This is a genomic window from Mesorhizobium sp. P2_E9, from assembly GCF_056403815.1.
Window position 1 is genome coordinate 1 of sequence record NZ_JBFUET010000012.1, and the last position, 57,367, is coordinate 57,367.

52 protein-coding genes and 2 tRNA genes (1 of these 54 cut by a window edge) are annotated in these 57,367 nt (G+C 60.6%); 20 read left to right on the top strand and 34 right to left on the bottom strand.

Annotated features, from left to right (window positions below; translation table 11 throughout):
• On the bottom strand, positions 1-166 hold a 166-nt coding region (locus AC1D05_RS21570; protein ID WP_477444006.1), incomplete at its 3' end, for a helix-turn-helix domain-containing protein.
• A 244-nt stretch (positions 167-410) separates the two neighbouring features.
• Between AC1D05_RS21570 and AC1D05_RS21575 the strand changes: the two genes are divergently transcribed.
• From AC1D05_RS21575 to AC1D05_RS21585, 3 genes are all read left to right on the top strand, one after another.
• Positions 411-659 carry a hypothetical protein gene (locus AC1D05_RS21575; protein ID WP_477443798.1) on the top strand — a complete coding sequence of 83 codons (249 nt, stop codon included), beginning with the start codon at positions 411-413 and terminating at the stop codon, positions 657-659.
• Positions 660-670: 11 nt separating this feature from the next.
• Positions 671-1,909 carry a tyrosine-type recombinase/integrase gene (locus AC1D05_RS21580; RefSeq protein ID WP_477443799.1) on the top strand — a complete coding sequence of 413 codons (1,239 nt, stop codon included), beginning with the start codon at positions 671-673 and terminating at the stop codon, positions 1,907-1,909.
• Between the two features lie 464 nt (positions 1,910-2,373).
• Entirely contained in the window at positions 2,374-3,519 is a 1,146-nt protein-coding gene (locus AC1D05_RS21585) for a hypothetical protein (RefSeq protein WP_477443800.1), read from the top strand.
• A 51-nt stretch (positions 3,520-3,570) separates the two neighbouring features.
• Here AC1D05_RS21585 and AC1D05_RS21590 read toward each other — a convergent pair.
• From AC1D05_RS21590 to AC1D05_RS21605, 4 genes are all read right to left on the bottom strand, one after another.
• Positions 3,571-3,668 (bottom strand) — tRNA-Arg (locus tag AC1D05_RS21590).
• 303 nt (positions 3,669-3,971) lie between these two features.
• A tRNA-Arg gene (locus AC1D05_RS21595) sits at positions 3,972-4,069 on the bottom strand.
• Positions 4,070-4,103: 34 nt separating this feature from the next.
• Positions 4,104-5,369 carry a hypothetical protein gene (locus tag AC1D05_RS21600; protein ID WP_477443801.1) on the bottom strand — a complete coding sequence of 422 codons (1,266 nt, stop codon included), beginning with the start codon at positions 5,367-5,369 and terminating at the stop codon, positions 4,104-4,106.
• A 472-nt stretch (positions 5,370-5,841) separates the two neighbouring features.
• Positions 5,842-7,218: a recombinase family protein gene (locus AC1D05_RS21605; RefSeq protein ID WP_477443802.1), complete on the bottom strand. Its 1,377-nt coding sequence runs from the start codon at positions 7,216-7,218 to the stop codon at positions 5,842-5,844.
• Positions 7,219-7,590: 372 nt separating this feature from the next.
• On the opposite strand from AC1D05_RS21605, the gene AC1D05_RS21610 reads away from it, so the two are divergent.
• Both AC1D05_RS21610 and AC1D05_RS21615 read left to right on the top strand, forming a co-directional pair.
• The gene (locus AC1D05_RS21610; protein WP_477443803.1) at positions 7,591-7,836 is read left to right on the top strand and encodes a helix-turn-helix domain-containing protein; all 246 of its coding nucleotides are present in this window, start codon (positions 7,591-7,593) and stop codon (positions 7,834-7,836) included.
• Positions 7,837-8,454: 618 nt separating this feature from the next.
• Complete coding sequence (locus tag AC1D05_RS21615) at positions 8,455-9,831, top strand: hypothetical protein (protein ID WP_477443804.1); 1,377 nt, start codon at positions 8,455-8,457, stop codon at positions 9,829-9,831.
• Positions 9,832-9,948: 117 nt separating this feature from the next.
• Here the strand turns inward: AC1D05_RS21615 and AC1D05_RS21620 are convergent, their stop codons facing one another.
• The 4 genes from AC1D05_RS21620 to AC1D05_RS21635 form a co-directional block, all read right to left on the bottom strand.
• A complete protein-coding gene (locus AC1D05_RS21620; protein WP_477443805.1) occupies positions 9,949-11,499 on the bottom strand; it encodes a restriction endonuclease in 1,551 nt (516 codons plus the stop codon).
• A gap of 166 nt (positions 11,500-11,665) precedes the next feature.
• A complete protein-coding gene (locus AC1D05_RS21625) occupies positions 11,666-12,535 on the bottom strand; it encodes a nucleotidyl transferase AbiEii/AbiGii toxin family protein (protein ID WP_477443806.1) in 870 nt (289 codons plus the stop codon).
• On the bottom strand, positions 12,528-13,148 hold the full coding sequence (locus tag AC1D05_RS21630) for a type IV toxin-antitoxin system AbiEi family antitoxin domain-containing protein (RefSeq protein ID WP_023828052.1): 621 nt from the start codon (positions 13,146-13,148) through the stop codon (positions 12,528-12,530). Before AC1D05_RS21630 ends, AC1D05_RS21625 begins: the two co-directional genes overlap by 8 nt.
• 150 nt (positions 13,149-13,298) lie before the next feature.
• On the bottom strand, positions 13,299-13,787 hold the full coding sequence (locus AC1D05_RS21635; RefSeq protein WP_477443807.1) for a very short patch repair endonuclease: 489 nt from the start codon (positions 13,785-13,787) through the stop codon (positions 13,299-13,301).
• A 76-nt stretch (positions 13,788-13,863) separates the two neighbouring features.
• Between AC1D05_RS21635 and AC1D05_RS21640 the strand changes: the two genes are divergently transcribed.
• From AC1D05_RS21640 to AC1D05_RS21665, 6 genes are all read left to right on the top strand, one after another.
• Positions 13,864-15,468, top strand: a complete 1,605-nt coding sequence (locus AC1D05_RS21640) for a DNA cytosine methyltransferase (protein ID WP_477443808.1) — start codon at positions 13,864-13,866, stop codon at positions 15,466-15,468.
• 170 nt (positions 15,469-15,638) lie between these two features.
• Positions 15,639-18,257, top strand: coding sequence for a Z1 domain-containing protein (locus AC1D05_RS21645; RefSeq protein WP_477443809.1), 2,619 nt, complete (start codon positions 15,639-15,641; stop codon positions 18,255-18,257).
• A gap of 22 nt (positions 18,258-18,279) precedes the next feature.
• Complete coding sequence (locus tag AC1D05_RS21650; protein ID WP_477443810.1) at positions 18,280-19,260, top strand: PD-(D/E)XK motif protein; 981 nt, start codon at positions 18,280-18,282, stop codon at positions 19,258-19,260.
• Positions 19,242-21,080 (top strand): hypothetical protein, encoded by a 1,839-nt coding sequence (locus AC1D05_RS21655; RefSeq protein ID WP_477443811.1) that lies wholly within the window; start codon positions 19,242-19,244, stop codon positions 21,078-21,080. The genes AC1D05_RS21650 and AC1D05_RS21655 overlap by 19 nt, the downstream gene beginning before the upstream one ends.
• On the top strand, positions 21,077-21,985 hold the full coding sequence (locus AC1D05_RS21660; RefSeq protein ID WP_477443812.1) for a hypothetical protein: 909 nt from the start codon (positions 21,077-21,079) through the stop codon (positions 21,983-21,985). The genes AC1D05_RS21655 and AC1D05_RS21660 overlap by 4 nt, the downstream gene beginning before the upstream one ends.
• Entirely contained in the window at positions 21,982-22,779 is a 798-nt protein-coding gene (locus AC1D05_RS21665; RefSeq protein ID WP_477443813.1) for a DUF6339 family protein, read from the top strand. The genes AC1D05_RS21660 and AC1D05_RS21665 overlap by 4 nt, the downstream gene beginning before the upstream one ends.
• 99 nt (positions 22,780-22,878) lie before the next feature.
• Here AC1D05_RS21665 and AC1D05_RS21670 read toward each other — a convergent pair whose 3' ends face one another.
• The 6 genes from AC1D05_RS21670 to AC1D05_RS21695 form a co-directional block, all read right to left on the bottom strand.
• The gene (locus AC1D05_RS21670; protein ID WP_477443814.1) at positions 22,879-24,126 is read right to left on the bottom strand and encodes an alanine racemase; all 1,248 of its coding nucleotides are present in this window, start codon (positions 24,124-24,126) and stop codon (positions 22,879-22,881) included.
• 61 nt (positions 24,127-24,187) lie between these two features.
• On the bottom strand, positions 24,188-24,937 hold the full coding sequence (locus tag AC1D05_RS21675) for an ATP-binding cassette domain-containing protein (protein ID WP_477443815.1): 750 nt from the start codon (positions 24,935-24,937) through the stop codon (positions 24,188-24,190).
• 40 nt (positions 24,938-24,977) lie between these two features.
• Complete coding sequence (locus AC1D05_RS21680; protein ID WP_477443816.1) at positions 24,978-25,910, bottom strand: ABC transporter permease; 933 nt, start codon at positions 25,908-25,910, stop codon at positions 24,978-24,980.
• A gap of 45 nt (positions 25,911-25,955) precedes the next feature.
• Complete coding sequence (locus AC1D05_RS21685; protein ID WP_477443817.1) at positions 25,956-27,029, bottom strand: substrate-binding domain-containing protein; 1,074 nt, start codon at positions 27,027-27,029, stop codon at positions 25,956-25,958.
• Positions 27,030-27,233: 204 nt separating this feature from the next.
• The gene (locus tag AC1D05_RS21690) at positions 27,234-28,304 is read right to left on the bottom strand and encodes a substrate-binding domain-containing protein (RefSeq protein ID WP_477443818.1); all 1,071 of its coding nucleotides are present in this window, start codon (positions 28,302-28,304) and stop codon (positions 27,234-27,236) included.
• A 44-nt stretch (positions 28,305-28,348) separates the two neighbouring features.
• On the bottom strand, positions 28,349-29,599 hold the full coding sequence (locus AC1D05_RS21695; RefSeq protein ID WP_477443819.1) for a M20 family metallopeptidase: 1,251 nt from the start codon (positions 29,597-29,599) through the stop codon (positions 28,349-28,351).
• A 266-nt stretch (positions 29,600-29,865) separates the two neighbouring features.
• On the opposite strand from AC1D05_RS21695, the gene AC1D05_RS21700 reads away from it, so the two are divergent.
• From AC1D05_RS21700 to AC1D05_RS21730, 7 genes are all read left to right on the top strand, one after another.
• On the top strand, positions 29,866-30,657 hold the full coding sequence (locus tag AC1D05_RS21700; protein ID WP_477443820.1) for a DeoR/GlpR family DNA-binding transcription regulator: 792 nt from the start codon (positions 29,866-29,868) through the stop codon (positions 30,655-30,657).
• The gene (locus AC1D05_RS21705) at positions 30,657-31,664 is read left to right on the top strand and encodes an N-acetylglucosamine kinase (RefSeq protein WP_477443821.1); all 1,008 of its coding nucleotides are present in this window, start codon (positions 30,657-30,659) and stop codon (positions 31,662-31,664) included. The genes AC1D05_RS21700 and AC1D05_RS21705 overlap by 1 nt, the downstream gene beginning before the upstream one ends.
• An 11-nt stretch (positions 31,665-31,675) precedes the next feature.
• Positions 31,676-32,629 carry an SIS domain-containing protein gene (locus AC1D05_RS21710; protein WP_477443822.1) on the top strand — a complete coding sequence of 318 codons (954 nt, stop codon included), beginning with the start codon at positions 31,676-31,678 and terminating at the stop codon, positions 32,627-32,629.
• A gap of 35 nt (positions 32,630-32,664) precedes the next feature.
• A complete protein-coding gene (locus AC1D05_RS21715) occupies positions 32,665-33,942 on the top strand; it encodes a D-tagatose-bisphosphate aldolase, class II, non-catalytic subunit (RefSeq protein ID WP_477443823.1) in 1,278 nt (425 codons plus the stop codon).
• 124 nt (positions 33,943-34,066) lie between these two features.
• Positions 34,067-34,861 (top strand): helix-turn-helix transcriptional regulator, encoded by a 795-nt coding sequence (locus AC1D05_RS21720; protein WP_477443824.1) that lies wholly within the window; start codon positions 34,067-34,069, stop codon positions 34,859-34,861.
• A 79-nt stretch (positions 34,862-34,940) separates the two neighbouring features.
• Complete coding sequence (locus tag AC1D05_RS21725) at positions 34,941-35,552, top strand: acyl-homoserine-lactone synthase (protein ID WP_477444007.1); 612 nt, start codon at positions 34,941-34,943, stop codon at positions 35,550-35,552.
• Positions 35,553-35,566: 14 nt separating this feature from the next.
• Entirely contained in the window at positions 35,567-36,037 is a 471-nt protein-coding gene (locus AC1D05_RS21730) for a LysR family transcriptional regulator (RefSeq protein ID WP_477443825.1), read from the top strand.
• On the opposite strand, the gene AC1D05_RS21735 is transcribed toward AC1D05_RS21730, so the two are convergent.
• The 13 genes from AC1D05_RS21735 to AC1D05_RS21795 form a co-directional block, all read right to left on the bottom strand.
• Positions 36,029-36,256, bottom strand: coding sequence for a DUF2274 domain-containing protein (locus AC1D05_RS21735; protein ID WP_477443826.1), 228 nt, complete (start codon positions 36,254-36,256; stop codon positions 36,029-36,031). The genes AC1D05_RS21730 and AC1D05_RS21735 overlap by 9 nt on opposite strands.
• Positions 36,253-37,425, bottom strand: a complete 1,173-nt coding sequence (locus AC1D05_RS21740) for a TraB/TrbI/VirB10 family type IV secretion system protein (protein ID WP_477443827.1) — start codon at positions 37,423-37,425, stop codon at positions 36,253-36,255. Before AC1D05_RS21740 ends, AC1D05_RS21735 begins: the two co-directional genes overlap by 4 nt.
• A gap of 8 nt (positions 37,426-37,433) precedes the next feature.
• Entirely contained in the window at positions 37,434-38,498 is a 1,065-nt protein-coding gene (gene trbG, locus AC1D05_RS21745; protein ID WP_477443828.1) for a P-type conjugative transfer protein TrbG, read from the bottom strand.
• Complete coding sequence (trbF, locus tag AC1D05_RS21750) at positions 38,495-39,181, bottom strand: conjugal transfer protein TrbF (RefSeq protein ID WP_477443829.1); 687 nt, start codon at positions 39,179-39,181, stop codon at positions 38,495-38,497. Before trbF ends, trbG begins: the two co-directional genes overlap by 4 nt.
• Entirely contained in the window at positions 39,178-40,548 is a 1,371-nt protein-coding gene (gene trbL / locus AC1D05_RS21755; protein WP_477443830.1) for a P-type conjugative transfer protein TrbL, read from the bottom strand. The genes trbF and trbL overlap by 4 nt, the downstream gene beginning before the upstream one ends.
• Positions 40,545-40,913, bottom strand: a complete 369-nt coding sequence (gene trbK-alt / locus AC1D05_RS21760) for a putative entry exclusion protein TrbK-alt (RefSeq protein ID WP_477443831.1) — start codon at positions 40,911-40,913, stop codon at positions 40,545-40,547. The genes trbL and trbK-alt overlap by 4 nt, the downstream gene beginning before the upstream one ends.
• Positions 40,914-40,921: 8 nt before the next feature.
• Positions 40,922-41,635, bottom strand: coding sequence for a P-type conjugative transfer protein TrbJ (trbJ, locus tag AC1D05_RS21765; protein WP_477444008.1), 714 nt, complete (start codon positions 41,633-41,635; stop codon positions 40,922-40,924).
• 32 nt (positions 41,636-41,667) lie between these two features.
• Positions 41,668-44,220: a conjugal transfer protein TrbE gene (gene trbE / locus AC1D05_RS21770; protein ID WP_477443832.1), complete on the bottom strand. Its 2,553-nt coding sequence runs from the start codon at positions 44,218-44,220 to the stop codon at positions 41,668-41,670.
• 12 nt (positions 44,221-44,232) lie between these two features.
• Complete coding sequence (locus tag AC1D05_RS21775) at positions 44,233-44,514, bottom strand: VirB3 family type IV secretion system protein (RefSeq protein ID WP_477443833.1); 282 nt, start codon at positions 44,512-44,514, stop codon at positions 44,233-44,235.
• Positions 44,514-44,777, bottom strand: coding sequence for a TrbC/VirB2 family type IV secretion system protein (locus AC1D05_RS21780; protein ID WP_477444009.1), 264 nt, complete (start codon positions 44,775-44,777; stop codon positions 44,514-44,516). The genes AC1D05_RS21775 and AC1D05_RS21780 overlap by 1 nt, the downstream gene beginning before the upstream one ends.
• A 49-nt stretch (positions 44,778-44,826) precedes the next feature.
• Entirely contained in the window at positions 44,827-45,825 is a 999-nt protein-coding gene (gene trbB, locus AC1D05_RS21785; RefSeq protein ID WP_477444010.1) for a P-type conjugative transfer ATPase TrbB, read from the bottom strand.
• Positions 45,826-46,026: 201 nt separating this feature from the next.
• Positions 46,027-46,485 (bottom strand): CopG family transcriptional regulator, encoded by a 459-nt coding sequence (locus tag AC1D05_RS21790; RefSeq protein ID WP_477443834.1) that lies wholly within the window; start codon positions 46,483-46,485, stop codon positions 46,027-46,029.
• Between the two features lie 4 nt (positions 46,486-46,489).
• The gene (locus tag AC1D05_RS21795; protein ID WP_477443835.1) at positions 46,490-48,487 is read right to left on the bottom strand and encodes a conjugal transfer protein TraG; all 1,998 of its coding nucleotides are present in this window, start codon (positions 48,485-48,487) and stop codon (positions 46,490-46,492) included.
• Between the two features lie 36 nt (positions 48,488-48,523).
• Here AC1D05_RS21795 and AC1D05_RS21800 point away from each other — a divergent pair, with 36 nt between their 5' ends.
• Together AC1D05_RS21800 and AC1D05_RS21805 are read left to right on the top strand one after the other, a co-directional pair.
• Complete coding sequence (locus AC1D05_RS21800) at positions 48,524-48,733, top strand: hypothetical protein (RefSeq protein WP_477443836.1); 210 nt, start codon at positions 48,524-48,526, stop codon at positions 48,731-48,733.
• Positions 48,734-48,796: 63 nt separating this feature from the next.
• Entirely contained in the window at positions 48,797-52,159 is a 3,363-nt protein-coding gene (locus AC1D05_RS21805; RefSeq protein WP_477443837.1) for a restriction endonuclease, read from the top strand.
• An 86-nt stretch (positions 52,160-52,245) separates the two neighbouring features.
• Here AC1D05_RS21805 and AC1D05_RS21810 read toward each other — a convergent pair whose 3' ends face one another.
• The 6 genes from AC1D05_RS21810 to AC1D05_RS21835 all read right to left on the bottom strand — a co-directional run.
• Positions 52,246-53,985, bottom strand: a complete 1,740-nt coding sequence (locus tag AC1D05_RS21810) for a relaxase/mobilization nuclease domain-containing protein (protein ID WP_477444011.1) — start codon at positions 53,983-53,985, stop codon at positions 52,246-52,248.
• A 246-nt stretch (positions 53,986-54,231) separates the two neighbouring features.
• Positions 54,232-55,278 carry a lytic transglycosylase domain-containing protein gene (locus AC1D05_RS21815; RefSeq protein ID WP_477443838.1) on the bottom strand — a complete coding sequence of 349 codons (1,047 nt, stop codon included), beginning with the start codon at positions 55,276-55,278 and terminating at the stop codon, positions 54,232-54,234.
• Positions 55,279-55,324: 46 nt separating this feature from the next.
• A complete protein-coding gene (locus AC1D05_RS21820) occupies positions 55,325-55,651 on the bottom strand; it encodes a DUF736 domain-containing protein (protein WP_477443839.1) in 327 nt (108 codons plus the stop codon).
• Between the two features lie 46 nt (positions 55,652-55,697).
• Positions 55,698-56,258 carry a S26 family signal peptidase gene (locus AC1D05_RS21825; protein ID WP_477443840.1) on the bottom strand — a complete coding sequence of 187 codons (561 nt, stop codon included), beginning with the start codon at positions 56,256-56,258 and terminating at the stop codon, positions 55,698-55,700.
• A complete protein-coding gene (locus AC1D05_RS21830) occupies positions 56,255-56,719 on the bottom strand; it encodes a DUF2840 domain-containing protein (RefSeq protein WP_477443841.1) in 465 nt (154 codons plus the stop codon). The genes AC1D05_RS21825 and AC1D05_RS21830 overlap by 4 nt, the downstream gene beginning before the upstream one ends.
• A 316-nt stretch (positions 56,720-57,035) precedes the next feature.
• Positions 57,036-57,367, bottom strand: the 3' portion of a protein-coding gene (locus AC1D05_RS21835) for a replication initiator protein A (RefSeq protein ID WP_477443842.1). 544 nt of this gene lie beyond the right edge of the window; the window shows 332 of its 876 coding nt (coding positions 545-876); the start codon falls outside the window, past its right edge — the gene reads right to left on this strand; the stop codon is at positions 57,036-57,038.

Below are 57,367 nucleotides of genomic sequence, written 5' to 3' on the forward strand. Positions count from 1 at the left end.
CTTTGCTGCCTTCGGTCTTGTAGCGCTCGACCCACCGCGCCACGATCTTGGGCGACACGCCATAAATCCGCGCTGCATGGGCTTTGGAAAAGACGCCTTCTATCACCGACAACGCCATCTCCTCTCGACGCAGCGGCGTGAGACGGGCATTCTTGTGGATGTTCATTCGGACCCTCCGGTGAGTGCTGAAGCGTGGTAACTCCAGTCTCCTCGGTTCGGTCCGAATGGACAACCTCCTGAAAGCCCACATCTAGCGCTATCATCATCAACCACACCTATCTGAACAGCCAGTGCATCCTTTCTACAGGCCGCGACCGCCGTTTACCGCACAGCGCATTCACACCTCTTCCCCCCGAAACGATGCCGGTTTACAGAAATTCTGATTTCTCAACCGGGACCGGAGGTGAGCCGTGAGAAGCGACCCGCTCTCTTATCCGCCACGAGGACTGTCACGCGAAGAAGCTGCGAGATACGTCGGCGTCGGGATCACCAAGTTCGACCAGATGGTTGCGGACCGTCGCATGCCGAAGCCAAAGAAGGTGGACGGTCGAGTGATTTGGGATCGTATCAAACTTGAGGCGGCGTTTGCCGACCTGCCTGGCGACGATGAAGAGAATATCGTCGACTTCCTGTTGCAGGGGAATCATAGAAAGGAATAGATTCGGTTGCGATGACGGATAAATATCCTGGCCTCTCCTCCTATACCGATCGCCATGGCAAAGTTCGCTGGCGCTATCGAACGAAGGAGCGCGTGGTCAGTCTGCCTGCACCCAATCAGCCTGGGTTCAAGGAGGCTTATTGCGCTGCCGTCGAAGGCCGAAAAGCCCCTAAGGCACCCGTCGTCAGGATGCCGGGTGCTGCCCTGCCCGGTACGTTCGGCGCGGCCACCCAGAGACTAAAAGTGTCGGTCAAATGGCTGGCTCACGACGAAGCGACAAGGCGAAAGAATACTCGTCTAATCGATGAGTTCCTGCACTTGCGGGTGGTGCCTGACCATCCGCTTACCTGGCGCGACGTGCCGGTCAAGAATCTCAGGCGCACCCACGTCGAAGAACTTCTGGGCCGCTTCATTGCCACGCCTCACAAGGCCAAGCACCTGTTGGTCGCAATTCGCAAACTGGTCTATGTCGGGCTGCGCCAAGATTGGATCGAGACGGACCCTACAGCCTCAGTTGAATGGCGGCCTGCCTATACCGGCTGGAAGGCGTGGCCTCACGAAGCAATGGAACAATTTGAACGGCGCTGGCCGGTCGGCACTTCCGCGCGCACATGCTACGGGCTTGCTCTTTGGCTCGGCAATCGTAGAGGCGATGTCGCAGGCTTGCGGTGGGACCAGCGCGTAACCCACCGCATCCTGATCGACGGTGTCGAGCGCCAATTCGACGGGTTTGACATTGTTCAGTCCAAGAACAAGGGAAGGACCGGTGGAAAGCGGCTTTTCGTTCCAGTAACTCCCATGCTCGCTGAGATCCTCGATGCCGCGGACCGGCGCGGCGAAACCGTTCTAGTCACGGGATATGGCCAGCCCTTCTCGGCGAAATCCCTGACCGGTGCCATGGCACACTGGTGCGCTCTCGCCGGATTGCCGAAGGGTCTTACCCTGCACGGTTTGAGGAAGTCACTGGGGGTCTATCTCGCCGAAGCGGAAGCATCCACCAGGCAGATGATGGAGGTTCTCGGCCACGACGACATCGACCATGCCGAGCTCTATTCCCGGGAAGCGTCGCAGGTGCGTTTGGCCGTGCAGGGCATGGACCGAGTCGTACGGCTGGTAACGCGCAAACCGCTGCTTGGCGAACCTGTTGGCGATCCTCGTGGCGAACCGGTCGATAAACCATTGATAAATAACGATAATGGTGGGCCCGGAGGATGTTTGGAAAAGAAGCTAAATCAAGCAGTTAGGAACTAGTGGGACAGCAAAGCGTTCAAATCTGCTCCAAGGTTTTTCGATGTTCTTGTCCCACCTACAACGCTGCATTTCGCCCGATGAACGCCTCACTCGCCCCATCTCGCGAAGAAGGATCGTGACGGTGTTTCAGTCTCTCATTGGAAAGTCGCGGTAGCACCATTAACGACGTTCTTCGAGGAGCAAGGAGCATCTCGATCGGGGCCGTAAGTTGACCATCCGCTTCGAGCATCGGACTCCGAAAAGCAGGCACTGGAGGGACTTTCGTTCGGAAGCGGCTTCTCGCAGCCGGACGATTGTGCTGCGACAGACATTGAACGTAATCTTACGTTGTCGTTCAATTGGGTCGGTACGAGGAGTCCACACAGCAACAACACAGGTTTTCACGAACTCTAACGAACTTCGCGAAGATGCTATCGAGACTGGCCCCATACATTAACTCTCACCTGCCGATCCCGATCGACTTGATGATCGAGGCTTTCAACACGGCTGGGCTTGCGCGAGACGATTCGGATTATCGTCACGCGGCTGGGGAGATCATGCCCGAAGCAGGCGTCTATCTGCACCCGATGGAACTATCCTGGTTTATCTCTGCCCGGGGAACAGATGATGAAGCGCTAGAGGCAATTCGCCACCGAAAGGCTTACATCACGCGGGCGGCTTCTCTGATTCCCGCTCTCTTGTCCTTTTTTGATGTGAAACACAGCGGAACTCTGGAGTCTGTTCTTCGTCAGATCGATGACTTTTGCAGTGATTTTGCCGCTATCAAGGCGACGCCTCACGAGAAAAGAGTCCGCAAAGAGATCGCCTCCGGCCTTCAGCGCGTTTTACGTGCAGTCACGGACCTTGTCGTGCGGCTCGACGAGTTCGGACACCATATCGACATTGAGTTCAATCATCACAAGACAGCCATTGCTCGGGAGCCCGACGTCGATCGCTTTGGGGACTCGTTTGAGCCATTTCGGGCCGATCTGAAGCGGCTATCTGTGGTCGCAGAGATAGTTCTGTACCGTGAGCGGATCGGGGGCGGTGGTTTCATTGTCACTGACAACAGGCCGAAATTCCGGGCTGTCCAGTGTATCTACCAGATTTCACTTTCGCAGAACGCACCTGCTTTCGTCACCACGCCAGGTTCAGATTTTGCGACAGCATGTAGCCTTCTGTATGAGATCGCCAGTGGTGAATACGACGTCGGACTCGCGGGAGCCATTAACAGGTTTGCGAAGAGCTCGAGCCGGAAAGAGATTTTCGAGGAGGAACAGTCATTCCGGTGGGATAACAGCGATGAAGGAATGCGTGCGTACGAGACGGATAACTTCGCCGCCGTCAAAGAGCGGACCGCAAAGCTCAAGAATGAGTGCACATTTTGGGAGGAGATAGTCGAATCACGCGACTGGGATGTCTTCTCCCGACGCGAACTGCTCGAACGCAGAGCCGATGTCCTGGAAAGGCTACAACGAACGCTTCTTGAAAACGGGCCCAACTTAGTTTGGGGTTCACAGATGATGCGTGCCTATGGCCCCGCTTTCGAGGATCTGGAGGAAATGCACAATCGGCTTGTGAAAGCTGAAATTGCGCTTGGCAGGTCTCGTCGCCTAGGGCGCAACGTTTGATTATTTCGGCGCCGTTCACACTCCGCAGGACCGGTTAATATCCGATATCGTACGCGACGGTAGGACTCGAACCTACAGCCTCACCACCCCCGACTGAGCGCTGCCATTCGAGTAGAAAGCGGAGTGTTCTTCCGTTGAACTACGTCGCGTCACGGTGCTTCCACCGATACGCAGTCAGTACCAGATAGCGTTAGTTCAGTGTTGACGTGAATCGAAAGTGGGTTTTGGATTCATGTCGACTACGGCATAAAGCGGCGCCATTTCCCGGCGGCGAGAGCGGCGACAGCGTCGCAGAATTTCCACACTTCGGGCGGTGTCTGACCTGCAGCCCCATCCTGGGCTAGAGATCGATCCTTTTGGACACTCAAGGAGGCGCATCCAGAACATCTTGGCAAGACATTCAGCAGCAAGCACAGGTAGCCAAACACTTTACGTCTTCCGCGCGGTGATCGACGCAGCGGCAGGAGTTGAACCTGCATCTTCCCGCCCTGTTACCGCGTTTGCGGTGGCAGTAGAAAGCGGGGACTCTATCCCATTGAGCTACGCTGCGTGATGTGCCCGGCGTGCCGAACATGGATAGATTTCTACCGCGGTTTTTCGCCGCCGTGTTGATCCGGTTTTTGCCATTTGGCCAAAATGAGATCAACTGAGCGCTGCTTCCTGCCGGTCTCAATTTCTAATTGGAGCAGCGCTGCGTCCCTTTCACGTTCTTGGAGGACAAAGCGCGCAAGCTCACCTTCGTCGATCGGATCACTCCAGACCCGGTGTGGGCCATGGCGCTGATTGGCGTCCCGGATGTCTTCCAAAACAGCGAGAAGCCTCCGGCTGAGATGATACTTGGCGGTATCATCCCACGCGCGGCTTTCCATCATCGCCTTCCAGAAGCGAGCTTCGCCTGTCAGCTCTTCGATCCTCCTTGTGACGTATAGGAAATTATCTTCCTCATGCGGTTTCAAATAATCGTCGCTGTTTTCCTGCCGCGATTCTTCTGCATCGGAATCGAGTTTTTTGCGAAGAGTGCTTCGGGCAAATTTACTGATGGCGCCGGCTAGGCTGGCGTCTTGCCCGCCGCCTGCAAGCTCAAACAGCAACGCACATAACAACGAAAAATCCGAACCCGGTGTGGTGACGAAGGCTGGCTGCCCATACCAGATCGCCATGTCGTATGCGCATTCAACGATATGGGTCTTGGCTTTGTTGTCGCCGACATAGAATCCATCTTCCCCAACATCATCGCGATAGAGCGCGATGTCGGCAGTCACCCTGAGCCAATCAAGCTGTTGGTTGAACGCCTCGACGCCCGATCTCCAGCTGGGCGCCCACTGTTGCTCGTCCCTCAGGATCGCGACGTGCTGCTCGAGCTCGTGATTAATATGCCTTTCCGCTTTCTCCACGGCTGCCCGCAGTTCTTGCGCCAAATCTCTGATTTGAGCGACATCCGTCCGAATTGCCTTCCTGACTTTTTTCTCGTGGGCTGATTTTGCGACGATCGGAAAGTCATGGCAGCAATCGTTGATGCGCAGCATTATGGAGTTGAGGTTGCGCCCTTCGCGGACACCAAGGATTTTGAGGATGTTTGGCAATAGACACCCCATCCTTTCCAGATATTTCTTCCTGCCGGAGATGATCGCGACCGCTTCTATCTGTGACAGCTTTCCAGAAATGAAGTCGGAGAGATAACCCCGCCCAGGGAGGTAATCGCCCGCCCCGCTTAGGATCTCGTTTGCCGCACGTCGCCGGGGTTCGCCAGCACGGTCCTGTACGCCATTCAACAGCCGCAGCATTACATCCGCGGGGATGGCTTCCCCAGTGTCGATGAACGGCAGAAGCTCGAGAAGCTCTGTGTCCATTACACTAGATCCAGCCTGGTTGAGATGACCTCCATCTTCTCCTACCCAGATTCCAGATTCTACGAAATGCAAATATTAGGTGACTGCTTCTCGGCATCCATGGTAGCCTAGTCTTTTCAGCACCTCCGACCATCTTCGGACAGAAGGCCACTATGGAGGCAGCAAGTTATAGCCGATTTTCTTGGGCGGTCGATCGCGAAGGGCACCTTACTGCCTTCCACCGTCGCCGCCGATGATGACCGCTTTCAGGTTTGGGCGACGCCGATTGCTATGGCCGGGATGCCGCGCAAAGCTGCCGTCCGCCGAAAATGGAGATCTGTGTCCAGTCAAACCCCGTCTATTCGTACGCCGCCGCCGATCACCGCACTCATCCGCCCTGACTGGCTTAAGGTGTGCGTCTGTAAGTTCATCCTGCTGCGCGTCTACAAGTTTTTCATGCGTTGCCCTCGCAGTCCGCCAGGTATGCAATTGGCTAAACTGATCGCTTGAGGAGGGAACGCTGAGCGGCAGTTCGCTGTCGGGCTGCCGAGATAGTCTTGCTCGTTGTCGTAGGGAACCCAGCAAGGCCGTACGCTTTTACAATTGAGCCGAAGCGCTTCTTGAAAATTTTGCACTCCGGAAGTTTGCGGTCGCCGTTGATCAAAGCGGTTGTCACATAGCCGAACTGTGCATGCAGTCGGCGAATGCCATCTAGAAGCTCCTCATCCGAGTAGTATCTACCTCGTTGGCCGCTTGACGGGCACGTGAACCCAACGGTCTTATACGCTGCCAGTAGGCTGCCGAAGTGCGCCCAATATGCGTGAGAGGATGGCGTGTAAGGGCACTTGTTGATCATTGCCTGCGAAAGCCTCTTTTTCTCCCGAAAGAGTCGCTTCAGACTTCTGATCATGTCGGGCTCCCGGAGAGGGTAGACCCGCCTAAGCCTGAATAGCCGCTGCGCTCGTGCAAAAATTTTGGGATCGACAATGGGCTCCATCACCTTGGTTCGCACCCAAAGATCCGGAGGATTCCGACTTACCGGTTTTTTCATTTTGTGGTTGGTCCGATTAAAGACGTAGTATCCGACCATCAACTCGCTGCGGAGGACGCCTTTGACCCGTCCCCAGCTCCACAAAGCGCCATTCGTCGACGGTATCTTTTCGTCGTGCAACATCTTGGCGATGTTCGCAATGCTCCGCTTCTGCACGACGAACATCCGGAAGATTCGCCGTACGATTTTGAGTTCATTCTGAGGGCCGGGCATAAACATTACGCGGTCGGAGTTCAGCCCCTTGCGCTCGCCCGGTCCCAACAAAAATCGCGGCGTTCCATCTTCGCTTACCAGAAACCGCCTTATGCCATACAGCGCGGGGCCGCCCTGCTTGAACCCAAGGCGAGCCTGCTGGATGTGTGCTCTGCAGATTTTGCTGGAAAGTTCACGGCTGTACTCGGCTGCCATTACCCGCTTAAGAGTCTTTACGACGCTGGCAACCATGCTGCCGTCATTCTCGAAGGGTTCCCCACAGTAATGGACATTGACCCCCGCATCGCGGCAGACAAACTCGTAGTGCGCAGCTTGGTCCGTGTCCTGAAATCTTCCCCACCTGCTGACATCCAGTACGAGGATCGCGGAAAAGCCGCCCTGGCCAGTCACCACATCTGCGAGCAGCCGCTGAAGTCCGTCTCGGCCCTTCAGACTTAAGCCGCTTTTGCCTGCGTCGGCATACGTGCGGACGACGGCAAAGCCTCTCATCTCGGCATACTCCGAAATGGCCGCTCTTTGGTTTTCTAGCGAGTAGCGCTGATGTTCGGTTGACATGCGAAGGTATTGCGCTGCTGGGACGCGGAGAGCAGTCGAGAGTTCGGGCATCGCCGGCCCTCCTTAAATACCATCTGACGGTATTCAAGGGAGAGTAACACGGGGCGAATTTGCTGATTAAAGAAAAAGTGCGATATCTATTGTCTCAAATTCATTTAGTGCACTGTAGTGCACACAGGATCAGTTCGACGCAGTGCAGCTTGCCGGCCGGGTGCGTGCGACAGGCAGTTTCAAAGCTGTTCCCCGGAGTTCGACGGCGCTGTCGCTCGAAGTATCCGAAGCCTGGCAACAGTCAGGGACTGGCACCCGCCATCAATGCCGATCCGATCGACACCCTGGACGCCTTTCGTCTAATGTGGCACTTTATACGCGATCGCGCATATCACCATTTTATACGCATTCGCGTATTGTCTAAGGACCATCATGCTTGACGCGATAGCGCGCAATGAAAAGCAGATCGGCGCCATCCTGCGGCCCGCCCGTCGGAAAGCAGGGCTTACGCAAGAGGCGCTTGGAGATCGAGTGCACCTCCGCCAGGGCACAATATCGCACCTTGAGGCCGGTAAGCCTGCAGTGCGGCTGCGGACCTTGATGGCGACGCTTTCTTCCCTCGGTCTGGAAATTGTCGTTCGTCGGCGCAGCCATGCTGACTTCGAGGACCTGTTCTAACGAGAATCTACCGTGCCGACGTTGCCGGCATGGCTACGTGCTATAATATTTAGTGCGGTGTCGATCCCCCGAGCAGAATCGCTCTGTAAGCTACTTGGCGCAAGAGCCTTTGTGCGATCTCACTGCCATTGCGGGTAACGCTCGCTGCGAGTCGAGAACGGTCTCAGCCATGCTGCCGCGGAGATCAGCAGTCCGCGGCATACGTGGGCATCTTCAGGGCCTGCCGAGATCACGATCTTGGTCCATGTCTCGCAAGATGTTCTCATGCGGAGGACGAGAGAAGCCGTCAAATCAGTCGGTCGCAGAAAGGGATAGCAAGGCGTGCTATTCGGAGAGCCGTGAGCCGGATCGGCTGTCGGCAAAAACCGCCAGTCCAAATCACGGTCACGCAACCACCGATAGCGACCTTCACTGGTCGTAGCGATTTAGGCGCGCGTTTCGCCGCCTGCTTCAGTCGATCCGTTTTTTTAAGGCGCCGTTGAGCTTTGCCCATGCCGACGCTTTTTCCCACAGTCGATCGTTGATGATCCAGCGAGAATTTGATGAAGTACCGTCAAAACTGACAGGATCAATACGCCCACCTCCATTTCTGGATCGATTGATCACTGGAGTCGGGCCGTGGACGCGTGGGCGGAAGAAGAGGTCGAGAGGGTGAGGACGGTTTCTCGCGAGATGCTTTATGAGCAGGTCTGGTCCAAGCCGATGACCAAGGTTGCTGCGGATTACGGCGTTACGGGTACGGCATTGAAAAAGACCTGTGATCGCCACCACATTCCAACACCAGAACGCGGATACTGGGCAAAACTGAAATACGGCAAGCGCGTCAACAAGCAAGCGCTGCCTCAATCGGCCGAACCAAACTTGGCGTTGGTGAGGATCGCAGGAAGTTCCGAGCAGCACCTGTCGCCGTCCGTCCGCGAAGCCACAGAAAAAGCCCGAGATAGGCTCAACAAGCACGCTGCGGCTAATCCGATGGTGGCCGCTACGCCGGAGTCTATGCCCAGCTTCGTTGAGCTCCCGTCTCTCGCTGTCACAAGGCGCGCGATCTCAAAAGCGCGTCCGGACGATCAGGGCTTCGCGATCGTTCGGTCCAGGGGCGTTGTCCCTCTCAAAATTGCTGCGGCTTCCATTGAAAGGGGAATTCGCATCCTAAGTCAGTTGTTCGCTCTTGCAGAAACTCAAGGCCATTTGCCCAAGGTAACCGAGAACGGGTTGGTACTCGTTGTCGAGAATGAATCAGTTGCGTTCGGCCTGGAGGAGCAGCCCGAAAAGACCCTGCATCAACCGACGCCGGCAGAATTGAAACGGCGGGATGAAAGAACGCGTTGGGGCAACACCAACGACGCTTGGCCCAGGTACGACCAGTCTCCATCCGGCCGGCTCGCTATCGTCATTCACGCCAACCCGTATTCAGGCCTTCGCCGCATATATTCCGACGGAAAGACGCAAGCCTTGGAAAGCATGCTGCCGGACATATTGGCAGGCTTCGTTGGACACGCGGCGTTCATCAGCGAACGCAGGAGACAAGGCGAGGAACGAGAGCGTCGTCAACGAGACGCCGAAGCCCAGCGGCAACGCGAGGAAGCGTTCAATAGCCGCGAGAAGCGCCGTATGGATTTTGTGGATGCGATCCATGAACAACTGACCCATCGGGACAAGTTGAACGCGGTGCTGGCCCATCTCGAGAATACGACGCCTGAGGATGTCGGCAGAATGAGCGCGATGGCGACTTGGATCCGGCAGCGCCTGAAACAGATCGATGCTCTGGTCAGTCCCCATTTCCTCGATATTTCGGCAAGATCATCGAAGGTCGATTTCGATGAGCCAGACCCTGAAAAAGAGGCCGAGCGCGGCAATGGCTACTTTGGTTATTCGCCTTCCATCAGCCTTCAACTCTGGTCGATTGACAACGAAAAGAAGCTGGCCACCGCGTGCTCACCGCTGGAATGGGCGAGCGCTGCAGGGTCGATGTTCGAGAAAAATCCGGCGGATTAGAGGAGACTATTCCGCATGTGAGATGCGCGATCATCAAGGCCACGCTGAAAAGCTACCGCTTTCTGGTCGTCTATTGCGGCCCGGGTCGTGTCTCCATGTTGGCCGCTGAGGGGTAGATCATGATCCCGGGAAGAATTTCTGCCTGACACGGCGATTGCGCCCTAGCGCCCGTTCGAGCTCCAGAACCGACAGGTGGTATTGGTCGACTCGGCGTTTCGAGCAGATCGCGTCGAGCTTGTCGTAGAGTGTGGCGTCCATTTGAGCTGAGGTGATCACACCGAACCCTTGGGCGCCGTATTGCTCGAGCATGTCGCCGACGTCCGTCAGGCGTGTGGCTCCGAGGGACGAACCGTTGGTGACAAGCTTGCACTGGAAAATCCATTTCTTCGGCTCCACCCAAGGGCCTATTGTTGCCTCATGGATGATGATATCGCGGCCGCCATCCCTCGACCTCGCTTTGCCGAGCTTCCGAATGGTATCGGAATTGAACTTCGGATTGTCGAAGATCAGCTGGTAGCAAAGCTCTTCGAAGGCCTCGTCGTCCAAGTTCGTCCAGTCGCACTGAAAGAACGGCGCGGCGCCGGTCGCGGTGGACAGCTCTTCGGTAATTTGGGCCGAAGCCTCGCGGAGCGCCTTGGCCGTCTGCAGCTGCGCCGGCCGGATGTCGTAGAGGAAGTGGAGGAAGTAGCCATCATTGACGAACGCAAGCGTTCCAGTCTCGTGAAGGTAGCAGCCTTCCGCTAGCGTTGACGTGCCTTCTAGCGCGCCCGAAGTCGAGATGCCTACGGGAGCGGCTTCTTCTGCTATCGGTGAACGGAGCGCGCTGAAAGGGTCTGATGACCAGCGTTCGCCATACTCGTCGTCTTGGGTCACGAGCCCCGCGCAGACTTGGGATTCGAAATACAGACCTGATGGGAAGCGGACCAGGAGACCCTTGTGATGCACGAACGACTCGCCGTTGATGATGACGAAGTCGGCGGGCAGGAAGTCATTCAGACGGTACTTCTGATCCGTTCCCACGAAGAATCGGTCGGGGCCTATCGCCACCGGCACAAGCCACCCGGTCCGCGAAGCATAGCAGCTACCCCCTAGTATGCCGCTGAAGCCGCTGCGATGGAACCCGAGGCGACGCTCTGGGAAGCGCTCCATCTGACTGCTCCATGCCCCCGGAGCTTCGGACCGCAACTCGCTGTTCACTTCGTGAAGGTTGGCGAAATACCAGTCGATAATCTCCGGCGCTCGGGGAACCAGAGTCTCCAGCTTGTCCTCATAGTCATAGACCTGTTCGCGAAGGTTCTGCAGTTCCTCCAGTTCTGCATCCTCTGTGAAATCCTCGAGTTCCCCGAGCAGAAGCGCACAGTCGGCGATGGCACCGAATATTCCCGGCCTTGGTCCAGTAAGGACGGCCCTGATGCAGCGGTAGCCTCCGGGCGGGTTTTCGGTCCTGACACACTTCGCATGTGCAGCCATCCGTTCGATGGCCCACGAAGCGTCAAGAAGATCTCCGCAGATGTCGCGATAGGACTGGGTTGACCCGAATGAAGGGAGCGGCACGTAAACGAGAATCCGATCGTAAGCATGTGGATCAAGCGTCGCCAGATCCATTTCGAGCTCTTCGCCGAGATCGATCTCGAGCGTTCGCGCGTTGCCCCCGGCATCGTACTCCATCTTGTTATCCCTATCCAAGGTACCAGCCGCACCGGCTTCCGTTTCTGGCTTGCATCCCGGTTCAACGACTATTGTCGGCTGTCGGTCGAAACACAGCGTCAATCGGATTGGCGAGCTGCCGACAGGGTGCCATTTACAGCAGATACGTCCGCATTACGGGCCACAATTAATTCTCAGACGATCTGATGCGCGCGCACGATGGTCCCACCAGCGCCCAGACGGCATCTACAACCTCCACCAGCGACAGGCCGTCGTGGTCGATTGACTGTGCGTAGGCATGCCATTGGCGCTGCTTGGTCGCATCGTCCAGCAATGTCGTTGAAAGACCAGGTGGCCTACCGTCAGGAATGTCAGTATGTCGCCGCTCGAAAGTCGCTCGGATAGCAGCATCCAGATCCGTATCTGCGAGAGGGACTGCCTTGGGGATCGCCCACAGATCGTAATAATCTTTCATGCGACCGTTGGCGACGCCCAGCGCGACCATGGCCTGAAATTTTTCAGCGATAACTGTTGCCGGGGGATAGGTCCGTATCTGCGGCGTCTCCATGCCAAGCAACGATGGATAGGCGAGCGGTTGCGCCGCTGCCGCCAGAGCGTCGCCAAACCCTATGTCGATCGTAACTGGGATCCTGGACCGCTCCAAGAAGGCCGTCGTGCGTAGGCGCACCCCGCCATATTCCATCTCTTCGCGGATCGTAGTTGCAGTCAGGCCTTGGGTATCGAATACAAGTCCATCGTCGGTAGCGATTGCCATGATTTCGGTAAATGTAGCTCTGAGCTTTTCCGGGTTTGCGTCGCCATGCCCAAGAAAGTCAGCGTCTCGCGTCTCGCGATTGCCACCGTCGATCCATAGGGTAACGAGCATCCCTCCCTTCAGAATGAAACGATCGCGCTGGTCCGACACAGACAGGCGGTAGAGCAGCCGTTCCAGCGCGTAGCGCACCAGCACGACCTCATAGATCCGGCCTTCCTTGCGCGCGAGGTTCAGCAACCGCTGCTTGATCGAGGCAGCCTGATTTGTCGTACCTTTAGCCATTCGAGGTCAGAGCCTCGAGATAGGGGCGCATGATCTTCCAGGAGTCGCCTGCGATTGCCGCCTCCGCGATAGTACCAGGTGTGGCCTTGCGCTGGTCGAGGGCAGCTCGCAGCCCCTCCACTGCAACCGAGCGGTCGACCAGCTTGCGGTTGCGGAAGATATCGGCGAGCGTCTTCGGGACCGAGAAGATCGGAACGTCGACTCCCGAAATTCGATGATGCTCGATTCCCTGGTCCATGTACCTGTCACGAAGTTCGACGATGCGGATCGGCGGATATGAAGGAACCGGTGCCCAGTCCCTCGCGCTGATTGCGACCCATATCTTGCGAGGCATCTGGTCGGTCAGCCCGTGAAAGGCGAGCGCCGAAACCATGGCAATGACGCCTTTGGGGACCCTCTTTGCAGCTTCTGCGAGCGCCTGCTCGGTTTCGACTTCACTGTCGGCGCGTTGATAGAGGCCGCGGGAGATGCGGATGAGTTGGCCATTGTGGACAGCGCGCGAGATCGTCTCGGGCGCAATCCCGGCCTTGCGGAGTTCATATGCGCGCATGATTGGCTGGGTGTCCAGGAGGGCAGCCAGTTGTTGGCGTTGGGTTGTTTGAGTCCGGTCCATGACGTGACAAATCCTGGGTCTCGTTTCGATCATACCCAGGATATGTCACATTGTCGCTCCGTGACAAATCCTGGGTCTCATTTAAATCATACCCAGGATTTGTCACAATCCCAATGTCTGGCCCTTGGCTTTCTCAACTCGCCGCTCCAGTCACAATGACGCTCTCCTGGTCAGCGGAGAATCGACACGTGGGCGTACAACATCGCTTTCGAAATCACCGCTTTCCGACCATACCCAGGCCAGCACCCGTTTTACCGTCTCATTGAGATACGCTGCCCGAAGCCCACATTCCCAGACGATAGCGACGCGCCAGCCTTCCGCATGCAAGGCATCGACCACCTCGCAGTCTCGGGTCATGTTTCGATCGAACTTCGCAGCCCAGAATTCCGGCCTGGACGCTGGTGTGCTGCACCAGTGACAACCCGCGTGACGATGCCAGAAGCATCCGTGAACGAGGATTACCGCCCGTCGCGAAGACAGAACCATATCCGGTCGCCCAGGCAAATGTGCCCCGTGCAATCGATATCGCAGGCCAGACCGATGCAGCGCCTTACGCAATGCCATTTCCGGCCTCGTGTTCTTCCCTCGAATGCCGGACATCATCCGAGAACGGGTCGCCTGATCAACTACATCTGCCATCGATCCAAGCCTGTCATTTCTCTGCAGAGCTGGTATTAATCAGACCTTTGCTCCCGGGGTCGAAAGAGCGTGATTCTTGCCAACATATGCAGTTGTTGACATATTTGCAGGTCCTGGAGGACTGGCCGAGGGATTTTCGAGCGTTTCCGGCGCCGATGGGAAATGCGCGTTCAAGATCGCTCTGTCGATCGAGAAGGACAAGGCGGCGCACTCGACCCTGCACCTGCGAAGCTTCCTGCGCCAGTTTGGCAATTCCCTTCCTGAAAGTTACTACAATCTGATCAATGAGGGGGGCGAAGTACCCGACTGGTCCAAACAGCACCCAAAGGAATGGGCAGCGGCGGAAGAGGAGGCCTGGCAACTCGAGCTTGGCAAGGAGGATCCCGAGGGGCGACTGAACGCTCGACTCGACGCCATCCGGGCCGAAAGTGGCGGCAATGTCATCCTCATAGGCGGCCCGCCCTGCCAAGCATATTCGCTCGTTGGCCGTGCTCGCAACCAGGGCAAGGAAGGGTATGTGGCCAGCGAGGATGAAAAGCACTTCCTGTACAGGGAATATATCCGCATCCTCGATCGACTCCGGCCCGCGGCCTTTGTCATGGAAAACGTCAAGGGCATGCTGTCTTCGTCGGTCGATGGCGAGAATCGGATTTTCGATCAGGTACTTCGTGACCTGCGTGGAGACCGGCCGCATGGAGAGCCATACCGGCTGATTGCACTGGATCCGCGTAGCCGAGGACAACTCGGCTTTGGCAGGTTTGAACCACGCGCCACTGATTTCATAGTTCGTGCCGAGGATTTCGGAATTCCTCAAGCACGCCATCGAGTGATCGTCGTCGGCCTCAGGTCCGACCTGGCTGCGGACTTGCCTGATTCCGCCCTCGCCGACCTGATGGTCCGCCATAGCCTGACTGCAACCGTCGGCAATGTACTGGATGGGATGCCGAAGCTGCGCAGCGGTCTCAGCCGTGGCGTCGACAGCCGGGAGGAGTGGAAACAGATGGTCAGCATCGCCATGGCCTTTGTCGCCGACGTGGACACCGGTCTCGCGGATGATCTGCAAGCAGCATTTGCGCAGACGGCTCATCGGTATCATACGACCTTCGAGAGCCTGAACGACATACCTGGCCGTGAGGCGCGGGGCGTCGGCATCTCGCCAGACTGTCCAGCCGACCTTCGTGACTGGCTGATCGATCCCAAGCTGGAGACACTGCCAAATCATGCGACTCGTAGCCATATGGCGAGCGATCTTGCCCGTTACTTCTTTGCAGCGGTCTTCGCCGAAGTCGTCGGCCGCTCGCCGAAGGCGTCGGATTTTCCGGAGGAGCTGGCACCGGAGCACGAGAACTGGAACTCGGGCAAGTTTGCCGATCGCTTCCGGGTGCAACTCTCCAAGGCTCCCTCAACGACCGTCACGAGTCATATCTCCAAGGATGGACACTACTTTATCCATCCTGACCCAATGCAATGTCGCAGCCTTTCGGTACGCGAGGCGGCGCGTCTTCAGACCTTCCCCGACAACTATCTCTTCCAAGGCAATCGTACCCAGCAATATACCCAGGTTGGCAATGCGGTGCCGCCTCTCCTCGCCCGCTGGATCGGTGAAGCTCTTTTCGTGATTCTGACTGCCGAGAGAAGCGATGCAACAGAAAACGAAATGAAGCTGTCGCAAGTTGCCTGACCAGGCTGGTTGGAAAGACTCACGCTGATATTCGCGTACGGTTCTAGTGGCGAAGTCGTTCGCGTTTTTTTCATTTCAGCTTGCAGCAGATGGCCTGCGGCGTACAAAGTCCATTCGGGGCGATGAGTCTATTCACAGCGGGGCGGGTGATGTCGGTATCAGCGACACAAATGGATGCGTTTGTCAGGCAGTTGCGCGCGCGCCTGTCATCGGCTGACGGCCTGGACGACGCGGCTCGCCTCGTCCGGCAGGACCTCGAACCGTTCCTTGGCCGCTTCTCGGACGAGACCGAGCAGGATTTTGCTGCCGCTATCGAAAAGGTTCGCGGATCCATTCGACCCGTCGAAATTCTCAGGGTGAATTCGATCTTCCGAATCCGCCAGGACTGGTATCATGGGCCGGCGGAAACTGATCGTCACTGGCCCGCGTTGCGGGCGTATCTCGTCGATTCCAAGGGCTGGTCCGCAGACACTGTCGATGACCGCATCGGCAAGGCCTCCGACGAGATCGTCTCGCTGCTTGAGAATCCCTCGAAGGAGAGCTTTGCATGTCGTGGTCTGGTCGTTGGACACGTGCAGTCCGGCAAGACCGCCAACATGACCGCCGTCATCGCAAAGGCTGTCGACGCCGGCTACAATCTGGTGATCATTCTGGCTGGCCTCACGAACAAGCTTCGCAAGCAGACCCAGGGGCGCATGCAGAAGGATCTGGTCGATCGGCTGAGAGACCAGTGGCAGCTCCAGACTCGGGAAGACGAGCAGGGCGATTTCAGGATGCCGCCCAATGGCGGCTTTCCGATGCCCGTGGATGGGGCGGCGCAGCTCGCAGTCGTGAAGAAGAATGTTGCTCCGCTCGGACAGCTGCTTCTCACACTGGAGCGCACTCTGCCCGCGATTCTGCGCCGTCTCAAGGTGCTTGTCATCGATGATGAATGCGACCAGGCGAGTGTGAACACGGCCTCGGGCGAGTACGACATGACGCGTATAAACGAGAGGATCCGCCTCATCCTCAAGAAGATCCCGGCAAATTCCTACGTAGGATATACCGCCACGCCGTTCGCCAACGTGCTCATCAACCCCTTCCCCGCTGGGGGAAGGGAACTCGACGACCTCTACCCGAAGGACTTCATAACCGCCTTGCCGACGCCGGATGGTTATTTCGGGACCGAGCGTCTGTTCGGCCGCCCGCCCGTCGACGCGGATTCCCCGCAGCCGGAAGAAGAGGGGCTCGACATGATCCGGGAGATCCCGGAGGACGACATCGCGTTCCTTCAGCCTCCGAGCCGGGCAGAAAAGGATCATTTTCAGCCACGCATGACGGAATCGCTCGAAGATGCGGTCCTGTATTTCCTGGCGTCTTGCGCAGCGCGACGGTTCCGAGGCGATGCGGACAGCCACATGTCGATGCTGATCCACACATCAGCGTATGTGATCATGCATGAGCGGCTGGCCACTCTGGTGAAGGCATGGCTCGAGGTTATCGCCGACCAGATCACGGACCCCGGATCTGCTCTTGGGACAAGGATGCTTGGTCTCTGGGAGGCCGAGCAGCAGCGCGTGCCCGACGACCTCTGCGCCCTGCCCTACGTCACCGGACATCAGCTGATGCCATTCATGGCGGCGGTCCTCGAGGCGCTGGAAGTTCCTGTCGAGAACGGCACCAGCGACGATCGGATCAACTATGACGGTTCTCCGAGGACATACATCGTGATCGGTGGCTCCATCCTCGCTCGCGGCCTGACGATCGAGGGCCTGTGCGTGAGCTACTTTCTGCGCACATCCAGCCAGTACGATACGCTGCTGCAGATGGGACGGTGGTTCGGCTATCGGCCCGGATACGAAGACATGCCGCGCATCTGGATGACCGATTCGCTCAGCACGGCGTTCCGTTCGCTCGCTCTCATCGAGGCCGAGATCAGGGGGGACGTGGCGGAGTATGCGGTCCGCAAGACGACTCCGATGGAATTCGCGGTCAGGGTGAGGTCGATCCCGGGGATGGCGATCACTGCCGCAAGCAAGATGAGAGCGGCCATCCTCACCGACGTGAGCTATGCCGGCAAGCACGTGCAGACAATCCGCTTCGATCATCGCAGGCCTGAGATCGTCAGGGGAAACTGGACCGCCGCCGCCCACCTGATGACACAGGCGACCGACCTCGGGTTACGCGACCGGGAATCGGCGCGCATCCTGTTTCGCGGTGTGCCCGGGCGCCTGATAGTGCAGTTTCTTCGGGCATACTCTGTGCAGGCGTCCCACAGGGAGCTCTCAGCCGAGTTCCTGCTGGGATACATCGAGGCATCTGGCGACAGCGCGCGGACATGGAACGTCGGAGTCGTGGAACCGAAAAGCGGGGAACCGTCGGCAGCACCGATGGGCGAACTTGGCTCGGTACGACTTTCGACAAGAACGCGACTGGAGCGGCCGGATGATTTCGCCGACATCAAGGCGCTGATGTCGCGAAGGGACGTCCTCTTCGACTGTACTGGCGGAGACGCCGCGGCAGAGACAGATTGGACCAGGCTGAAGGCCGTGCGCGCCGGCGTCGTCGGCAACGTGCCACTCCTGCTTCTCTATCCGATCGACAGGAATTCGACGCCGAGAAGGCCGTCGGGCCAGCGCGTCGGCCTCGAAGCCGTCGGGGATCTGGTCGGCTTCGGGATTGTCTTTCCCGGGTCGGCAGACGGGTCAGGCGGATATTACAGTGTGAGACTGGAACCACCATCGGCAGACGATCTCGAAGACATCGAGGACGAGATCGCAGAACAGCTCGAGGCCGGTCGTGTCCACTGAGCCATCGCTCGAAGAGTGGTCCATGCTGCGCCGTGGTGGTCACGCATCGAGCGAGCTCGGGATTCCAAGCGTGGATACGGGAATCGAGACTGGCTTCGGAAGCGTTCGCCTTGCGCTAGGCAATGCGGGCGAGCTGCGCGTGCTCCTCCCGATAAGACACAGCGAACGGATCGCGCAGGTTCCGAGCAGTCCGTCGCTTGGGATCGGCATCGCGACTTACTCTCTGAATGATGTCTCGGTACGCTACCTTGACATTGTCTGCCTGGCAGCCGGGCTGGACGGGGTCTTTGCGGATGTCAGCGCAGAGATGATGAAGCGTATCAGGGCTGGCTCGTCTCCAGTCGACGCCTGCGCGTCGACCCTCGACGACTTCAGATCGCTGCTCGCCGATCCGGCTTCTGGAGTAACTACCCAGGAAGTGAGGGGTCTCGTCGGCGAGCTCCTGATGCTCCGGCGGATGCTTCGGCTTGATGCGCGCGCTTGGCGGCTCTGGCGCGGCCCCATGATGGAACGTCATGATTTTCGCGCCGGCAGCCTCGCGCTCGAGGTCAAGACCTCCGCGAGAGTGACTGGCCTTTCGGTCAAGATTTCCTCGGTCGATCAGCTGCTCGCTCCAACGGGAGGCGTGCTGCATCTCGTGCTCTATCAGCTCGAGCAGTCGACGGGCGGCGACCTTTCGGTGTCGACACTGGCAGCAGAAGCCATGACAGCGGCATCGGACTCCCTTGCGGTCCGGAATCTTCTTGCGGCTGTCGGCTGCGCTGATCCGAACGCCCCGGTATGGAACATGGTGAACTTTCGTCTTGAGGGCGAGCACCACTATGTTGTCGCCGGCGACTTCCCCAGGATTACCCCGGAGAGCTTCGCGACCGGGGCCCTGCCCACGGGCATTTCCAGCCTTTCCTACTCAATCGACCTTGTCGCGGCCGAGTCCAGCCGTCTGGCTGCCGTTCGTGCCGACGCTCATGTCAGCGAGATGATCGCATGCCTCGACCACCCCTGACATTGCACTCCGAGGCCTACTCGGCTTCCGGCAACCTGGCCGCCGACGGCTATCTGAAGCTGCTCGGTGCGCCCTCGATCGATCTTGTCCAGACGGTGGTGAGAGAGGCCGTGCAGAACAGCTGCGATGCAGCCCTGTCCGACGGCGGAGCCGAGGTCCATTTTCGGTTGCGCACGCTTGATCCGCAACAGGCCGCGGTTCTGCGTGTCGAGATACTGAGCCAGCGACCGCTCGACGGCAAGGCGGCGGGCAGCCTCGACGATTTCCTGCATTCCGAAAGCCTGCGCGTGCTCGAGATCTGTGACTTCGGCACAGCCGGTCTCGCCGGACCGACCAGAGCTGACCTGGCGTCTGATGACGGGCCAACCGACTTTGTCGATTTCCTGAGGAACGTGGGTTCACGCCGCAACACCGTGCACGGCGGCGGCACATACGGCTATGGCAAGACCTCCCTCTATCTGGCGAGCCGCTGTTCGACGATCGTGATCGACAGTCAGACCTCCTTTGCAGGCGATCCGGTCCGCCGCCTCATCGCTGCCCAGCTTGGATCAGCATTTGACGCGGACGACCCGCACGGAGTGAGACGAAGGTTCACCGGGAGGCACTGGTGGGGTGTTCCTGCAGACGGCGAGGAGTACGTCGACCCGATCGAAGGCCAGGAGGCTGCGGACCTTGCCGACGCGATCGGCTTTCCGGGGCGCGACGCTACCCGATCAGGCACCTCGATCATGATTCTTGACCCTGCGTTTGTCGGCACCGATGGCGAGCATGCGATGAGCCTCGTGCAGGAGGCACTGCTCTGGTTCTTCTGGCCCCGGCTCATTGAGGACACGCCCGAGACGCGGACGATGCACTTCCGCGTTTTCATCGACGATACGGAATATCCGCTGCCGCGGCCTGAGGACTTTCCTCCGCTGGATCTCTACGCGCGTGCAATGAAGGCCTTGCGGACCGATCCGGCGAGTGGCGAGGAGATACGCTCCTTTCGGCCGAACAGGATGCTTGGTCGCTTGAGCATGGTTCGAGGGCTCCGGGCAGATCGAATCTCGCCAGCAGATCGTGAGGGTAGCCTGTTCCCGGAGCGATCCGCCGCGATCGCCGTGATGCGGCCTGTGGAACTGGTGGTTCGCTACTACGAAGGTCCGCAGCTTCCCGATGATCGATTCGAGTGGGCTGGTATCTTTGTCGCTTCAGATGAGCAGATCGTCGAGGCTGCCTTCGCAGAAGCAGAGCCGCCCGCCCACGATGATTGGCAGTTCGAGGCGCTCGCCGACAAGGAGGCGCGCAGTATCGTGCGGATCGCCGTCCGCCGCATCAAGGTTGCCGCGGCAGAATATGCAAATCCGCCGGCGGCGCCGCCGATCGCCGGCGATACTGGACCGTCGCTTGCGACGGTCGCCGGCCTGTTTGGAAGGGTACTCGAGGGTGAAGGCGAAGGCGCAGGTCCTCGAGCTCCCGGGGGCGGTGGTGGCGGTGCAGGCCGTGGTGGCAGCGGCGTCACTCGGCCCTTGTTCCTGAGACTGGAGGAAGGCCAGGACGGGCCTGTCGCGGTTTTCGAAATGGTCGTGAGGGGCGACGGCGCGGCAAGTTCGCTGCTTCTTGAACCTGCACTTGTGATGGACGGCGGCACCGCAGCCGAAGCGCCGTCGACCGTCAAACCTCGTGTGCTCGACGCTCGCGATGAGCTCGGAGAATCGCTCGGCAGCGGGACGCGGATCGAGATCGGTGATCGAGTCGGAAGGTTCGAGGTGGCTGTTGCGATGCCGTCCGATTGCGCCGTGACGCTCGGTGCGCGACTGTCCGCGGCAGTCGACGCATGAGCCGTATCGCCTTTCCATTCCTGACTCTGGGCTCCGACGCCGTGCATGCCGGCCCATGGGTACTTGTCGAGAACGATCGTGAAGTCGTCATAGAAGATCCCTGGATTGCGGACTGGGACAGCGGACGCGACGTGACCCTCAGGCGCCGGATTGCTGTCGATCTTGATATCGCCGCCTCACAGCTGCGGATCGACATCGCGCAGCTCGCCCTGGTGCTGTTGATGCGCGTCGGCACGGGTGCGGGCAACATGCCCCGAACGATCATTACAGCGACGCGTCGCGAAATTCGCGCTGGAGAAATTCTTCTCGAGGAGCGAGTGGCGGGACACAGCCTTTCCCAGCGCCTTCTTGCCGAGACAATGATCCTCCTCGGCCACCCCGGTTCAGGCGCCCACACGCTGTCTCCGTCGCGACCCGCATCGAAGCTCTGGTCTGACCGGATCGATCTGCGTCTCGAGGGCGAGGAGCCCAGATTCCCGATGGAATCGCTGAGTTTCTCTCGCCGCTTCGCCGGAAGGCCGGAAGCCTATGCGCCATGGTATCTGCACTGGGCTCCAGGCAACCTCCACCGGGACTTCGGCGGAGCTGTTCGACTTTTCCTCAACAGCGATCGCCCCGACTTCACCGAGCGTCTTCTGGCCGGCGATCGGGCCACCCTCCAGGTGGTGCTTGCCGATGTCATGACGCAGATCATCGCGACATCGCTGCGACAGTCCGATTTCGAGCAAGCGGTCGCAGAGAGCGACTCCAACTCCATAGCAGGCAGAGTCGAGTTCTGGATCCGCCTGGCCTTTCCCGGCCAGGACATCCAGACGATTCGGAGCATGCTCGATCTAAGACCATCCTCGTTCCATGCAGCGGTTCTCGCCGCTGCGGACGTCGCGACGGAGGAGGCTCGCGCATGAGCGTGGCACTACTGCCTAGACTCGACCGCATCGCAGTCGACGCGTGCCTTTCGTCTACAGCGGGTCTCATGGTGACCGTCGATGCTGGCCTGGATTCTACCCATTTTCCTGTCGAGGCAACTTATGCTGCGAGCGGTGGAAGCCCGGTGCCCGACGAGTTCCTCCGGACACTCCGATCGGCTCTGCTCGAGATCGGCCATGCCTGCGGATTTCCGGACCGAGGCAGCGCCATCGAGCGAGCTCGGTTCGACGAACTTGCATCCATCCACCTTGCACAGGTGCCTGAGTTTGAAAGCGGCGAAGCACTGCGGGATGACGTGTGGGCGTTCCTCGCGACGGTAGTTCTGCCTGATCTTGCGGCATGGCGATTCGCCGGAAGGCCGGCCGAGCGATTTCAGGGAGGCATCCGCAATGCATTCCAGAGACTGTGGATGAGAGGGCGAATACTCGACAGAGGTCCTCGGACCGGCCGCCGCTGGGAGCTGCTGGCAGAGCTCACGGAAGATGCTCTTGTCCAGATCACCGAGCGCCCATCCATCGGAAGTGACGCGCGACTTGCGCGCGGGTTCGCCGAGGCCTGGGTCAGGGCGGCAGGTCGGCTCGGCCGTCCGGCTATGGAAGATGTGACGCGGGAAGCTATTGTCCGGCTGAGACTGCGGGATCAGATCCAGGTCCTCTCGGAGATTGAGGATTCCGAGCTGGGGACCGTCATGGATTCTTTCTTCACCGGAGAGAGTACACCGCCAACGCCTGCCAGACCCGGTTGGGTTGGCCGCCTCCTCGGTCGGACCTAATCCGCAATTGACCGCCGATCGTGGTGCTCGCCTAAGCCTGAACGCCTCCCAAACCGGTCAACCGCGTGTGCTAGCTGGGACAAACCACCCTTCCTGCCGCTATGAGGCGAGCAGTGTATCAACTTCCTCGCGGACGACCGCCGGCGAGACGGGCTCTAGCTGCTCGTCGAGCGGTGTGCACGCCCAGTCGAAGATAGTGTGAAGACGGCCCCTGCCTTTTGACAGCCCCGACACACAGGCAAGATAGGAACGTGTCATCTGCATCTGTGTACGGTAGCCAAGCAGCACCGTATCGCCGGGCCTGCACTTTGCCCCAGGCTCGAGCACAGCATGATAGTCGATCACCTGCCTTATTTCGTGGAGATATTCGACGCCATTGCCTCTCGCCTCTTCCCATGTCGAACCTACCAAAGCGCCCGGCGATCCGGCCATATGCATATCGTGATAGACGCCACCCCCATAAGCGTAAGCCCGATTACCGACGTGATGCGAGACCTCGCTCACGTAGACATAGGCTGGCCGTTCAGGGAGATCATCGCGCCAGGCGTGATTTGGAGTGGTGCCGGAGACGCCATTTCCTGGCTCGACGTGGGTCGCGCCATGACCGGCAAGGACGGACATTGTGTCGGACGCTGTATTACCTGGTGTATTGATCTGCCGAACCTCGATGCCCATGCCGCGGAGCGTCTCGGCGGCGCGCAGGATTGTGTACAGGTTTGGCGTGGGCTCGGCTTTTTCACCGCGGTTGGGGTTGTACCGGATGCAGGGGAAGGCAGTGACGCCGGCCAGCCGGACGTTTCCGAGCTTGCCGATCGCACCGGCAACCTGCGCCACTTCATGCTCCTGGAACCCACCTTCCTGCCCGTCAAAAAAAATGTCGCCGGGCGCGCTGACGCGGATCAGCAGATCCTGGACCACACCCTGGTCGGCCGCTGCCTCGTCGATCCACCTGGCATGCTCGATATTATAGACAGTGATGACCTCGGGGCGCATCGCAACGGCGGTTGGCACCTGATGGCGCGGGATCTGATTGAGATGGCCCATATGGCCAACCGGGATTCCGAAGCGGCGGGCCATCAGCGCGCAATTGATGTCGACGGCTACCACGCCACCAAGACCGGCCGCCTGCGCCACCTTCGTGACGAAGGGGTTGCGGGCGAACTGCTTGGTCATGACATACGTCCTGAGCCCCAGGCCCTCAGCTGTGGAACTCAGGATCCGCGCATTCTCGGCTATTGCGTCGAGGTCGATGACGAAGGTGTTGGCGGGTATGCGGCCGGCCTGATGCAGATCGACTGCGGTCTTCAGGAGTCCCGGATTGCGGTCTATGAGTCGTTGCATGAACATGAAAATTTCACCTTCGTGAGGTTCTTCTTGAAGCGTCGGTCGAACGTACTGGCCGCGCCTCTCAGGAAGAGATCAGGCCAGTGATCATGGACACGATCTCGTTGTTTGTGGTCTCGCTGGTGCGCTTCACACCCACCTGAACGCCGCGGCGCAGCACGCATATGCGGTCGGCCAGCCGGAATACCTGATCGAGATTGTGGCTGACGATCAGGATTGCCCGGTCGTCAGCCTTGAGCGTCCTGATACTGTTTTCCACCCTTGCGGTTTCTGCCACGCCGAGTGCGGCCGTCGGTTCGTCCATCAGGATGAGCTTGCCTGCTCCGTGCGTAGCGCGGGCGATCGCGACGCCCTGACGCTGGCCGCCGGAAAGCTCGCGTATCCTGGCCCGGGCCGACGGTATCCGCACGTCGAGCGCCCGCACCAGTTCTTCGGTCTCGCTGATCATCGCCTTCCGGTCCAGGCGGCGCAGCAGACCCTTTACCTTCTCGCGACCCAGAAACATGTTCATGTAGACGGGCTGGCTGTCGGCAAGTGCAAGGTCCTGGTAAACGACCTGTATGCCTCGATCCTGAGACTGCCGGGGATTGGCAAAATGAACCTCTTCTCCACCCAGGACAATCTGGCCTGAGGTTGCCGGGAAGACGCCAGCGATGATCTTGACCAGCGTTGATTTGCCGGCGCCATTGTCACCCACCAGCGCAACTATTTCGCCTGGCATGATCTCGAGATTGAGGGCCTGGATGGCGGTGATTCCGCCAAATGCCTTGTGGATCTCACGCAGCGCCAGAATCGGGGTTTGGCTGTCGCCCATGGTGGTTCCTTCACTCATCATTGCGTCTGCTGGCATGAGATCACCGGTTTGGATCGCGAAGTGTCAGTGCAACAGCACCCAGGATGATCAGGCCACGAATTATCATCTGCTGTGAAACGTCGAGCCCCATGAGGATCAGGCCGTTGTTGAGCATGCCCATCATCAGGGACCCGATCAGCGCACCGAGCACGGTGCCAACACCTCCATTGAGACGCGTGCCTCCGACAATCACCGCTGCGATTACGGTGAGGAGATCGAGCTCGCCAAAGGTATAGCGCGCGGCACTGAGCCGACCAGCATAGAGCAGGCCTGCCAATGCCGCACATGTGGCGCTGAGCACGAGGACTGAAAACCGGACATGTGGAACCCTGATGCCGGTTGCACGCGCTGCTGCCGGATTGTCTCCTACTGCATGGACATGGGCGCCAAAACGGGTGCTGCGAAACACATAATGGCCCACCGCTACGGCTCCGGCGGTCCAGAAGACCAGGGATGGGATGCCAAAAAGGCTGCCGGAGCCGAAAAGGCCGGTAAACGTGGGATCGGAGACCGGAATCGAGCGAAGATCGGTGAGCCAGCGCGCCGTGCCGGCGAACAGACCCATGTTCGCCAGGGTGACCAGGAAGGACGGCAGTTTCAGATAGGCGACCAGCGCTCCGTTGAGGATGCCGATGGCAACCCCGACGGAAAGGCCGGCGAGCACCGCAAGGGGCCAAGGATATGCCTGCATGAGGACTGCTGCGACCAGCGCCGCATTGGCAACGACCGAGCCGATAGATAGGTCGATCTCGCCTGCTGTGAACACGAACACAGTTGCCACGGCCATCACGGTGATGGGCGCAGTCTGTTGGACGATGTTGAGGAGGTTGCGCGGCGTCAGGAAGCCCACGTCGCGCAAGATGACGGCAAAAATGATGAAAATCACAAGGAAGCCGACGTAGACAATATAGCTGACCGGCTCGATCGACTTCATTCTGGCAGTAAACGCTTTCACTTATGCGGTCCCCGATCAGCGGTCTTACTTACCCACGGCGTCCTTGACCGATTGCGGCGCCTCACGGTGCATGGACTGATACCAGCCCTTCACAAGGTTACCCTTCGTGAGAGTGAGAGCGGGCACCACAACGAAAGGCGGTACATCCTTGCCGAGCAGCGCGTACCCGGATGCCGTTGCCATCGCGCGACCGATCTCGTAGGCCTCATCCACAGTAATGGACGCCACGTTGCCATCTTTTGCCATGTCGAGTCCGATCACTTCGGTCACGTCGAGCGTGGATATCTTTACGTGATCGTTCCTGGCGGCACGGAGTGCCGCCAGCGCCCCTTCGGCCGGTTCACCCCATGTTGTGTAGATACCGTCCAGGTCCGGGTGCTGCAGCAGCATTGCGTCGGCGATCTCCTGGACGCGCGCCGGATCCGAGAAGCCCTGCTGGGCGACAATCTTGATGTCTGGATAGCTGTTGGCGATCGTCTCGCGGAAAGCCTGGTCGCGCTGGTTCGTCACATAGAAGTCGGCATCGTAGTAGATCATGCCGACCTTGCCTTTCGACCCGATCGCCTTGGCCAGTCCATCGGCGGTCTGCTTGCCCATCTCGTATATGTCGTCCGTAACGATTGTGACGTAGTCTTTGCCCTGTTTCCAGCCAGCCGGCGGGTTCGAAAGAATAACGAACCTGGCACCTTGGTCGAGTGCGGAGCGAAACGCATTTCCGGCCGAGACCGGATCGACGGGAATGGTCAGGATCACGTTCGGATTCTGCGCCATGACGGTGTCCAGATTGTTCTTCTGCCTGGCGGCATCAAAGCCAGCTTCGGTGGTTGCCACCACCTGAATTCCGAGGCGGTCAAATTCGTCCTTCGCGCCGGCCGTTACCGCATTGGTGAATTCCTGCGCCATATGCCAGACAAGCGCCGCCTTGAAGTGCCCACCCTTGAGCTTTGCGACTTCTGCGTCGCTGAGTTTGAGTTCGCTGGATGCCGTCGCAGGTTCGCCCTTGGGCCCAACAGTCTTCGACTGTGACCAGGCCACACCCGGCACTGCCGCAAGGGACGCCACTAGCGCGCCCAGAAATGCATAACGCTGTAGTTTCATGATGCTTCTCCCATTTATGTTTCTCGGTTCAGACGGCACTTTTGTCAGCTTGCCGGTAGTGGGAGGCTGACAGCCACAGTGCCGTCTCTGATAGTTGTCGAGCGGGAGGACGCTCCTCCAGACCGTGGCAAGCCTGGATATTGCCAGGTGCAGAGCCCGCGCTCTACGCTTGTCGACAGGCAAAGGTGCTCGACACGACCGGTCTCACTTGACCAGGACGTCCCTGATCGACTGCGGTGCCTCGCGATGCATGGACTGGTACCAGCCCTTGACCAGATTATCTTTGGTGAGAGTCACGGCGGGCACAACCATGTACGGAGGAACGCCCTTGCCCAGCAGTGCGTAACCGGCCGCAGCTCCCAGTGCCCGCCCGATCTCATAGGCTTCGTCCACGGTGATCGAAACAACATTGCCGCCCTTAGCCATGTCTAGTCCGATGACCTCGTTGACGTCGAGCGTCGAGATCTTCACATGATCGTTTTTGGCCGCGCGGAGAGCGGCCAGTGCGCCTTCGGCCGGTTCGCCCCAGCTGGTATAGATACCATCGAGGTCCGGGTGCTGGAGCATCATCGCGTCTGCGATCTCCTGGACCCTCCGGGGATCCGCAAAGCCCTGCTCGGCGACGATCCTGATCCCGGGATAGCTCCCGGCGATCGTGTCCTTGAAGGCTTTGTCGCGCATGTTTGTTACAAAAAAATCGGCGTCGTAGTAGATCATGCCGACCTTGCCTTTGGACCCGATCGCCTTGGCTAGCGCATCGGCTGTCTGCTTTCCCATCTCGTAATTGTTGTCAGTAACGACAGTGACGTAGTCCTTGCCTTGCTCCCAGCCGGCAGGTGCATTGTCGACGATGACGAATTTGGCGCCCTGCCCGAGGGCGGGTCGAAATGCTTCGCCGGCCGAGACCGGATCGACCGGAAGGGTCAGGATCACGTCCGGATTGCGCACCATGACGGTTTCAAGGTCATTCTTCTGTTTGGCGGCGTCGAAGCCGGCCTCCGTGATGGCCAGCACCTTGATCCCGAGACGGTCGAGTTCATCCTGGGCGCCTGCTGTCACGGCACTCGTGTATTCCTGCGCCATGTGCCAGACCATGGCGGCCGTGTAGTGGCCTTCTTTTAGCTTCGCGACCTCCTCATCGGTGAGCTGGAGTTCGCTGGAAGGCGTCGCGGCCTCGCCCTTGGGTCCGACGGCTTTGGATTGCCCCCAGGCGCCGACCGGCATGACGACAGACGCCACCAGGGCACCCAGGAATGCATGACGCAACAGTGTCATGAGATGTTCTCCTCCCGTTTTCGTTCTCTGTTTCAGCCGCACTTTCAGTTGCAGTAGCCGGCAAGGAACGCTGATAGCGCCACGATGCCGTCGCGGTATTCGTCGAGCGAAACGCGCTCCTCCACCCCGTGACAGATCTGGATATCGCCAGGCGCGAAATAGGCGCTCGGGATGCCGATGTCCGCGAGGAACGGTGCCTCCGACCAGAACGGCCCGCCAAGGATGCGCCCGCGGTCGGGACGCACGGTGCGCACCGCTTCGGCGAGCTGGACCACCGCCGGATGTGCGGGGTCGCCATCCAGAGGGGTTCCACCAAATGGGTGGTTGCGGCCAGCCGGGTATCCGAACGCCACGCGAATATCGGGATGCAGGTCAGCGGCCATGACCGCCGCCTCGATTTCCTCGCGGGCGGTATCGAGCGACTCCCCCGGACGCAGCTTGCGCAGGAGGCTGAGCCTGCACTCGCCCGGAACCGCGATATAGCCACCGCCTTCGATGGAGGTGACCAGGATGAAAGCCCGGCCGACCAGATCATGGTTTCCGGCCGCGGCCAGGCGATCGGAAAGCCGCCAGAGTTCCGTCAGGACGGCGTTGGCGGCCTTCAGTGCATCGACGCCCTTCTCGGGCAGGCCTACATAGGACGTACGTCCCGTGACGGTGATATCGACAATCATGAAGCCCATATGGGCGGGATAGACGTCAAGCGTTGTCGGCTCGACATAGATGGCGAAGTCGGGGCGTGCGACCTCTCCTGTCCTCATGGCGTCGACCAGCGCCTTCATGCCCCCGCTGACGCCGCTGCCCGGCTCGCCGCTCTCCTCGTCGCCGACGAAAGCCAGCGTCACGTCGCCCTTCAGGCTGGTTCCTGCAGCGTTGAGCGTGGCCAGCGCGGAGATGCCTGTGCACAGGCCGGCCTTCAGATCGGACGCGCCGCGGCCCCACACCTCGCCGTCGACAATTGCCCCGCTGAACGGACTCTCGCGTTCGTCGCCCGCCCAGCGTTCCGACCACCCTCTCACATGCACCGTATCGGTGTGACCGATGATCATCACCTTCCGACCGCCGCCTGCGCCTCGAAGAGTGCCCCAGAGATTGGGCCGGCCGGGCAAGAAATCCCGGGTGGTGATGTCGTCCAGACCCAGCCTTTCAAATTCCGACCGGAAGAACGGGATGATGTTTGCTTCGTTGCCGGTGACCGTCTGGATGCCGATCGCCTTTTGGAGCCGCCCGATGGCGGCTGGCAGGTCGAGCACATTGTGAAAGGCCGGCAGACTGGCGGGGGGCTGGGAAGTCAAACCCGTCTCTCCTCTTCAAGCATGCCATGATGCTATCTGAGCGGATTTCGCTTTGTCAATCACAATTTTGATCGAAACTGATCGACCTGCGATCCAGCAGAAATGCCATTGCAGCCTAGGTTTGCGGGCAAGCGCTGAGGGATTGAGCCGCTCGACCGAAAATCAACCAGCTGAATCGCTCATAAAAGATCAAAACTGTGATTGACTGTGCTCGGGCTCGTGGGTTATGCCAGTCCGAAGCTAACCTGACAGGCGAGAAACTCTTCATGAAGGACGACCGTCTCAGCACGATCCGGCACTTCCTGTATGTGAACGGCCCATCGAGCATCCAGGACCTGGTCACCGCAACGGGCGCTTCGCTGGCGACCCTGCGACGCGATCTCGGGGTGCTCGAAGAAGAGGGTGTTATCGACCGCGTTCATGGCGGTGCACGGCTCGCGGAGGGATCCAACATCGAGGTGGGCTTCGGCGAGCGCGAGAACGAGAACATCGAGGCCAAGCGCGCCATCGCGGATGCCGCATACCGCATGCTCAAGCCGCATTCCACGGTGTTCCTCGACGCCGGGACGACCGTGCTTCAGCTGGCACGAAGGCTGCGGATCGAACCTCTGCCCCTGACGGTGTTCACCAACGGGCTGGCCATCGCCTATGCACTGCTCAACACACCCAAAGTCCAGGTCACCGTTCTTGGCGGCCAGCTTCGCAATGAGAACGCTTCGATCGTCGGTCCGCTTGCGGAATCAATGCTCGACCGACTGTGGTTCGACCAGCTTTTTCTTGGCGCTGGCGCGATCAATGGCGACAACGCGATTTACAGCGTCGACCTGTCGGAGGCCACGATCAATGCCCGCATGCTGTCGCGCGCGGCCCAGCGGCTGGTTCTTGCCGACCACAGCAAGTTCGCACGGGCGGCAACTTACCTTGTCGCGCCGATCTCGGCCACAACGCACGTCGTCACCGATGCGGGCATCGCCCCCGAGTGGCGCGAGCGGATAAGGAATGTCGGCGTCAGCCTCACCGTCAGCGGTGGCGTTGCTGCAGAGGAGACGCCCGCCTGATGGAAGCGCTGGTCCTTGGGCTCGATGGCGGCGGAACCAAAACCCACCTGGTCGTCACCCGGCAGGATGGCCGCATCGTACTCGGCGTCGCCGGTGCGGGTGTCAATCCGATGGACAATCCGCAATGGCGCCGGGACCTCGAAAACCTCCTGCGTCACGCCGTTCCGATGTTTTCCTCGATCCGTTTCGCCGTGCTGGGCCTGCCCGGCTATGCGGAGGTCGAGAGCGTCAGCAGGACGGCCGACGACGTGGTGGACCAGTTGCTGCCGGTTCCACACAGAAACGAAAACGATGTCCGCGTGGCGCTCGACGGCGCCTTCCTGGGCGGGCCCGGCACACTGGTCCTCGCCGGCACTGGCGCAATGGCCATGGCCAGGGGAGGCGACGGACGCATCACCAGGGTCGGCGGCTGGGGCGAGACCTTCAGCGACGAGGGTGGCGCCTACTGGATCGGGCACCAGGCCATGCGGCAGGCCAGCCGGGCACTGGACGGCCGGCTCGACGCTCCGGCCTTCGCTGCCGCTCTCCTGGCCGAGATCGGAGCGGAGGGCAAGGATGGGCCTGAAGCCCTGATGGGGTGGTTCCTGTCGCTGAAGCACGCGCGCTCCGGGATCGCCGCCCTCGCCCGCCTTGTCGACCGTCTTGCCGATACGGGCGACGCTACCGCGGTGGCGATCATGACGGCAGCAGCCGCGGAACTGACCAGTCATCTCGAAACAGCACAGCGGCTCTCCGGTCAGCCAGGGCAGACCTGGAGCGCGGCAGGAAGCGTGTTCCAGAGCCGCACCATTGTGGATCTGATGAGCCACATCAACAGTCCGTACCGGCCTGCGGCACTGGTGCCCGTCGGGGGTGCCGTCTGGAGCGCCCTGCAAACCGCGGGCATCGAACCCGGCGCGTCCTTTGTCGAAACCTTCACCTCAGAACTTGCACGTGTCTTTGCCCCCTCCATGGCCGATCCGGCCGGAAGCAGCACGGCAGCCCGTGTGTCGAACACTCTCCCATGAAAGGCATTTCAATGAATGCGACCGAGAAATCCATATTTGAGCAGTTCCCTTATTGGGATACCCTGGGAGATGCGATCGTCGCGCCTGACCCCGGCAAGACCCATATCGTTCTGGGCTGCGGCTCCTCCTACAACCTCGCTCTCTCGACCGCCGTCCTGCTCAACGAGCGCGGCACCCCGGCGATCGCGGTACCCGGAAACGAATGGTTTCGCCGGCCGCAGTCGTACTGTGCCGATCGCTCCAATGCCGTCGTCATAGCGATCTCCCGGAGTGGCGAATCCTCCGAGCTGGTGCGCGCGGTGCAGGCCAGCCGGTCAATGGGACTTGAAGCGATCGGCATCACCTGCAGCGACCGGAGCTCGCTGGCCAGGCATTCGGACCATCTGATCGCTTCGCCTACTCACCCTGACGAGGGGATCGTGATGACCGCCTCGGCGAGCCTCATGCTCCTGATGGCGCTGAAGTTTGCCGGCTACAGGATTGGTCCCGAGGTCACAACCGCTGCCCGTGACATGCTGGAGAACCTCGCCGGCAGCGACCTTCGGGCACTGTCGTCGCGCTCGCATTTCGTCTTTCTCGGCGGCGGCGCTCTTTACGGGATGGCGGCCGAAGGCGGCCTCAAGCTGCAGGAGATGGCCTGCACCTTCACGCAGGCCTATCACCCGCTCGAATATCGTCACGGCCCGGTGAGTCTGGTCGACGAGCGCTCTGCCATCATCATTCTCTATCACCCCGATACGCGCGAAGAAGAGGAACAGCTTGCCGACGAGTTGCGGGCCAAGGGCGGTTTCGTCATCGGCTTCGGTGGCAGGGGCGATCTCTGCCTGCCGGCAGAAGCCGTCAAAGAGGCGTTGGGGCTCGTCTATCTGCCCGCACTGCAGCTTCTTGGCGAACGGGTCGCGCAGATGCAGGGGCAGGACACGTCGGCACCGCGTCATCTGGCCAAGGTGGTCGTGCTCGCCTAGCCCAAACTGACCATCCTTTTTTGTGAGACGGCACCATGTCCGAACATCCCCTGATAAGGCTTGTCGACGACGTCGCAGCCGGCAACCGCCGCGCGGTGACCTCGGTCTGCTCGGCTAACCCCCTGGTGATCGAGGCGACCCTGCTTGAAGGCCTGGAGCGGGGCGGGCCCGTCCTGATCGAGGCCACCTGCAATCAGGTCAACCAAGACGGCGGCTATACGGGAATGACCCCCGCCAGCTTTCGATCCTTCGTCGAGGCTATTGCTGGCAAAACCGGATTCCCGCTCGAACGTCTGCTGCTCGGCGGCGACCATCTCGGGCCTAATCCGTGGAAAATGCTGACGGCGGAAGCCGCCATGGCGCGCGCCGAAGAGATGATAGCGGCCTATGCACGCGCCGGGTTCAGCAAGCTTCACCTCGACGCCAGCATGGAATGCGCTGACGATGGAGGCCCGCCTCTGGCCGAAGAAGTCATCGCTGCGCGGGCTGCCCGGCTGGCTTCGGTCGCCGAATCTGTCACAGGCGAACGCGACCTGCCGGCGCCGGTCTACGTGATCGGAACGGAAGTGCCGATCCCCGGTGGGGCGCTTGAGGCACTCGATACGATTGCGGTCACCAGACCGGAAGATGCCGTGCGCACGGTCGATATTCACCGCTCGGCTTTCGAGGCTGCAGGGATTGCGCACGCCTTCTCCCGCTGCATCGGCCTCGTAGTCCAGCCGGGTGTCGAATTTGGCAACGAGAATGTCGTAGTCTACGATCCGCGCAAGGCCGCGGCCCTGACGAAGGCGCTCGAAAAGCTGCCGGGTTTCGTCTTCGAAGCGCACTCGACCGACTACCAGCCTTGTGAGGCTCTCGGTGCGCTGGTCCGCGACGGCTTCGGCATCCTGAAAGTCGGCCCCGGTCTCACCTTCGCATTGCGCGAAACATTCTATGGACTTGACGCAATCGCCGCTGAACTCGGCCTGCTTACGCCAGAGGAACGTCTGCGCGGGGTCATGGAAGAACTCATGCTGGCAAAACCTGCGGATTGGGAGACGCACTACCACGGAACACCGCAACAACAGCGGGTCCAGCGTCATTTCAGCTACAGTGACCGGATCCGTTACTACTGGCCTGATCCTCGGGCCAAAGCGGCGATTGGCCGCCTGCTGTCAATACTGGAAGGCCGAAAGATTCCGGAAACGCTGATCAGCCAGTATCTGGGGGCTATCTATCCAGGGGTGGTCACAGGGTGCGTAGAGCCCGACGTCCGATCGCTGCTACTTGCGGGGATCCAGCATGCCTTACGGCCATACAGCCGCGCAGGCTAGATACCTGGGGCGTGTTCCGTCCTGTGCCCGACGGGACGGCCATGGGCCGCAGCGCTTCGGCTGGCCGCTTCAAAGGGACAGTGGGGCAGCGCACCCTGCCTATTGCAAGAGGACGCGCTGAACCATGTCGATCGGGCGCAAAGGTAAAGGTTCCATGCCCGTCGCCGGCGGCGGCATGCAGATCATATGGCGGCAGCGTCTTGAGCAGACCTACCACTTCCTGGAGCAGGTTCGTTGTACGCGCACGGTTCGCGAGCTTTGTGCGTCAATTCTGGGTTACACCGCCCACTTTGGGGCGACCGGAATGCTTGCCGGAGTTATTCCCCCACCGGGAGCAATGCGCCGTGAGCAGGTGTCCCACGTAATTCTGGACGCATGGCCCAAGGAGTGGTCGCTTCGTTATTTTTCGCAGGGCTATCTGCATCGTGATCCGACAATTGGACTTGTAAGGCGTGCAAGCGAACCCTTCGTCTGGAGGGATATTGCCGAGCATTGCAGACTGTCAGCTTCGGCCCGCCACGTGATGCAGGAAGCAGCGGAGTTTCGGCTGAGGGACGGTATGACACTGGCGTTCTCGACGCTGGAGCGCCGTCAGATCGGTTTTTCAATTGCTGGCGAAAGACTTGAACTGGACCCTTCCCAACGCGGTGCACTGGGGCTCGTTGCAGCGTATGCACTCGGACATGCAATTGAAATCCGCGAAGGGCCGGTCCCGCGCCAGCCCGTCAGGCTTTCCCCTCGACAGCACGATGTTCTGCGATGGGCGGCAGAAGGTCTGACTGTCGACGAGATTGCAGACCGGCTGGGCGTCAGCAGCCACACGGCCGACACTCACCTTCGCGCCGTTCGTGAAAAACTCGGAGTAACAAGCACCGTACGCGCGGTGGCCGATGCGTTCAGGATCGGCCTGATCGCCTAGTTCCTCACGCAATCACGTGATGCCGCATGACGGATCCGGCAGACAGATTCGGACGACTTCAATCGCTGGAGGACGTCCGATGCTTCATCTCATTACCGCGCAGACCGCCGATCTCAGCCAAAGCGAACTAGATAGCGCTTTCCGACTTCGGCACAGGGTATTCGTGGAAGATAAAGGCTGGGCCGACCTTCGAAGCGAAGATGGCCGCGAAAGCGACCGTTTCGATGACGAGCATGCGGTTCACATGCTTTACATCGAAGAGGGTCAGGTAATCGGCTATCAGCGCATGCTGCCCACGACACGGCCGCACCTGCTTTCGGATGTGCTGCCCGAGCTTTGCGAAGGCGAATTCCCTGTGGGACCGAATATCTGGGAATGGACGCGCTATTGTGTCGAGCCGAGGCACCGCGAGCGTGGCCGCATGCTGAGCCCCGTCGCGAATGCGCTTCTTTCCGGAATTGTCGAATGGGGTCTCGGCACGGGGGTTGATACGATCGTCGTCGAGATGAATCCCCTATGGCTGTTGCGCCTTGTCCAGCTGCATTTTCGGGTCACACCCCTCGGCTTGCCAAAGATGATCGGCGGCGAGGAAACGGTAGCCGTGACTGCCAGCTTCGATGAGCGGACGCTCGCCAGATTGCTCGAGATGCGGAAGGCGACGGGTCGGCCGGCCGGCGCGACCGACAGCTGAGCCGAAAAAGCACGATGACCAGCGGGGGCCTTGACGGTTCCCGCTCGCAGGCAGCATTCCAGCAAGGCAAAATGATGCGGCGACGCGTCCAGCTCATCACCCTTGAGTGCGCACTTGTGGTCGCCGAGGAGGGAAGCTTCCTCGGCGCTTCGCGGCGCATGGGAATTCATCATTCTGCCCTGAGCCGGCGAATCCGCGACCTCGAGGACCTGCTTGGAACGGTTCTGTTCGACCGCCATGCAGGTGGCGTTCGAACGACCCTGGCTGGCGCAGGACTTGTCCGAAACCTTCGCCGCATCCTGAATGAGCTCGACCGGACACTTGCGATGGTCAAGGCGACCAAGGGCGGAGAAGCAGACAAGCTCCCGATCGGCGTCGAAGTGCCCCTGCCCGCAACAGAGGTTCTGGATGCAGTCTCTGACGTCATTCGAAGCCGGCCGGATGTCACACTTCGCCTGGTGAGAACGAAGTCCCGACTACGTTGACCCGGGATCTCGCTGCGCGCGGCTGAAGGCACGGTCCGTCGCCATGAACCGGGCCAGCATCGGAGCGACCAGTTTTGCCGGATCGGCGACCGTCTGTCCCGTCTCGCGGCCGAGCACTTTAGCGTAGGCGACGAGATCGCGATGAACGGCGGCGGGAAGTTCGACCGTGATCTTGACTGGCCGATCATCCGGAATTGCAGACAGCTTCAGCTTCGTCACGACGGGTCCCTTCCGTACGGCGCCAGCACAAGGTCCCGACTGACGATCACGCGAACCGGAAATCCAGGGCGTATCGTCAGCGTTGGCTGGACATCGAGCTGGCGGCCGACAATCTGCTGACCAACATTGCTCATCGAATTCTGTGTGCTCTCGCGGATCGCTTTGGCGATGTCGCTCTCGTTGTCGCTGGAACCGAGGCTGCTGCCAACGCCCAACAACGTCGAAAGCGCAGCGGCGCGAAACAGCTGTCCCCAATGATGATCGACCTCGTCCTCCAGTCCGGAGAAGCCCTGGGAGTCTGCCCCCTGCTGGCGCTCGAGCACGATGGATGTGCCGTCAGGCATGATGAGTCGATTCCAGACCAGCAGCACACGAGACTGGCCGAAGGCGACCTGGCTGTCGTACTGGCCGATGAGCTTCGCGCCCTGCGGTATCAGGAGGCAAGATCCTGTCGGACTGTCGTAGACATTCTCGGTGACCTGAGCGGTGATCTGTCCGGGCAGGTCGGAACGGATCCCGGTGATGAGAGCAGCCGGAATGACCGTGCCGGCCTGCACGACATAGGGCGAGGCCTTTTCGGCCAGCCGATCGGGACTGACGGTGCGGCGATCCGGTTCGGCACTGACGAAGGCGAGCTTGTGGTCCCCGGCCGACGGAAGCCCGGACGGCGAAGTCAGGCCGGACGTAGAGCCCGACGCGCTCTCTCCTGCGACGACACCCTCTCGGCCCGCATCTGTCCGCGCACTGGTACCGGTAAAGAGCTTGGCGATGCGCGCAGCCTCGATCTCGGCGAGGCGGCGCTGTTCTTCCGGATCAACGCGGGGGGAGCTGATCCCGGGCGCAATGACAGGCCTGCCCTGCTCCTGCGCACGCAGGATCGGCCGGCCGAGATCGCCAGGCAGCGGGGGCCCGAGTTTTGGAACGTCGGCGTAATCCTTCGGCAGCGTCTGCAACCCATCGGCGGTCGAGCGGTTTTCAGTGGTGAAGAGCTCGGACGGTTGCTCGTTGCCATGCCGCCTGGTGTCGAGCGCCCACACCAGCGCGCCGAGGACGGCGACACCAGCGACCCCGCCAAGACCGGCCAGCACCTTGCGCGAAAGGCGCGTCACCCTGACAGGTTCCGGGCGCAAACGCAGTTCAGCGCGGATGTCCCGGCTCGAGCCGCTCATGGCGCCACTCATCGGAACAGTCCCGCGCTACGCTGCGGCCGGGTCCCGTCGGTGCGCACGATGCGGACGCGCCTCTCGCTCGTCCTGTCGCCGAGCCTCAGTTCGGCCGCAGCAAACAGCCGGTCGACGACATAATAGTTCTGCCGGGCGCGGTAGTTGACCAGCTCGGAGCCCCCCGATGGGCCGATGACGAACAACGGCGGCATCTCTCCCTGGCCAATGCCCGACGGGAACTCGATATAGACCTTTGCGCCGTCGTCGAACGCACGCAGCGGCTTCCAGGGTGCCGCATCACCCTCGATGCGATAGCGGAAGTTGAGCTTCTGGATGTCGACGCCGGCAGCGACCGGCTGCGCTGCGGAAGCCTGTGCGTTCTGGCGCCGCAGCGCGACCAGCTGGTCCTGCGGATACTGCCAGGAGACCGACGCCATGTAGGTCTTTTCGGTCGACCGCAGCTCCAGATGATAGGTGCGGCGGTCGCTGTTGATGACAAGGTTGGTCTGAAGGTCAGGCCGTGTCGGCTTGACGAGGATGTGGACCTGAAGGTGATCCCCTGCCCCGCTCTGCGTGTCGCCGATGATCCAGCGCACGGTGTCGCCGGCAGCAACCGGTCCGGAGCCGACGAGCTGTTCGCCCGGCTGCAGCGCTACGTCAGTGACCTGACCAGGCGCGGCATAGATCTGATAGAGCGCGCCTTCGCTCCAGGGATAGAGCTGGATCGCGTTGATAAAGCCGTCGCGGACCGGCTGCATTCGCGCAGCTTCATTCGCCTGGCTTATCCGCTGTCTGGGATCGGAGGGCTCGGTTTTGGCTCTGCCGGTCTCGACCGGTTTCAGCTGACCCGGGAGCGGAAGCGGTTTTGGCAGTTCCACCACTTTTACCGGATCAGGCGGATCGGCCTTCTGAACCGCGGGGACCATATCGTCATACCGGATTTCCGGCGGAATGTATTTTTTCGAGGCGCAGCCGGCGAGCGCCGCCGCCGACAGCAATGCCACCCCAAGCACGCGTACCTCTATGATGCCGCGGGCAGTCTGTCTCGTTGCTTTGGGCGTTCTAGGCGCAGACATCATGAAAGCTCCTTCGACCAGTTGATGGCATTGACGTAGACGCCGAGCGGATTGGCTCTCAGCCGGTCGGCGTCGCGGGGCTGCTGAATGACGATGGTGAGAATGGCGGTCCAGCGCTCGGTACTGGCCAGGCTGCCGTTTTCGTAACGGCGCTCGATCCAGGCGACACGGAATGAGTCCGGCGAGGCGCGGATGACGCTGGAGACCTCGACCGCGATTTGGATTTTGCCGACCCTGGCAAAAGGGTCGTTCAGCCGGGCGTAGTCGTTGAGGGAGACGGCGCCGCGATCGGTCGTGTAGTCGTAGGCGCGCAGCCAGTTCTGGCGCACGATGACCGGATCGTCCGGGATGCTTCTCACCTCTTCGATGAAGCGGGCGAGATGCCATGCGATCTGCGGATCTGTCGGCCTGTAACCGGCCACAGCGGAGGCGACAGCCTGCGCTTCGCCGAGCCTGTCAACTTGAACCACCCAGGGAACCACGAAGCCACGCGTCGACTGCCAGACCAGGGCGGATGCGAGACCGCCTGCCAGCAGGAGGGAACCGAAAGCCATCAGCCGCCAGTTCTTCGCCTGCACGCGGGCCGAGCCGATGCGCTCGTCCCAGACCTGCGCGGCACGCTGGTAGGGCGTCTCGGGCTGCGGCGTCGTCCCGTAACGAACGGAAGGTCGTCTGAAGAGGTTCATCGGCGTTCGTCCTGACTGAGGGAAACGTTCATCGAGCCACCACCGTGATCACCGGAGCGGACGGAATGCGCGGCCATGCTGGCGCCATGGCTCATGGTCTGGCCGCGCTTCATGCGGTTTGCCCATTCCGGGGGAGATCCCGCATCGGCCTCACCGCCTGAAGCACGCGCTGCGGCAGCCACTCCCGATGGCTGCTCTCCACCGGTCGCACTCCATGCGGCCGAGCGGCCAGCCTGTTGACTGGAAGACAGGGCCGAAGCCGCGCGCGACATTGCCCGGCTGACCGGCTGGGCAGCAGCGCCAGCGCCGGCCCTGGCGATACCAGCAATGCCGGCGGCGACAGAGCCTGCGCCGCTCTGTCCGGATGTTGCAGCGGCGAGGCCGAAAGCAGTCGAGCTACTGCCGGCAAGATGCGCGCCGCCACGCGCAGCGGCCGCCGACATGCGCCCACCTGCACTGAGCGCACTTGCGCTGCCGCTCAATCCGGCGCGGGCGCCCATGGCACCAGCAGCACCAAGGCCGGCGGCAGCGAGGCTGGTGCCCACAGCAGCGCCGGCGCCGAGTTGCGGAGCGCCGGAAACCAGGCCGGTCGCGATGCCCGGACCGAAGATCGACAGCCCCATCAACGACAAGGCCCCAAGGACAAGCGACAGCGCATCCGTGATCGTCGGTTGTTCAGCGCCAAAACCTTGGGTGAACTCGCCGAAGAGACCCGAGCCGATGCCGACGATGACGGCGAGCACGAGAATCTTCACGCCCGAAGCAACAATGTTGCCGAGCACTTTTTCCGCAAGGAATGCGGTCCGATTGAACAGCGCGAAGGGGATCAGCACGAAGCCGGCAAGAGTTGTCAGCTTGAACTCGATCAGCGTGACGAATATCTGCACGGCGAGGATGAAGAAGGCGATCAACACGATCGCCCAGGCGATCATCAGCACCGCGATCTGGACAAAATTCTCGAAGAAGGAGACGTAGCCCATCAACTGGCTGGCGGCTTCAAGGATCGGATTGCCGGCGTCGATGCCGACCTGCGCGACACGGCCTGGCTGCAGGAGTGCGGAACCCGAGAGTGTGGATCCCCCCGCCTTCAAGCCAAGTCCGGAAAAACTCTCGAAGACGATGCCGGCGAGACGATTGAAGTTGCCGATGATGAAGGCGAAGAAGCCGATGTAGAGCGTCTTCTTCACCAGCCGGTGCAGTACCTCCTCGTCCGCGCCCCAGGCCCAGAACAGCCCGGCGATCGTGATATCTACGACGATCAGCGTGGAGGTGAGGAACGCGACTTCCCCACCGAGCAGGCCAAAGCCTGAATCGATGTAATGAGTGAAGGTTTCCAGGAAGCGGTCGATGACGCCAGTATCGTTCATGGAGCCACCGTGTTCGGGCGGCGTTGGTCTTCTGCGCCCGGGGGCGCCGACGGCTGAAGGGGCAGGAGCCGGCTCTGGTCCTTGTCGACTGACGGAACTGCATACGGTGTTGCGGGCTGTGCCGGCCGAAAGAATCGCCGGCGGTTTTCCGCCCAGGCTTTCCTGCAGGCTTCGTCGGCGATCGCGGCCATGCCGATGTTCCGGCATCGCGCAAGTTCGACTCGTGCCGGCTCGCCGCCCGGATATGCGGAGCGCGGGGAGGACGCGTCCTGCGAGCCGTCGCCGCGCAACGCCATGAAGGCGGCGGTCATGGCGGCGCCAAGGGCAAGAACGGCTGTCATCCGGGCGGCGATCTTGAGTTCCATGACCAGCCTCAGTCGTGGAACATGCGGACTGTCGACGGGCTGTAGCCGCTACCCGCCATGAAGCGGCCGAACTGTTCTCGTGCTTGCTCCTGCGCGGCGGCCCGCCTCGCCTGCTCCAGTGCGTTGGCGCGTCCCTGCGCTGCCATCATCGCCGTCAGGTCCGACACCTGCCTTGCCTGGACGGCAAGAAGCTGGTTGCCGGCTTGCGTCGCCTGCAGCACGCCGACGGCAGACTGGCTGGCGCCGACCAGCGCGCTCGTCTGTTCCTGTGTCCCCTCGATGTTGTCCACGGCGACGGCACCGGTCTTCAGCGAGTGCTCGAAGGCCGACACCGATGTCTGCCAGCGCTCACGCGCACCGTCGACAAGCTGCTGGCTGGAGAGGTTCGAACCAAAATTCTCGTAGGTCGAGGTGAATTGGCTCTCGATGTCCTGGACGCTGTAGGCGAGCTTGTCGGCCTCGCCGAGCAGGGTCTTCATCTGAGAAAAATCACCCTCGATCTGGCCAAGCAGCGAGGTCGGCAACGAGGTGAGGTTCTTCGCCTGGTTGATCAGCATCTGCGCCTCATTTTGAAGCGAGGTGATCTGGTTCTGGATCTGCTCCAGCGCTCGTGCGGCTTGGAGAAGGTTCTGGCTGTAGTTGGTGGGATCAAAGACGATGAACGCCGACGCCGGCGCCGATGACATCGCGATCGCGACGGTGATGACGCTGGCTGCCGTCATGTGTCGAAAACGAAGATTGTTGCGAACGGAATTCATGACGGAATCTCCTTTGCGGATTGGTCGATGACGTTGGTCAGATCGGGAACGAGGTCGGCCGCCCAGCCGAGACCGCGGTCGGTGAGCCAGGCCTCGAGGAAATGTTTTCGGCCGGTCTTGGCGATCACCCGGTCGATTGATGCCTGGTCGGACTTGGACGATGCAGCGCATAGCGCCAGCGCGATCGGACCGAGGCCCAGCTCGAATAGCCGGTTGCCGCGCCGCGACTGGCAGTAATAGTCACGCTTCGGCGTCGCCCGGGCGACGATCTCGATCTGGCGATCGTTGAGACCGAAGCGCCGGTAGATCTGGGTGATCTGCGGCTCGATCGCCCTCTCGTTCGGAAGGAACAGCCGCGTCGGACAGCTCTCGACGATGGCGGGCGCGATCCTGCTGCCGTCGATATCGGAGAGCGATTGCGTAGCAAAGATGACTGAAGCGTTCTTCTTGCGAAGGGTTTTTAGCCATTCGCGGAGCTGATCGGCGAAGCCACCAGCGTCGAGCGCCAGCCAACCTTCATCGATGATCAGCAGCGTCGGCCGCCCGTCCATCCGCTGCTCGATCCGATGGAAGAGATAGGCAAGTACGGCGGGCGCCACACCAGTACCGATCAGACCTTCGGTCTCGAAAGCCTGGACGGAAGCGTCACCAAGACGCTCGTGCTCTGCATCGAGCAGCCGGCCATAGGGACCGCCGATACAGTAAGGCCGGAGTGCCTGCTTCAGTGGCGAAGATTGCAGCAGCACCGATAGGCCGGTCAGCGTCCGTTCCTGGACCGGCGCGCTGGCCAGCGAGGTCAGCGCCGACCACAGATGTTCTTTCACCTCCGGCGTGACGGGGACGCCTTCTCGCACAAGAATATCGACGAGCCAGTCGGCCGCCCATGCACGCTCAGGTGTATGATGGATGCGGCCAAGCGGCTGTAGTGAAACGGCGTCGACGTCATCCGACAGGTCCGCCAAGGTGAGCAAAGCGAGCGGATCGTCCGGCCCTTGCCCGCTCGACGCGTTGCCGCCGAGATTGTGCCAGTCGCCATCCATGGCGAGCATGGCAGCGCGGATCGAGCCGCCGAAGTCGAACGCAAAAATCTGGTTGTTCTCGTAGCGCCGGAACTGCAGAGCCATCATCGCCAACAGGACTGACTTACCGGCGCCGGTGGGGCCAATGACGAGGGTGTGGCCGACATCGCCCACATGCAGGCTGAACCGGAATGGCGTAGCACCCTCCGTCCTTGCAAAGAACAGTGGCGGGGCGCCAAAATGCTCGTCCTCGACAGGTCCCGCCCAGACCGCCGAGAGCGGGATCATGTGGGCGAGGTTCAGTGTCGACAGTGGCGGCTGGCGGACGTTCGCATAGACGTGGCCTGGAATGCTACCGAGCCATGCTTCGATGGCGTTGACGCCCTCGACGATTGCTGTGAAGTCCCTGCCCTGGATGATTTTTTCCACCAGCCGAAGCTTCTCGTCGGCGATTGACGGATCGGCATCCCACACCGTCACCGTCGCGGTGACATACGCCTGGCCGATCTGGTCGGAGCCGAGGTCCTGAAGGGCGGCGTCAGCATCGGCCGCCTTGTTGGCGGCGTCGGTGTCCAAAAGAACGGATGCCTCGTTGGTCATCACCTCCTTGAGGATGGCTGCGACTGACTTGCGCTTGGCGAACCATTGACGGCGAATGCGCGTCAGCAATCGTGTGGCGTCGGCTTTGTCGAGCATGATCGCCCGCGTCGACCAGCGATAGACGAAGGCAAGCCGATTGAGATCGTCGAGGATCCCCGGAAAAGTTGTCGTCGGGAACCCAATGATGGTGAGCGTCCGCAGATGGAAGTCGCCGAGCCTCGGTTCCAATCCACCCGCAAGCGACTGATCGACCAGCAGCGCATCGAGATGCATCGGCGTTTCAGGAACACGGATGCGGTGACGCTTGGTCGAGACCGTCGAATGCAGGTAGGTCAGAGTCTCGGCGTCGTCGAGCCATGCGGCCTCCGGGACAAAGCCCTCGACCAGGTTCAGCAGCCGATCAGTGCGGTCGACAAAACTCTTCAGGAGTTCCCACGGATCGATGCCGCTCTTTTCCCGGCCTTCGTAAAGCCAGCTCTCGATGCGCGAAGCTTCCTCAGCCGGCGGCATCCAAACGAAGGTGAGAAAGTAGCAGCTCTCGAACAGTTCTCCGTCTGACCTGCTGCGACCGGACCATGGGAAGGATCCATGGTCGGCCTCACCCTCGAACTGTTCACTACGTTCGAGATCGAGCAATGCCGACGCGCTGTCGGGGAAGAGACCTTCGGGATAGTGCTGCGCGGCAAGCCGAACGGCTTCGACGAAGATCGCCCAGCCGGAGCCAAGACGGCGCAACGCGCTGTTCAACCTCGCCGTCGTGCCGACCAGTTCGGCCGGCGTTGCACTGTCGAGATCAGGACCGCGAAAACGGGCGGTCCTCTGGAAGGAGCCATCTTTGTTCAATACAACGCCCGGCGCGACCAGCGCAGCCCAGGGTAGATAGTCCGCGAGGTTGGATGAGCGTTTGCGGTATTCGGCGAGGTTCATCATGGGCAAAACCTTTCAGCAGCCAAAATGTGCGGGATAGCGCAGGTGGCGACGAACCACGTCGATGAACTGCGCATCGCGCTTGGCTCCCCAGACAGCCGCGAAATGGCCGATCGCCCAGATGACGAGGCCGGCGATCCAGAGGCGGAGGCCAAGCCCAACCGCGCCGGCCAGCGTACCGTTGGCGATAGCGACCGCGCGTGGCGCGCCACCGAGCAGGATCGGTTCGGTGAGCGCCCGGTGCACCGGCGCGAAGAAGCCACGAACCTCCTCGTCTTCCAGCAGGGAGCCAGCCATCAGATCAGCGCCCCGCCGCCGAACGAGAAGAAGGACAGGAAAAACGAGCTGGCCGCGAAGGCGATCGACAGGCCGAACACGATCTGGATCAGCCGGCGGAATCCGCCCGACGTGTCGCCAAAAGCCAGCGACAGGCCCGTGACGATGATGATGATCACCGCCACGATCTTGGCGACTGGTCCCTCGACGGATTCGAGGATTTGTTGAAGCGGCTGCTCCCACGGCATGGAAGAACCGGCCGAGTGAGCGGGCGTGATCATCATGGCCGCGACCGTAGCTGTCGCCGTAGCCTGCGGGAGCACCGCACCAAGGTTACGGATAGATGACGAAGTGAAGCGGATCGGATTCATTGTCGAGCTCCATGGGGGATCGGGGATTCACGGTTGGTGTGGTCTCGAGCTTTGCCTCGAGCATGCGGTAGTCGCCGGTGGCAGGTTCGAGCCCGTCGACAAGTGCAATCTCGACAAGACGGCGAGCCGAACCGCGGCCCGCGAGCACCGCGACGAGGTCGATCGTCTCGGCGATGAGCGTGCGCGGGACCGTGACCACGGCTTCCTGCACGAGTTGCTCGAGGCGACGCAGGGCGCCAAGGGCGGAACTGGCGTGGATGGTACCGATGCCGCCCGGGTGTCCGGTGCCCCAGGCTTTCAGCAGATCCAGCGCTTCGGCACCGCGTACTTCGCCGATCGGGATGCGGTCGGGGCGAAGCCGCAGCGACGATTTCACCAGATCTGACAGCGAGGCGACACCATCCTTGGTGCGCAGAGCCACCAAGTTCGGTGTGACACACTGAAGCTCTCGCGTGTCCTCGATCAACACGATGCGGTCGGCGGTCTTGGCCATCTCCGCCAGCAGCGCATTGACCAACGTGGTCTTGCCTGTCGACGTGCCGCCCGCGACGAGGACATTTTTGCGCCTTTCAACGGCGAGCCGCAGCACGTCGGCTTGGGCATCCGTCATGACGCCGGCGGCGACGTAATCTCCGAGCGTGAACACTGCCACCGCTGGCTTCCTGATGGCGAAGGTCGGTGCTGCAACAACAGGTGGCAACAGGCCCTCGAAGCGCTCGCCCGTTTCTGGCAGTTCGGCCGATACACGCGGGCTGCCGGAATGCACTTCGGCGCCGACATGATGCGCAACCAGCCGGACAATGCGTTCGCCGTCGGCCGGGCCCATAACCTGGTCGGTCGCAGAGAGACCTTCCTTCAGCCGGTCGACCCAGAGCCGGCCATCCGGATTGAGCATAACCTCGACGATTGCCGGATCTTCAAGGAAGCCTGCGATGGCAGGGCCAAGCGCGGTGCGCAGCATGCGCGCGCCGCGCGACACCGTTGCGCTGCCTGGGTGATAATTGATAGCCACGATCTGCCCCCACTTCTTCGCGGCTGATCGGTTCGTGCCGCGTCGGGGATGAGTAGAAGAGGCAGAGCTGCAAGCCTTGCAACAAGCAAAAAGAGCGATCGCAATGCGACGTGCAGAGACTTGCGAAATGCGGTGCGGCGATCCCGCGGGTCAGGTCCTATTCGTTGGCAAGTCATCCGAGTCGGCCGGGGACGCTGGCGGAACGTCCTCGGCGATTTCCTGCCTGAGCTTGGGGCCTTTGCTCAACCTGCGGCCCAGCGCGTCGACAAAACCGTCGTAGCGCTGCAATCCCTTCGCACGGGCTTCGGCCTGTGCGGATTCGGGAAGGGCCGGCGTCGAGTTGAGCCAGAAGCGAACGAACAACGCCAGTGTCTCGATGGCTATGCCGACATCCCGTTCAACGCGTTGCACACGCCGATCGATCTGGTCGAGGCGCCTGGTGACTGCCGCCTCCTTCCGCTCTTCGGCATCCGGTGACAGGAAGGAGGCAATGGCGGCCTCGGCTATCAAGGACAGCGAGACATCGCGCCGCGCGGAGCAGTCGGCGAGCGCGTTCATCACGTCCGGATCGAGATAGGCAGAGAGCCTTCTTTTCTTCGCGTTCTTCATGGTCTCAAAGCTCGATGCCATCATTGGGATCGAGGGCTGCCTGGCGAGCTGCGCGGCGCATGACCTGATCGACCGCGCGCCGACGCACGGCGTCATCGTTGGGTCCATCCTGGTCGAGGTCGAACTCGCTTTCGCGTTGTGCCGTTCGATCTGGCGCTATGTCCTCGTGGTCGGGGAGTTCGGGCTGACGGCGGATGCCGCCATTGGCAGGATCGTCGTCCTGCGAAGCTGCGAATAGCTTCGGTTGCAGAGGATTGCCTGCGGGCAGCGGAAGAACCGTTGCGCCGGTCCAGTCGTCGGGTCGCGATGTTCCTGCGGTCGTTGCAGCCTCCGGTGGCGGCAGAACACGCTCGGCAAGGCGCGGATCGGCGAAATACCGAGCCTTCTTGGCTCGGATCGGAAACAGACCGGAGACCATGACAATGGCATCGGTCGGCGGCAGCTGCATGATTTCTCCCGGCGTCATCAGCGCTCGCGCCGTCTCCTGCCGCGACACCATGAGATGTCCAAGCCAGGGCGACAACCTGTGCCCGGCATAGTTCTTCATGGCGCGCATCTCGGTTCCTGTTCCCAGCGAATCCGAGACCCGCTTGGCAGTCCGCTCATCATTGGTGGCGAAGCTGACCCGCACATGGCAATTGTCGAGGATGGAATTGTTCGGCCCATATGCCTTTTCGATCTGGTTGAGCGACTGGGCAATCAGGAAAGACTTGATGCCGTAGCCCGCCATGAAGGCCAGTGCTGACTCGAAGAAATCAAGTCGGCCGAGAGCCGGAAACTCGTCGAGCATCATCAGCAGGCGATACCGCCGATCCTTCGCATGAAGGTCTTCCGTCAGCCTGCGGCCAATCTGATTTAGCACAAGGCGGATCAGCGGCTTGGTGCGGCTGATGTCCGATGGGGGTACTACCAGATAAAGCGTCGTCGGCCGCTCGCCCTCGACAAGGTCGGCGATCCGCCAATCGCAATGAGACGTTACCTTCGCCACGACGGGATCGCGGTAGAGCCCCAGAAAACTCATAGCGGTCGAGAGCACGCCTGATCGTTCGTTCTCCGACTTGTTGAGCAGTTCGCGCGCAGCCGACGCCACGACCGGATGTGGACCGGCGTCACCCAGGTGCCGCGTAAGCATCATGGTGCGCAGTGTAGTCTCGATCGGCCGTTGTGGATCGGACAGGAAGTTGGCGACGCCGGCAAGCGTCTTCTCCTTTTCGGCATAGAGGACATGCAGGATAGCGCCGACCAAAAGCGCGTGGCTGGTCTTTTCCCAATGATTTCTGCGCTCCAGCGAACCTTCCGGGTCGACGAGCACATCCGCAACGTTCTGAACGTCGCGGACCTCCCATTCACCTCGTCGCACCTCAAGCAGAGGGTTGTAGGCGGCCGAGCCCGCATTGGTCGGATCGAAGAGCAGGACACGACCGAAGCGTTCTCTCCATCCTGCCGTCAGTTCCCAGTTTTCACCCTTGATGTCGTGGACAATCGCCGAACCCGACCAGGTAAGCAGCGACGGCACGACGAGACCGACACCCTTGCCGCTCCGTGTAGGCGCAAAGCACAGCACATGCTCCGGGCCCTCGTGGCGCAGATAGTCGTGGTCGAGCTTGCCGAGCACCACGCCATCCGATCCGGTCATGCCTGCGGCTGTGATTTCGCCGCGCGTCGCCCAGCGAGCCGAGCCGTAAGTGGCCGCATGCTTCGCCTCCCGCGCCCGCCATACCGACATCCCAATCGCAACTGCGATTGCCACGAAGCTGCCGCTCGTGGCTATCAGTGCGCCCTCGAGAAAAATCCCTGGCGCATAAGCATCATAGAAAAACCACCACCAGAAAAACGCCGGCGGTGGGTAAATAGATTGATCTGCAAGCTCGAACCAGGGCGAGCCAAGCTGCGGTTGGAAACCCAGTCGCCATGCCGTCCACTGCGTGGCGCACCAAGTCGTAGCGAATACGACCAGAAAGACGGAGAGGACTTGACCCCATAATATCCTGGTCGCTGGCACGATTTTCCTCCCGCCTGTCTAGCGGGTGATTAGAAAATGCTTGAATTTCATCTTCGCAAGAAGGCAGCCGTTATAAAGCGCGCAAATCTCACTCGGGCCGGCAAAGACTTGTTGGCGGCGGTGCTGGATCGATCGGAAGCGAAATGGTCGGCGCGACAATTCGGCAGCTTGGAACGCTACGAGACAAACTCGAAAAGGCAGTATCCACAGGCTGATGTCAACACGACAAATCTATGGAAATCGTAGAATCCACACGCCGCATCTAAGCCGATTTATGAATGCTAAACCCCACAGCTTGTGAGCGCAGGTTTGGATGGCTATGAGTGGTTTGCAGGGGCGGTGGCCCAAATATGGGTGTACAACAGGGTGCCGCAGTCAAACTTCCTTAGCAACCCACTCTCCGGTGACGCGGTGCAATTGGAGCTTAACGGCATTGCGCCGCGCGGCCATGTGATAGCCCAAGCGCCGGAACTCCCATTTGGCTTTCAATCTCCGCGGCAGTTCGAGTTGCTCGCATATGCCCTGTTGGAGGCGGAAGCGAGAGAACAAGGTTGGTATGACGTTGTTCAAATTCTTCCAGAAGGCGCGGACGAAGGTGCAGATGTCCTTCTGTTCTCGGCTGGCGACTTGGCAGGGATTGTCCAATGCAAACGTTACGGAAGCAAAATAGGCTCCGAACTCGTCTTGGTCGAGCTATTCCGTTTCCTGCTGTTTGCCTCTTTGGACGGACGCGTCTTGAGGGATGGGTGCCAGTACCAGTTCTGGACCGCAAATAATATTACGAAGGAGGCCACCTCCTTGTTTTCAAAGCCGCAGGAATATCTTCGTTCCCTCCCGCAGGCGGAGCTGGCCAAGCTTATTGAAAAAGCTAAAAGCACGGCGAAAACGCTGAAGGCGATTACTCTCAAGTCGTCCGATCACGAAAGATTCCGCGAGCAGGCCTGCCGTATGGATTTGCGGCATGTGGGACCGATTGATCTTTCTCTTCGTTTGTCGAAGGAGGTTGGGGTCCGCAAGCTTTTCTTCCGGAGTCCGGAGGACGTCGTTCACGAGGCTGACGCGCCTCACATTGAGCGCCAGATGAGTGCCCGCCGACGCGAACAGCTGGCCGAGGCATCTCGAGCCGGACGCACAGGGGCTGCGCCATTTGTTCCTCCGGCTGCTCTTGGCGAAGCATTCTCTGATTTTGTCGTTGGTGTCGCAGATGTCTTCGTGCTGACCGGGGGCTCTGGTCGCGGCAAGTCTACTTGGACTGCGCGCTTGCAAGAAAGCCCTCCATCGGCATTCGAGGTAGACGTCATAGCAGGACACGAGATCGCTGCTGGCGACAATAGTTTGGTCACAACTTTGGCGCGAATCCTGTCTCGCCGTTCAGACTCGCTTGGCACAGTCGAGGGCGAGCAACGAGCTCTCTGGACTTGGCTCGACCTGACCAACAGGCTCATCATCATCGACGGTCTCGACCGCGCGCCGGCAAGCGCCCGCTCGTCGCTGTCTTACTGGCTAGCGGAGAGCATTCGAGTCTGTGCAAACAGAGCCGTCCGCTTAGCATTGACCTCGCGCCCAGAGACCTGGTCTCACATCGGCAATTTGTTGGACAGGGAGGTACTTCGAGCGGTCTTCCATATCCAAAGCCCATCTCCACTAGACGGCGGCGACACAGCTCCTTCTTATCAGCTGCCTTTGCTAAGCTCGATGGAAGCCAAGGGTCTTTACGGCGCGTATCGCCTGCCCCAACAGCTACACGGCCGGCGAGCTCTCAACACTCCAGCATTAATTGCCCGGTACTCGGAGCTGCGCGAAGAGCTGGGCGACTTCGAGGTCACTCGGCGAGACATCATCCAACAATTGGTGAAGACGGCGTGCGGCGAGGTGGCCAGCCACGGATTTGGCAGAGCGACAACCGATCAGTTCCTCGGTTGTTATGGCAGTCTGGTGCAGAAATCAGCAGACGGTCGCGTTGCGCTGCGCGCTCTCTCTGCAGCGTGTCCGGATGCATCGCAGGTCATCGACGCTTTCTTGCACACTGACTTGTTCGTGCTGGCGGATGGTAACCTGCGCGCCGAACCGGATGAAGCCACAGAATATCTCGGATCGCTTGAACTCGACATTGAGGGCGCGTTGACGGCACTGCCGACGCGCGGCAACGAGCCGTTGTTTGTCGGCATGCTTGCGTTGGCAGTAGCAGCCCTTGAACAAGGCGCGCCACAGAGAGTGGGCGAGATCGTTGATAACCTTCTTGGCAAGGGCAAGTCGCGAGTAGAGCGAGAGGCTGGCATCCGGATTGTGGTGGAACTCCGCAATCACGACCGCTTCGAGCCTCTAATTCGCCTGATGCTTCGCACCATGACAGAACCAGCCGCCATGCTATTTGGCTCCAACCTTGGCGACCTGATCCACGATATCCGCCTCCCCCTGCAGCAGCGTCTTGACCTTCTTCTGGAGCTTGAGACCAACGAGGACCCGGACGACTGGCGTTCCAAATTCTGGACGGATCCTTGGGCTACTGGTCGGTTTATTACTCCCTTTGCGAGGGCTGCGGTTGCAGCGGTACGTGCCGAGCCCACTGCTAGTATCCCTTGGCTGGTCGACCGCTACAAAATTGCTCCAGCTCGTGCGGAGGTCGCGAGTGGTTTGATCCTTGAGGCTGGCGCCATAGACCCAGAGAACGCCCTGAAAGCCACTTGGCCATTGCGAAACGGTCCCACAGGAACCGTTTTCCGAGATTTGGCGTATCTGCATCCACACGCCGCCGCCCGACAGATCATTGCTGGCTGTGAGGGCAAGTCGCGCTTGCCGATAGACGTTCCGGAGAGACTGTGGGAGCTCGTAAGAGATCATCGGCCAGAAGTATTTGATGGCGTCACTGCTTCTAAAGCGATCGCTGACGCTGCATCTTTTGTCCTCCCGAAGTCGCCAAACCGCATATGTAGAGCCATTCTGATGCTTACCATTGCTCGAGGCGGCCCCCTGAATGTTGCCGCTCAGGACCAACTCGCTGGACACTGGGAGGATGTGGGCGCGTTCGAGGTCTGGCCGCTAATTGCTGCCTGCCCCGTTCACAAGGAGCAGCTTCTTGATAAAGTCTTTGCTGAAGCGGACGGAGACGGGCTTCATAGCAGCGCTTTGCGGTATCTGGGCGCGGAAGTTCCCTGGGAACCGCTTTTGAGGCGCCTCTTGGAGGCTAGTCGCGTGGCCTCGTCCAAAGTTTTACGGAACGTGGCTCTCGCCGTTGAGGACCTTCTATATCGAAGCGAAGAAGGGGATCAGTCAGACGATCGTCTTCACGGCATCGCCCGCGTCTTTGCCACCTCCTCGGACGAAGACGTTCGAAGTCCAATCCTTTACTTTGCCGGTTCGCCTATCCGCTTCGCCAAGGCGAAACCCGGGCACGTTTCTTTCCGCGACCAGTTGTTGGAAATCCTCATTGAAAATGAGGACGGTGCGACACTACCGATACTGGTGTGGAAGCTCTGTGAGAGTGCGAGTGAGCGAGGTCAAGCGGCTGAGCGACTTTTGGACCTTTGCAAACGCTTTGGCACCGATCAAGTGGAAAAGGATCTGGATTTCTATCTGTTGCAGTCAGAGACGGGGCCTAGAATTTTCAACGAACTTCAGCTTTTGCTGCGCCAGCACGGACTGCCTGGGCTCACGGTGGTGTTCAAGATGTGAGTGCACGTGACGGTTTTGGGGAGACCTACATAGCAGAGCCAATAGAAGCTTTGGGTTGCGAGCATTGCTTGAGCTTGCGGTCAAAATCAGAGTCCAATGCTTCGCCTTCTTCCAAAAGTCCAGTCGACAGCGCATCCCGCACGCGAAACGCCTGAAACATGACTTCCGACCTGCTTTTCCAGAGACGGTGTCCAGGGGACGAGCTGGAAACCGAGCCCATCGTCGATCATCGCGAAGCGGCCGGAGGCGAGCGAGAAACGCTGCCGGTAGATGCCAGCTATTTGGTCGCCTTCCGAAGCCTTCGTGAACGGCAGTCCGATCTTGGCAGCGAGCTGAGCGCCGAAGGTGTCCACCTCACGGTCGCGTAGCGTGTCGATCAGATTGCGGGCGAAGATGACGCGTTGACCTTCGCGCCGTGCGAGACCCTGCTCGACAAGATGATCGGTGCGATCCTGACGCGCCTGCTTCACTTCCCTGGCGAAGCCGCCCTCCCCAATTTCGATAGGTTCACGCGCGATAAGCTGACGGTCGAGCCAGGTCGCGCCATGGGCATGGATTTGTTCTTCGATCGAGGGGTCGGAGCGAACGGCGAGTGCAACGCGGCTGCGGCCCTTCGCATCCTCGTAGCGACGAAGCTCGACGACCGAGCCCGGGGCGGAATCGCCGGTGGCGTCGATATCTTGAAATCGGATGTGATGGACACGACCGTCTATGCCGTCCACGATGGCGTAGGCCGAGCCCCGTAACTCATCGTCCAGGCCGCGTTCCAACAGCCGACCGATGATAGGTTTGTCCGTCTGCTCAGCTGCAGGGACATAATCGGCCGCGCCCTTGTCGATGCCATGACCGGTTAGGCTGCGATGCATGCGTTTGATGATGTCGCCGCGCTCGCCGAGTGCACGCAAGGTCGTCTCAGCCTCCTCGGCCATGGTCCACTGACCGGGACGGATCTCGGCAGCGAGGCCTAGGCCTTCAAGCCTACCGAGTCGCCCGACCTTGAGTGTCAGGAATTTGTCGGGCTGGCTGTTGGGATGCGGAGCGAGATCGATAATGCCATGGCGATCCGTGTCTCGGGCAAGCTGACGGTCGAGCTGTGTCCAGCGCTCGGCGTCGACCTGCTGCTCGATTGTCCGGCGGATGTCGTAGTCGGTCCGCAATCCCAGTATCTGGGTGAGGATATCGCTTGCCCGGTCGCGCATGCCCTGTCGGATGTAGTCTCGGGAAATGACGAGGTTCTCACCATCGTCGGCCACGCCGCGCACAAGAATATGAACGTGCGGATGTTCGGTGTTCCAATGGTCAACGCCGACCCAGTCGAGCTTCGTGCCGAGATCGCGCTCCATGTCGACCATGAGGTCACGAGCAAAACTCTTGAGGCCGCCCAACTCGAGGGCGTCGTCGGGTGAGACGATGAAACGGAAATGATGTCGGTCGTCCTTGCACAGATCGGCAAAGGCGTCGTGATCGGCCTCGTCCGCGTCCGGCCCAAACATCTTTGCTTTCTCACCGTCACGCGTCACGCCCTCGCGGCGGAGATATTTGAGATGGGTAGCGAGCGGCGCCGATCCTCTGAACTGGCGCACCACACGCGCCTTGACCACGGCGCCGCGTGACCGGCCGGTGATTAGGCGATTGGCGCTGACGCTCGCCGACCTACCGCGGCCGAACGTCGAGGCCCGTGGAGAAATAATCCGGCCCTTCCGCGATATATGCCCGCCGGCGCGCTGTGCGGCTGCCAGCGCCTGGAATATGAACGGGCGAGCGCGCTGGCCGGCGCGGGAGCGGATACGGCCAGGGCGCACACGAAAACTATCGTCACGATTCATAGGCCTGAGCCCGCGAGGTGCGATTTCCATTGTAAATCTTGAGAAAACAGCGGGCGTGCACATCGCTAATTGCGCGAGCGCATCGCAAAGCGAGACAAATACCATAGAGAAAACAACAATCCGACCGAGCCGCACATCGCGGCCCTTTATCCTGCCATCCCTCTTCGCCCTCTCTCGCGGCCAACCCTCCCGCCGCAATTTCCGCGACAGCGCAGGCCAAAATGCGATTGACCAGGAAAGTGGCGATCATCGCAATGTTTCGGAAGAACCATGCACAAACGGGCTACGAATAGCGGCACCTGGATCTGATGCACCTTCACTGCGCGAGCCTTCCGCTTGCGGTACGAGCGCCGTAAGATCGGTGACTGCTTTGCCCACCGGTGCTCGCAAACTGGGGGAGCGGATCGCAGTGAACACAGTCTCGACGAGACCATCGGTCTTGCGTTCGTCTCGCGAAGCTGAGCCATTCGGTGTGTTTACCACGTGCGCGAAAATCGCCGAACCGAGTGCACTCGCTCTGCCCGCTCCCTGCCGTGCGCGCGTCGGAATGGGAACCGCACCATTGATCAGCGGGGCGAGTTTCCTGACATAGTCGACTGTCTCTCGCGGCAGCGGCCGGCCCGTCGCAAGATGTTCCTGGTAGCGGCCGGGACCGGCATTGTAGGCAGCGAGGAAGCCGCTCCGACCGAAGCGGTCGAGCATCTCGCGGAGATAAGCGGCACCGGCATGAATGTTGTCGTGCGGTTGATAAGGATCGTCGCCAAGATGATGCTTGATCCGCAGTTCTTCCCACGTCGCCGGCATGATCTGCATCAGGCCCATCGCGCCCTTGCTCGACACCGCACGAACATCGCCAACGCTCTCGACCTGCATGACGGCGCGCAGCAGCCGCTCAGGAATAGCAAAGCGTTTCGCGGCTTCCCGGATATGAGCCGACCAGGGATCGGAGGACGAAGTCTTGGCGTTGGAGAGAGCCGGCCCCTCGCCATGAGAAAGAGGTTCTGCGTAAACCGCCGATGCAGAAGGAAGGAGCATGACGCATGCACACAGCATCGTCACGCTTCGCCGGAAGACAGCGCATGCACCGTCGTCCCGACGCGCGCAAACCCTGCCACCGTGCTCGCTTCCGTCAAGGGCAAGGCTCCGCCGGCCGGACTTGCTTGCTACAAATTGCTGGGCGATGAGCGTCCGCAGCGATTGGCAAGCGTCCGGCCGCCCTTGACCTTCGCTGCGCGCGGCAGCCGCCTGGCAGGCGATCGGGTCGAAGGGTTTGACCAGCGCCCGATCGATCAAAGGGTTTGACCCAAAGGGCACGCTGCGGCGCCATCGGAGCATCCGATCAGCCTCGCTCATCACGCTTGGATGGCCGGCTCCAGTGCAAGGCCCAGACACTTTTCTCCGCATCGGACTGAAACAGATTGGCGCGGATCGGTTGCGTGAAAGACGGGTCGTCGATGGTGACGGACAGATAGTTGCCAGCCTTCTCGCCGGTGCGTTCCCACGCCGCGCCGATCTCCATGCCTTCGCAGAAGACGCGGTGGTCTGGCGCGTTCTCGGCATCCGACTTCTCGGCGGGCAGGATGGCAAGCTTCGCGTCGAGCGTCAGCGTTGAGACGTTGCCGAAGAAGCCGTCGTTGTTGCGAGTGAACGTGCCGATCTGAGCCATTGCAATGCTCCTTTCATGAGCGTTTGGGGATGATTGGCGCGGGCCTTCACGGCTCGCCTGGAATGTGATCGCTTGAAACTTTCGGCGTCGCAGAGGTGCTGTCGGTGACCCAGACAGGAGCCGCGCGACCGATGACCGAAGTGAGCGGCAGCGGCCCGAAATACCGGCCGTCGAAACTGTCGCCGACGTCCCGGTTCATGAGAAAGACTTCGCCGTCGGAGATCACACGGCAGCCCTGCCAGGCGGGCAACGGTCGGCCGCGACTATCGCGCTCGCGCGCAAGTCCAATGGTCAGGCCATGGGTGATGATAGCGGTGCCCTGCCGGCAGACTGTCGTGCCTTTGAGTGCCAACACGCGCTTCAGAAGCGGCACGCCGCTCGGCAGATATTGGCGCTCAGCCAGGAAGCCGGCGAGCGGTTCGGGAGGCGTGACGACAGCGATATCGGCAACAGCGATCCTGTCGACCTGCTCTACCCGATACAACCCGACGGGGACGCTCGCGGATGCGTTCCAGATGAAGCTCGGACGATGGTCGATCCACGCCGGAGCGACCGCGAGAACCGCGCAACCCAGCATCGTGACGATGATCGTTACGCGCGGGCTCATGGCTCAATCCTGCGGCGCAGGAGCCAAGCCTCATGGCGCTGGCGTGTGTAGGGCCTGGGCGTCTCGCGCGCGGCTAACCGGCTGTGGGCATGGCGCCAGTAGTCCGGCGAAACATCGACAGGGTCGATGCCAATCGCCTCGATGGCGTCGATGATCTTCAGGACTTCTTCGACGTTCCGCCATCCGATCACTGTGAGCAGGATCTCGGCGCCGGGGCGCACATAGGCGACGGTCGAGCAGCGCCGACCGGCGGCGACTGCGCGCAGTATGTCGATGCGGGACGCGACGGTGCCGAAGTCATTGCCCATCCACCGGACGAAAGCGAAGATGCTGCCAGGCGTGAAGGTGACGGCACGACGGGTGCGGTCGATGTTCCTGTTCGAAGCAACCTTGCCGAAGCGGATGTAGTTCTCGATCCGCTTTTTCAGCCACACCAGCTCAACGGTGGTGAGATCGCTCATGCCGACCTCCATGACAGGAGGCCACGAGCAAGCATGGCGAAGCGAGGGGCGGGAAAAGTGGCCTTGTTCCGGCAAGAGCAGTGGACGTCGATCGCTGTCGGCATGGCCGAAAGTTCAGGGCTCGGCCGTCGTCCCCAGTCTCGCCCTGCGCTTTCCGTTAGAAAGAATCCGAAGGATTCTCGGTTAGAAACGTTAGAGGAGCCGGTTCGGCAATCGCCACAATGGCTTAGGATCGAATCCGGTTCCTGATAGCACGGGAATCCGGTTCCCGATGGCACGGGAGTTGCAGTTCCTGATAGCACGGGCCTGTCCACAGTCATTTCACAGCCCTGGTCGATCGGGTGCGTGGCGCGCGTTGCGCCGCGTACGGTTCGGGCGGAGTGGGTTGAAAGGTCAGGCGCGATCGACCGTCAGCATCGATGGCGAGTGCCAGCCGATAGCCAGGCAGAGGTTGGCGACCGACGATCTCGCGAAGGTCGAAGGTGAACCGCTTGAACGGCGACAGGCCGCCTGACTTCAGATGGAGATGGTGGAGATCAAAGCTCCAACCATAGGTCTGGCGGCCACCGTGCTTTCGGACCAGACGGTAGAGCCATCTCTCGAGGCCGCCTGTCAGCCCAAAGTACTCTCGGTCAATGGTGAGGATCA

What these genes read in the sequence shown, in the direction of transcription:
- AC1D05_RS21625 (WP_477443806.1), bottom strand. Translation starts at nt 12,535, where the DNA reads ATGGCTAAAGGTACGACAAATCAGGCTGCCTCGATCAAGCAGCGGTTG.
- AC1D05_RS21600 (WP_477443801.1), bottom strand. Translation starts at nt 5,369, where the DNA reads ATGGACACAGAGCTTCTCGAGCTTCTGCCGTTCATCGACACTGGGGAA.
- AC1D05_RS21820 (WP_477443839.1), bottom strand. Translation starts at nt 55,651, where the DNA reads ATGGCTCAGATCGGCACGTTCACTCGCAACAACGACGGCTTCTTCGGC.
- AC1D05_RS21810 (WP_477444011.1), bottom strand. Translation starts at nt 53,985, where the DNA reads ATGAATCGTGACGATAGTTTTCGTGTGCGCCCTGGCCGTATCCGCTCC.
- AC1D05_RS21645 (WP_477443809.1), top strand. Translation starts at nt 15,639, where the DNA reads ATGGATGCGTTTGTCAGGCAGTTGCGCGCGCGCCTGTCATCGGCTGAC.
- AC1D05_RS21605 (WP_477443802.1), bottom strand. Translation starts at nt 7,218, where the DNA reads ATGCCCGAACTCTCGACTGCTCTCCGCGTCCCAGCAGCGCAATACCTT.
- AC1D05_RS21685 (WP_477443817.1), bottom strand. Translation starts at nt 27,029, where the DNA reads ATGAAACTACAGCGTTATGCATTTCTGGGCGCGCTAGTGGCGTCCCTT.
- trbF (WP_477443829.1), bottom strand. Translation starts at nt 39,181, where the DNA reads ATGAACCTCTTCAGACGACCTTCCGTTCGTTACGGGACGACGCCGCAG.
- AC1D05_RS21800 (WP_477443836.1), top strand. Translation starts at nt 48,524, where the DNA reads ATGCTTGAATTTCATCTTCGCAAGAAGGCAGCCGTTATAAAGCGCGCA.
- trbB (WP_477444010.1), bottom strand. Translation starts at nt 45,825, where the DNA reads ATGCTGCGCACCGCGCTTGGCCCTGCCATCGCAGGCTTCCTTGAAGAT.
- AC1D05_RS21580 (WP_477443799.1), top strand. Translation starts at nt 671, where the DNA reads ATGACGGATAAATATCCTGGCCTCTCCTCCTATACCGATCGCCATGGC.
- AC1D05_RS21730 (WP_477443825.1), top strand. Translation starts at nt 35,567, where the DNA reads ATGACCAGCGGGGGCCTTGACGGTTCCCGCTCGCAGGCAGCATTCCAG.
- AC1D05_RS21705 (WP_477443821.1), top strand. Translation starts at nt 30,657, where the DNA reads ATGGAAGCGCTGGTCCTTGGGCTCGATGGCGGCGGAACCAAAACCCAC.
- trbG (WP_477443828.1), bottom strand. Translation starts at nt 38,498, where the DNA reads ATGATGTCTGCGCCTAGAACGCCCAAAGCAACGAGACAGACTGCCCGC.
- AC1D05_RS21700 (WP_477443820.1), top strand. Translation starts at nt 29,866, where the DNA reads ATGAAGGACGACCGTCTCAGCACGATCCGGCACTTCCTGTATGTGAAC.
- AC1D05_RS21665 (WP_477443813.1), top strand. Translation starts at nt 21,982, where the DNA reads ATGAGCGTGGCACTACTGCCTAGACTCGACCGCATCGCAGTCGACGCG.
- AC1D05_RS21585 (WP_477443800.1), top strand. Translation starts at nt 2,374, where the DNA reads ATGATCGAGGCTTTCAACACGGCTGGGCTTGCGCGAGACGATTCGGAT.
- AC1D05_RS21650 (WP_477443810.1), top strand. Translation starts at nt 18,280, where the DNA reads ATGCTGCGCCGTGGTGGTCACGCATCGAGCGAGCTCGGGATTCCAAGC.
- AC1D05_RS21715 (WP_477443823.1), top strand. Translation starts at nt 32,665, where the DNA reads ATGTCCGAACATCCCCTGATAAGGCTTGTCGACGACGTCGCAGCCGGC.
- AC1D05_RS21790 (WP_477443834.1), bottom strand. Translation starts at nt 46,485, where the DNA reads ATGAAGAACGCGAAGAAAAGAAGGCTCTCTGCCTATCTCGATCCGGAC.
- trbE (WP_477443832.1), bottom strand. Translation starts at nt 44,220, where the DNA reads ATGATGAACCTCGCCGAATACCGCAAACGCTCATCCAACCTCGCGGAC.
- AC1D05_RS21680 (WP_477443816.1), bottom strand. Translation starts at nt 25,910, where the DNA reads ATGAAGTCGATCGAGCCGGTCAGCTATATTGTCTACGTCGGCTTCCTT.
- AC1D05_RS21630 (WP_023828052.1), bottom strand. Translation starts at nt 13,148, where the DNA reads ATGGACCGGACTCAAACAACCCAACGCCAACAACTGGCTGCCCTCCTG.
- AC1D05_RS21675 (WP_477443815.1), bottom strand. Translation starts at nt 24,937, where the DNA reads ATGGGCGACAGCCAAACCCCGATTCTGGCGCTGCGTGAGATCCACAAG.
- AC1D05_RS21690 (WP_477443818.1), bottom strand. Translation starts at nt 28,304, where the DNA reads ATGACACTGTTGCGTCATGCATTCCTGGGTGCCCTGGTGGCGTCTGTC.
- AC1D05_RS21725 (WP_477444007.1), top strand. Translation starts at nt 34,941, where the DNA reads ATGCTTCATCTCATTACCGCGCAGACCGCCGATCTCAGCCAAAGCGAA.
- trbL (WP_477443830.1), bottom strand. Translation starts at nt 40,548, where the DNA reads ATGAACGATACTGGCGTCATCGACCGCTTCCTGGAAACCTTCACTCAT.
- AC1D05_RS21825 (WP_477443840.1), bottom strand. Translation starts at nt 56,258, where the DNA reads ATGAGCCCGCGCGTAACGATCATCGTCACGATGCTGGGTTGCGCGGTT.
- AC1D05_RS21775 (WP_477443833.1), bottom strand. Translation starts at nt 44,514, where the DNA reads ATGGCTGGCTCCCTGCTGGAAGACGAGGAGGTTCGTGGCTTCTTCGCG.
- trbJ (WP_477444008.1), bottom strand. Translation starts at nt 41,635, where the DNA reads ATGACGGCAGCCAGCGTCATCACCGTCGCGATCGCGATGTCATCGGCG.
- AC1D05_RS21660 (WP_477443812.1), top strand. Translation starts at nt 21,077, where the DNA reads ATGAGCCGTATCGCCTTTCCATTCCTGACTCTGGGCTCCGACGCCGTG.
- AC1D05_RS21635 (WP_477443807.1), bottom strand. Translation starts at nt 13,787, where the DNA reads ATGGCAGATGTAGTTGATCAGGCGACCCGTTCTCGGATGATGTCCGGC.
- AC1D05_RS21780 (WP_477444009.1), bottom strand. Translation starts at nt 44,777, where the DNA reads ATGATGATCACGCCCGCTCACTCGGCCGGTTCTTCCATGCCGTGGGAG.
- AC1D05_RS21830 (WP_477443841.1), bottom strand. Translation starts at nt 56,719, where the DNA reads ATGAGCGATCTCACCACCGTTGAGCTGGTGTGGCTGAAAAAGCGGATC.
- AC1D05_RS21710 (WP_477443822.1), top strand. Translation starts at nt 31,676, where the DNA reads ATGAATGCGACCGAGAAATCCATATTTGAGCAGTTCCCTTATTGGGAT.
- AC1D05_RS21610 (WP_477443803.1), top strand. Translation starts at nt 7,591, where the DNA reads ATGCTTGACGCGATAGCGCGCAATGAAAAGCAGATCGGCGCCATCCTG.
- AC1D05_RS21655 (WP_477443811.1), top strand. Translation starts at nt 19,242, where the DNA reads ATGCCTCGACCACCCCTGACATTGCACTCCGAGGCCTACTCGGCTTCC.
- AC1D05_RS21620 (WP_477443805.1), bottom strand. Translation starts at nt 11,499, where the DNA reads ATGGAGTACGATGCCGGGGGCAACGCGCGAACGCTCGAGATCGATCTC.
- AC1D05_RS21670 (WP_477443814.1), bottom strand. Translation starts at nt 24,126, where the DNA reads ATGTTCATGCAACGACTCATAGACCGCAATCCGGGACTCCTGAAGACC.
- AC1D05_RS21720 (WP_477443824.1), top strand. Translation starts at nt 34,067, where the DNA reads ATGTCGATCGGGCGCAAAGGTAAAGGTTCCATGCCCGTCGCCGGCGGC.
- trbK-alt (WP_477443831.1), bottom strand. Translation starts at nt 40,913, where the DNA reads ATGGAACTCAAGATCGCCGCCCGGATGACAGCCGTTCTTGCCCTTGGC.
- AC1D05_RS21740 (WP_477443827.1), bottom strand. Translation starts at nt 37,425, where the DNA reads ATGAGCGGCTCGAGCCGGGACATCCGCGCTGAACTGCGTTTGCGCCCG.